Source organism: Mesorhizobium escarrei, from assembly GCF_935825525.1.
GTDB lineage: Bacteria > Pseudomonadota > Alphaproteobacteria > Rhizobiales > Rhizobiaceae > Mesorhizobium > Mesorhizobium escarrei.
Window position 1 is genome coordinate 56,224 of the sequence record NZ_CAKXZT010000173.1, and the last position, 57,671, is coordinate 113,894.

The 57,671-nt window shown below is 62.8% G+C and carries 48 protein-coding genes and 1 tRNA gene (2 of these 49 only partly in view); 20 read left to right on the forward strand and 29 right to left on the reverse strand.

What is annotated here, in order from left to right; all coding sequences use genetic code 11:
- The 5 genes from NMG80_RS33465 to NMG80_RS33485 form a co-directional block, all read left to right on the forward strand.
- Window positions 1–147 carry the 3' end of an iron-containing alcohol dehydrogenase gene (locus tag NMG80_RS33465; RefSeq protein ID WP_254022096.1) on the forward strand. The gene continues 1,026 nt to the left of window position 1, outside the view, so 147 of the gene's 1,173 nt are visible here — the last part of the coding sequence; its start codon lies beyond the left edge, outside the window; it ends in the stop codon at window positions 145–147.
- A 242-nt stretch (window positions 148–389) separates the two neighbouring features.
- Window positions 390–1,496 (forward strand): ABC transporter substrate-binding protein, encoded by a 1,107-nt coding sequence (locus NMG80_RS33470; RefSeq protein WP_254022097.1) that lies wholly within the window; start codon window positions 390–392, stop codon window positions 1,494–1,496.
- A 57-nt stretch (window positions 1,497–1,553) separates the two neighbouring features.
- A complete protein-coding gene (locus tag NMG80_RS33475) occupies window positions 1,554–2,462 on the forward strand; it encodes an ABC transporter permease (protein ID WP_254022098.1) in 909 nt (302 codons plus the stop codon).
- Window positions 2,459–3,253: an ABC transporter permease gene (locus NMG80_RS33480; protein ID WP_254022146.1), complete on the forward strand. Its 795-nt coding sequence runs from the start codon at window positions 2,459–2,461 to the stop codon at window positions 3,251–3,253. The genes NMG80_RS33475 and NMG80_RS33480 overlap by 4 nt, the downstream gene beginning before the upstream one ends.
- 29 nt (window positions 3,254–3,282) lie before the next feature.
- Window positions 3,283–4,347 carry an ABC transporter ATP-binding protein gene (locus tag NMG80_RS33485; RefSeq protein WP_254022099.1) on the forward strand — a complete coding sequence of 355 codons (1,065 nt, stop codon included), beginning with the start codon at window positions 3,283–3,285 and terminating at the stop codon, window positions 4,345–4,347.
- A gap of 31 nt (window positions 4,348–4,378) precedes the next feature.
- Here the strand turns inward: NMG80_RS33485 and NMG80_RS33490 are convergent, their stop codons facing one another.
- Entirely contained in the window at window positions 4,379–4,927 is a 549-nt protein-coding gene (locus NMG80_RS33490) for a hypothetical protein (RefSeq protein WP_254022100.1), read from the reverse strand.
- A gap of 80 nt (window positions 4,928–5,007) precedes the next feature.
- Window positions 5,008–5,634: a glutathione S-transferase family protein gene (locus tag NMG80_RS33495; protein ID WP_254022101.1), complete on the reverse strand. Its 627-nt coding sequence runs from the start codon at window positions 5,632–5,634 to the stop codon at window positions 5,008–5,010.
- A gap of 124 nt (window positions 5,635–5,758) precedes the next feature.
- On the opposite strand from NMG80_RS33495, the gene NMG80_RS33500 reads away from it, so the two are divergent.
- The 3 genes from NMG80_RS33500 (at window position 5,759) to NMG80_RS33510 (ending at window position 9,173) form a co-directional block, all read left to right on the forward strand.
- Window positions 5,759–7,309 (forward strand): cation:proton antiporter, encoded by a 1,551-nt coding sequence (locus NMG80_RS33500; protein ID WP_254022102.1) that lies wholly within the window; start codon window positions 5,759–5,761, stop codon window positions 7,307–7,309.
- Between the two features lie 96 nt (window positions 7,310–7,405).
- Window positions 7,406–8,320: an endonuclease/exonuclease/phosphatase family protein gene (locus NMG80_RS33505; protein ID WP_254022103.1), complete on the forward strand. Its 915-nt coding sequence runs from the start codon at window positions 7,406–7,408 to the stop codon at window positions 8,318–8,320.
- A gap of 7 nt (window positions 8,321–8,327) precedes the next feature.
- Entirely contained in the window at window positions 8,328–9,173 is an 846-nt protein-coding gene (locus NMG80_RS33510; protein ID WP_254022104.1) for an EamA family transporter, read from the forward strand.
- A gap of 29 nt (window positions 9,174–9,202) precedes the next feature.
- Here the strand turns inward: NMG80_RS33510 and NMG80_RS33515 are convergent, their stop codons facing one another.
- The 12 genes from NMG80_RS33515 to NMG80_RS33570 all read right to left on the reverse strand — a co-directional run bounded on the left by NMG80_RS33515 (window position 9,203) and on the right by NMG80_RS33570 (window position 23,589).
- Window positions 9,203–10,861, reverse strand: coding sequence for a GMC family oxidoreductase (locus NMG80_RS33515; RefSeq protein ID WP_254022105.1), 1,659 nt, complete (start codon window positions 10,859–10,861; stop codon window positions 9,203–9,205).
- 12 nt (window positions 10,862–10,873) lie between these two features.
- Window positions 10,874–11,635, reverse strand: coding sequence for a 3-ketoacyl-ACP reductase (locus tag NMG80_RS33520; RefSeq protein ID WP_254022106.1), 762 nt, complete (start codon window positions 11,633–11,635; stop codon window positions 10,874–10,876).
- Window positions 11,632–13,134 carry a GMC oxidoreductase gene (locus NMG80_RS33525; RefSeq protein ID WP_254022107.1) on the reverse strand — a complete coding sequence of 501 codons (1,503 nt, stop codon included), beginning with the start codon at window positions 13,132–13,134 and terminating at the stop codon, window positions 11,632–11,634. The genes NMG80_RS33520 and NMG80_RS33525 overlap by 4 nt, the downstream gene beginning before the upstream one ends.
- Window positions 13,134–14,249 carry an ABC transporter ATP-binding protein gene (locus tag NMG80_RS33530; protein ID WP_254022108.1) on the reverse strand — a complete coding sequence of 372 codons (1,116 nt, stop codon included), beginning with the start codon at window positions 14,247–14,249 and terminating at the stop codon, window positions 13,134–13,136. Before NMG80_RS33530 ends, NMG80_RS33525 begins: the two co-directional genes overlap by 1 nt.
- 4 nt (window positions 14,250–14,253) lie before the next feature.
- Complete coding sequence (locus NMG80_RS33535) at window positions 14,254–15,198, reverse strand: carbohydrate ABC transporter permease (RefSeq protein WP_254022109.1); 945 nt, start codon at window positions 15,196–15,198, stop codon at window positions 14,254–14,256.
- Entirely contained in the window at window positions 15,195–16,151 is a 957-nt protein-coding gene (locus tag NMG80_RS33540; RefSeq protein WP_254022110.1) for a carbohydrate ABC transporter permease, read from the reverse strand. The genes NMG80_RS33535 and NMG80_RS33540 overlap by 4 nt, the downstream gene beginning before the upstream one ends.
- 163 nt (window positions 16,152–16,314) lie before the next feature.
- Entirely contained in the window at window positions 16,315–17,568 is a 1,254-nt protein-coding gene (locus NMG80_RS33545) for an ABC transporter substrate-binding protein (RefSeq protein WP_254022111.1), read from the reverse strand.
- A gap of 59 nt (window positions 17,569–17,627) precedes the next feature.
- Entirely contained in the window at window positions 17,628–19,139 is a 1,512-nt protein-coding gene (locus NMG80_RS33550; RefSeq protein WP_254022112.1) for an aldehyde dehydrogenase family protein, read from the reverse strand.
- Between the two features lie 26 nt (window positions 19,140–19,165).
- Complete coding sequence (locus NMG80_RS33555) at window positions 19,166–19,942, reverse strand: enoyl-CoA hydratase/isomerase family protein (protein ID WP_254022113.1); 777 nt, start codon at window positions 19,940–19,942, stop codon at window positions 19,166–19,168.
- Window positions 19,935–21,536: an acyl CoA:acetate/3-ketoacid CoA transferase gene (locus tag NMG80_RS33560; RefSeq protein ID WP_254022114.1), complete on the reverse strand. Its 1,602-nt coding sequence runs from the start codon at window positions 21,534–21,536 to the stop codon at window positions 19,935–19,937. The genes NMG80_RS33555 and NMG80_RS33560 overlap by 8 nt, the downstream gene beginning before the upstream one ends.
- On the reverse strand, window positions 21,533–22,549 hold the full coding sequence (locus NMG80_RS33565; protein ID WP_254022115.1) for a Gfo/Idh/MocA family protein: 1,017 nt from the start codon (window positions 22,547–22,549) through the stop codon (window positions 21,533–21,535). Before NMG80_RS33565 ends, NMG80_RS33560 begins: the two co-directional genes overlap by 4 nt.
- Complete coding sequence (locus NMG80_RS33570; protein WP_254022116.1) at window positions 22,546–23,589, reverse strand: LacI family DNA-binding transcriptional regulator; 1,044 nt, start codon at window positions 23,587–23,589, stop codon at window positions 22,546–22,548. Before NMG80_RS33570 ends, NMG80_RS33565 begins: the two co-directional genes overlap by 4 nt.
- Window positions 23,590–23,829: 240 nt before the next feature.
- Here NMG80_RS33570 and NMG80_RS33575 point away from each other — a divergent pair, with 240 nt between their 5' ends.
- Both NMG80_RS33575 and fcl read left to right on the forward strand, forming a co-directional pair.
- The gene (locus NMG80_RS33575; protein WP_254022117.1) at window positions 23,830–24,984 is read left to right on the forward strand and encodes a dihydrodipicolinate synthase family protein; all 1,155 of its coding nucleotides are present in this window, start codon (window positions 23,830–23,832) and stop codon (window positions 24,982–24,984) included.
- 136 nt (window positions 24,985–25,120) lie between these two features.
- Complete coding sequence (gene fcl, locus NMG80_RS33580; protein WP_254022118.1) at window positions 25,121–26,083, forward strand: GDP-L-fucose synthase; 963 nt, start codon at window positions 25,121–25,123, stop codon at window positions 26,081–26,083.
- Window positions 26,084–26,365: 282 nt separating this feature from the next.
- Here fcl and NMG80_RS33585 read toward each other — a convergent pair.
- Both NMG80_RS33585 and cpdR read right to left on the reverse strand, forming a co-directional pair.
- Window positions 26,366–26,440: transfer RNA gene (locus tag NMG80_RS33585), tRNA-Val, on the reverse strand.
- A gap of 116 nt (window positions 26,441–26,556) precedes the next feature.
- Complete coding sequence (gene cpdR, locus NMG80_RS33590; protein ID WP_006199474.1) at window positions 26,557–26,919, reverse strand: cell cycle two-component system response regulator CpdR; 363 nt, start codon at window positions 26,917–26,919, stop codon at window positions 26,557–26,559.
- Window positions 26,920–27,080: 161 nt separating this feature from the next.
- Here cpdR and NMG80_RS33595 point away from each other — a divergent pair, with 161 nt between their 5' ends.
- The 3 genes from NMG80_RS33595 (at window position 27,081) to NMG80_RS33605 (ending at window position 29,832) form a co-directional block, all read left to right on the forward strand.
- A complete protein-coding gene (locus NMG80_RS33595) occupies window positions 27,081–28,022 on the forward strand; it encodes an N-formylglutamate amidohydrolase (protein ID WP_254022119.1) in 942 nt (313 codons plus the stop codon).
- 373 nt (window positions 28,023–28,395) lie between these two features.
- Entirely contained in the window at window positions 28,396–29,169 is a 774-nt protein-coding gene (hisN, locus tag NMG80_RS33600) for a histidinol-phosphatase (RefSeq protein WP_254022120.1), read from the forward strand.
- A gap of 120 nt (window positions 29,170–29,289) precedes the next feature.
- Window positions 29,290–29,832 carry a DUF1579 domain-containing protein gene (locus NMG80_RS33605; RefSeq protein ID WP_254022121.1) on the forward strand — a complete coding sequence of 181 codons (543 nt, stop codon included), beginning with the start codon at window positions 29,290–29,292 and terminating at the stop codon, window positions 29,830–29,832.
- A 132-nt stretch (window positions 29,833–29,964) separates the two neighbouring features.
- Here the strand turns inward: NMG80_RS33605 and NMG80_RS33610 are convergent, their stop codons facing one another.
- A complete protein-coding gene (locus NMG80_RS33610; RefSeq protein WP_254022122.1) occupies window positions 29,965–30,939 on the reverse strand; it encodes an alpha/beta fold hydrolase in 975 nt (324 codons plus the stop codon).
- 566 nt (window positions 30,940–31,505) lie between these two features.
- On the opposite strand from NMG80_RS33610, the gene NMG80_RS33615 reads away from it, so the two are divergent.
- Window positions 31,506–31,973, forward strand: coding sequence for an Hsp20 family protein (locus NMG80_RS33615; protein WP_123149664.1), 468 nt, complete (start codon window positions 31,506–31,508; stop codon window positions 31,971–31,973).
- A gap of 70 nt (window positions 31,974–32,043) precedes the next feature.
- Here NMG80_RS33615 and NMG80_RS33620 read toward each other — a convergent pair whose 3' ends face one another.
- Complete coding sequence (locus NMG80_RS33620; protein WP_254022123.1) at window positions 32,044–33,096, reverse strand: threonine aldolase family protein; 1,053 nt, start codon at window positions 33,094–33,096, stop codon at window positions 32,044–32,046.
- 573 nt (window positions 33,097–33,669) lie between these two features.
- Here NMG80_RS33620 and gltB point away from each other — a divergent pair.
- Both gltB and NMG80_RS33630 read left to right on the forward strand, forming a co-directional pair.
- Window positions 33,670–38,418 carry a glutamate synthase large subunit gene (gene gltB, locus NMG80_RS33625; protein WP_254022124.1) on the forward strand — a complete coding sequence of 1,583 codons (4,749 nt, stop codon included), beginning with the start codon at window positions 33,670–33,672 and terminating at the stop codon, window positions 38,416–38,418.
- 143 nt (window positions 38,419–38,561) lie between these two features.
- On the forward strand, window positions 38,562–40,016 hold the full coding sequence (locus NMG80_RS33630) for a glutamate synthase subunit beta (RefSeq protein ID WP_254022125.1): 1,455 nt from the start codon (window positions 38,562–38,564) through the stop codon (window positions 40,014–40,016).
- A 277-nt stretch (window positions 40,017–40,293) separates the two neighbouring features.
- Here the strand turns inward: NMG80_RS33630 and NMG80_RS33635 are convergent, their stop codons facing one another.
- On the reverse strand, window positions 40,294–41,529 hold the full coding sequence (locus NMG80_RS33635; RefSeq protein ID WP_254022126.1) for an SGNH/GDSL hydrolase family protein: 1,236 nt from the start codon (window positions 41,527–41,529) through the stop codon (window positions 40,294–40,296).
- Between the two features lie 123 nt (window positions 41,530–41,652).
- Window positions 41,653–42,879, reverse strand: coding sequence for a lytic murein transglycosylase (locus tag NMG80_RS33640; protein ID WP_254022127.1), 1,227 nt, complete (start codon window positions 42,877–42,879; stop codon window positions 41,653–41,655).
- A 212-nt stretch (window positions 42,880–43,091) separates the two neighbouring features.
- Here NMG80_RS33640 and galU point away from each other — a divergent pair, with 212 nt between their 5' ends.
- Complete coding sequence (gene galU / locus NMG80_RS33645) at window positions 43,092–43,997, forward strand: UTP--glucose-1-phosphate uridylyltransferase GalU (protein WP_254022128.1); 906 nt, start codon at window positions 43,092–43,094, stop codon at window positions 43,995–43,997.
- 83 nt (window positions 43,998–44,080) lie between these two features.
- Here the strand turns inward: galU and NMG80_RS33650 are convergent, their stop codons facing one another.
- A complete protein-coding gene (locus NMG80_RS33650) occupies window positions 44,081–45,808 on the reverse strand; it encodes an outer membrane beta-barrel protein (protein WP_254022129.1) in 1,728 nt (575 codons plus the stop codon).
- A gap of 162 nt (window positions 45,809–45,970) precedes the next feature.
- On the opposite strand from NMG80_RS33650, the gene NMG80_RS33655 reads away from it, so the two are divergent.
- Window positions 45,971–46,972, forward strand: a complete 1,002-nt coding sequence (locus tag NMG80_RS33655) for a KpsF/GutQ family sugar-phosphate isomerase (protein WP_254022130.1) — start codon at window positions 45,971–45,973, stop codon at window positions 46,970–46,972.
- 39 nt (window positions 46,973–47,011) lie between these two features.
- On the opposite strand, the gene NMG80_RS33660 is transcribed toward NMG80_RS33655, so the two are convergent.
- The 7 genes from NMG80_RS33660 to NMG80_RS33690 form a co-directional block, all read right to left on the reverse strand.
- A complete protein-coding gene (locus NMG80_RS33660) occupies window positions 47,012–47,482 on the reverse strand; it encodes an NfeD family protein (protein ID WP_254022131.1) in 471 nt (156 codons plus the stop codon).
- A 4-nt stretch (window positions 47,483–47,486) separates the two neighbouring features.
- Entirely contained in the window at window positions 47,487–48,437 is a 951-nt protein-coding gene (locus NMG80_RS33665; protein ID WP_254022132.1) for an SPFH domain-containing protein, read from the reverse strand.
- 148 nt (window positions 48,438–48,585) lie between these two features.
- Complete coding sequence (gene hemH, locus NMG80_RS33670) at window positions 48,586–49,650, reverse strand: ferrochelatase (RefSeq protein ID WP_254022133.1); 1,065 nt, start codon at window positions 49,648–49,650, stop codon at window positions 48,586–48,588.
- Window positions 49,651–49,786: 136 nt separating this feature from the next.
- Window positions 49,787–51,844: a 5'-nucleotidase C-terminal domain-containing protein gene (locus tag NMG80_RS33675; RefSeq protein WP_254022134.1), complete on the reverse strand. Its 2,058-nt coding sequence runs from the start codon at window positions 51,842–51,844 to the stop codon at window positions 49,787–49,789.
- A 178-nt stretch (window positions 51,845–52,022) separates the two neighbouring features.
- The gene (gene omp10, locus NMG80_RS33680; protein ID WP_254022147.1) at window positions 52,023–52,394 is read right to left on the reverse strand and encodes an outer membrane lipoprotein Omp10; all 372 of its coding nucleotides are present in this window, start codon (window positions 52,392–52,394) and stop codon (window positions 52,023–52,025) included.
- Between the two features lie 198 nt (window positions 52,395–52,592).
- The gene (locus tag NMG80_RS33685; protein WP_254022135.1) at window positions 52,593–54,038 is read right to left on the reverse strand and encodes a homospermidine synthase; all 1,446 of its coding nucleotides are present in this window, start codon (window positions 54,036–54,038) and stop codon (window positions 52,593–52,595) included.
- Window positions 54,039–54,439: 401 nt separating this feature from the next.
- Window positions 54,440–54,820, reverse strand: coding sequence for a Fur family transcriptional regulator (locus tag NMG80_RS33690; protein WP_254022136.1), 381 nt, complete (start codon window positions 54,818–54,820; stop codon window positions 54,440–54,442).
- 355 nt (window positions 54,821–55,175) lie between these two features.
- Between NMG80_RS33690 and aztC the strand changes: the two genes are divergently transcribed.
- The gene (gene aztC / locus NMG80_RS33695; RefSeq protein ID WP_254022137.1) at window positions 55,176–56,159 is read left to right on the forward strand and encodes a zinc ABC transporter substrate-binding protein AztC; all 984 of its coding nucleotides are present in this window, start codon (window positions 55,176–55,178) and stop codon (window positions 56,157–56,159) included.
- Window positions 56,160–56,238: 79 nt separating this feature from the next.
- Complete coding sequence (gene aztD, locus NMG80_RS33700; RefSeq protein ID WP_254022138.1) at window positions 56,239–57,450, forward strand: zinc metallochaperone AztD; 1,212 nt, start codon at window positions 56,239–56,241, stop codon at window positions 57,448–57,450.
- Window positions 57,451–57,578: 128 nt separating this feature from the next.
- Here aztD and NMG80_RS33705 read toward each other — a convergent pair whose 3' ends face one another.
- Window positions 57,579–57,671, reverse strand: partial view of an aminotransferase class IV family protein gene (locus tag NMG80_RS33705; RefSeq protein WP_254022139.1) — the end only. It continues 570 nt past the right edge of the window; the window shows 93 of its 663 coding nt (coding positions 571–663); its start codon lies off the right edge, out of view — the gene reads right to left on this strand; it ends in the stop codon at window positions 57,579–57,581.

The following is a 57,671-nucleotide window of genomic DNA, read 5'->3' on the forward strand; positions in this document are numbered from 1 at the left end:
ATCAAGGGGCTCGACATGGACAAGAAGCGCAAGGGCCTGATCGCCGACATGGCGGTGGTCGATCCGACCGCCGGCGGCAACCCGGTCAAGCTGACCAGGAAGGCGGCGCTGACGCTGCTCGAAAACGCCATTAACGGCACCACCTGAGACGGAATTCGGGCCGGAAACTGATCCGGGAAATTGAGGGCAAAGAAAGGGGGGAAGATGAAAGGTAAGACCGAAACTCGTTAGCCGGGAAAATAGTCGCGAGGCGATTGCTACAACCGGTAAAAAGAGTTTACTTTTTCGTACTGCAGGGCATCGCTTTCACAAAGCATTCATCGGGCTGTCACACGAAAACGATACCGCATCGCAGGCGTCCAACGGCGTCAGTTCAACGGAGAGAACACATGTTCAAATTCACGGGAAAAGTGCTTTCCCTTACGGCCGTCGCCCTGATGGCGACCTCTGCCATCTCGTCGGCGCAGTCCATGGATGAACTGATCGCCGCCGCCAAGGCGGAGGGCCAGCTCACCACCATCGCGCTGCCGCACAGCTGGTGCGGCTATGGCGACGTCATCGCCGGATTCAAGGCGAAGTATCCGGAAATCACCGTCAACGAGCTCAACCCCGATGCCGGCTCCGGCGACGAGATCGAGGCGATCAAGGCCAATAAGGACAATAAGGGCCCGCAGGCTCCTGATGTCATCGACGTCGGCCTTTCTTTCGGCCCGTCCGCTAAGGCAGACGGCTTGGTCCAGCCCTACAAGGTGTCGACCTGGGATACGATCCCTGACAGCGCCAAGGATGCCGACGGCTATTGGTATGGCGACTATTACGGCGTGCTCGCCTTCGGCGTGAACAAGGCCGTCGTGCAGAACGCGCCACAGGACTGGGCTGACCTGCTGAAGCCGGAATATGCCAACTCGGTGGCGCTCGCCGGTGACCCGCGCACGTCGAACAACGCGGTCATGTCGGTTTACGCGTCGGGCCTCGCGGCTGGCGGTAGCGGCGGCCAGGATGCCGCCGCCAAGGGGCTGCAGTTCTTCAAGCAGCTCAACGATGCCGGCAACTTCGTGCCGGTCGACGGTGAAGCGGCAGCTGTCGCCCAGGGCACGACACCGATCGTGATGAACTGGGACTACAACCTGCTCGCCATGCGCGACAAGATGGCCGGCAATCCGGAAATCGAAATCGTCGTGCCAAAGGGAGCGGTTGTCGCAGGCGTCTACGTACAGGCGATCAGCGCCTATGCGCCGCATCCGAACGCCGCCAAGCTGTGGATGGAGTATCTCTACTCGGACGAAGGCCAGCTCGGCTGGCTGAAGGGCTACTGCCACCCGATCCGCTTCAACGATCTCGCCAAGAAGGGCGTGATCCCGAAGGAAATGCTGGACAAGCTGCCGGCCGCCGAGAACTACGAAAAAGCGATCTTCCCAACCTTGGAGGAGCAGAACGCTGCCAAGAAGGAAATCAGCACGAACTGGGATGCCATCGTCGGCGCCGTCGTGAAGTAATTCATAGGGCGCCGGCCGGTTCGCCGGCCGGCGCCCCATGCCAACTTCGGGAAGTCCATGGCAGACTCCACAGTGTCCCAGACAGCCAGCGTCAGCCCTGACGTGCCGGAGATCGGCCGCCTTCGGCTGCCGCTGCATTGGTTAGGCGTAGCTCCGTTCTTCGTTTTCGCGCTGCTCTTTCTGATCTTGCCCACGGTAGGGCTGATCGCGGGCGCGTTCAAAAATGCAGCCGGCGACTATACGCTCGACAATATCATAGCGTTGTCGCAACCCAAGCTCGCAGCGGCCTATTGGGTGTCCATTCAGATCAGCTTTGTTTCTGCGATCCTTGGCGCCTTGATCGGCCTGGCAATGGCCGTGGCAGTGGTTCGCGGGGGCTTGCCGTCGTGGTTACGCTCGGCGACTTTGACCTTCTCGGGCGTCGCCTCGAATTTCGCCGGCGTGCCGCTGGCATTCTCGTTCATTGCGACGCTCGGTCGGCTCGGAGTGGCGACGATCCTGTTGCGAGACATTTTCGGCATTAACATCTATTCGCTCGGCTTCAGTATCTTTTCGTTCTGGGGCCTTATCCTCACCTACCTCTATTTCCAGATTCCATTGATGATCGTCATCATCACGCCGGCGGTCGATGGGCTGAAGAAGGAATGGGGCGAAGCTGCCGCCACGCTCGGCGCAACCAATTGGCAATATTGGCGCATGGTGGTGATCCCGGTGTTATGGCCGAGTTTTCTCGGCACGACGGTCCTGCTCTTTGCCAACGCGTTCGGCGCGGTCGCAACGGCCTATGCACTGACGGGGCCGTCACTCAACATCGTGCCCATCCAGTTGTTCGCGCAGATTCGCGGCGACGTGCTTTACAATCCGAATCTAGGCTATGCGCTTGCATTCGGCATGATCGTCATCACCGGCCTGGCCAATCTCTTCTACATTTTGTTCCAACGGCGAGCCGAACGGTGGCTGAGATGAAGCAAGGCAGCCGTTTTTGGGCCTGGCTGGTTTTTGGCGTGGGAACCACCTATTTTATCCTGCCGCTTTTGGCGACCTTTGAATTCTCCTTGCGTAAGCGGCGAGGGGAATACTCCTTTGACGCCTACCGCACGGTCTTCGGAGATCCGAATTTCCAGGCGACATTTACCTATTCCGTCATTGTGGCGGTCTTCACCATCCTCTTGGGCGTGCTCCTCGTTGTCCCGACGGCTTACTGGATACGGCTGCGGCTACCGCATCTGCGGCCGGTCGTAGAGTTCATCACCCTGCTGCCGCTGGTTATCCCCGCTATCGTCATCGTCTTCGGCTACATCAGAATGTTCGGTTCGAATTCGGCGTTGCCTTTTCTGGCGACAGCGCGCGGCGCCGATGCTCTGCTGGTCATCGGCTATGCAGTGCTGGCGCTGCCTTATATGTACCGGGCGGTCGATACCGGCCTCAGGACCATCGACGTCAGAACGCTCACCGAAGCCGCACAAATCCTCGGCGCAGGCTGGACCACCATCATCGCCCGCATCATCCTGCCGAACGTGCTGATCGCCGTCTTGTCCGGTGCGTTCCTGAGTTTTGCCATCGTCATCGGCGAGTTCACGATGGCCTCGCTGCTGAATCGCCCGGCCTTCGGCCCCTATCTGCAGAACATCGGCGCCAACAGTGCCTATGAGCCATCGGCACTGGCGCTCATTTCGTTCGCCATCACCTGGGGCTGCATGTCGCTGATCCAGATCCTGTCGCGTTTTGCGCCGCGATCGGCGAATCGGCCAAACTGATCGAAAAAGTACCGACCGAAAGAAAAGCCATGGCCGAGCCATTCCTCTCCATCCAGCAGGTTCGAAAATCCTTCGGCGCAACCACCGTCGTCCAAGACTTCAACCTCGACGTCGAGCCGGGCGAATTCGTCTCCTTCCTCGGGCCATCGGGCTGCGGCAAGACGACGGTGCTGCGCATGGTCGCCGGCTTCGAGGAGCCGAGCGCCGGCAAGATCGTGGTGGCCGGCAAGGACATCACCCGGCTCAAGCCCAACCAGCGCAATGTCGGCATGGTGTTCCAGGCCTATGCGCTGTTTCCCAACCTGACGGTGGCGCAAAACATCGGCTTCGGGCTGAAGGTCGCCGGCATGCCCAAGGCCGATGCCGACAGGCGCGTTGCCGAGATGCTCGACCTCATCAAGCTTCCGCAGATGGGCGACCGCTATCCTTATCAGCTCTCCGGTGGCCAGCAGCAGCGTATCGCGCTGGCGCGGGCGATTGCGCCGAAGCCGAAGCTCCTGCTGCTCGATGAGCCGCTGTCGGCGCTCGACGCCAAGGTGCGCGTGTCGCTGCGCGAGGAAATCCGCTCGATCCAGAAGAAGCTCGGCATCACCACCGTCTTCGTCACCCACGACCAGGAAGAGGCGCTGTCGATCTCCGACCGCATCGCTGTCATGTATGGCGGCAAGGCCGAGCAGGTCGGCACGCCGTTCGAGATCTACAACCGGCCGGCGACCAAGTTCGTCGCCAATTTCGTCGGCACGCTGAACGTGCTCGAAGGCACCGTCACCGATGCAGCGTCGGGCAAGGTGCGCGTCAATTCGCAAGAGGTCTCGCTGCAGGGAAAGCTAAACGGCTCCAAGTCCGGCGACACGCTGTCGCTGGCGCTGCGGCCCGAGGCGATTTCGCTCGGCCGCCAACCCGGCCGCGACTCCAGTCTTTCGGGCGAGATCACCGAAGTGCACTTCCTCGGCTCGGTCATCCGGGTTCGCGTCGGCATCGGCGGCAGCACGGTATCGCTCGACACGTTCAACAGCCCGGCCTCGCCGCCTCCCGCCGTCGGCGAGAAGGCCGAGATTTCCTTTTCGTCGGGCGACATGCTGGTGCTGCATTAAAAGCGGCAGACACCGGGATTGGATCGCCGATCTATTCGGCGGGGCAACGGCCCCAAATGAACGGCATTTCGAGGTCGAAATCGACCTCAAGCAGGGTATTGGGTGTCATCATCAGCAATGCACTCGTCCCATTGGCATTTCTCAGAATTTGTTTGCCGTTTCCCCCTAACGTCCCGAGGACTTCCATTTGCTGTTGGATGTTCCATCGGTAGTTGTAGGACATTCCCGTTTTGAAAATATACTCTTTGTGGATCGCCTGCTTCGCCCGGGGAACGATAGGCGCGATGATTTCGAAGGAATAGTCGGTCAATTTCTTGAAAGACTCTCCATACTTAAAACAGTATTTCTTCATACTGTCTTCGCTGGTCAGATCGGAATATCCAAGATCAACCCATTTCCCTTCTATGATGGAGAGCAATCTCTCATTCGTCTGCTGCGCCCAGAGTCCCATCCCTGGGTCCGGTCTCGAAGTTCCCAATAGTTTGATCTTTGCCGCCAGCAATTCGTCGTATAGCGCGGAAGCCTTGGCGACAGGTGAAAAGAGTATCAACGTGCACAATGCTATGAATAGTCTTGGCACTGGGAACTCCTCGCGCGGCTAAACCGGTACAAAGATTTGAATTCGGCGTCTGGTAGTAAACGACTGGTGTCGTCGACAGGTCAAGCCGGCGGGATGAACGGCTGGCTCACCGTCCTGAAGACCGGCAGTGCTTCCAGCCGCGCGGTATGGGCGGCGAGCGCTGGAAACGCGGCGAGCGAAGCCAGGCCGGGATGCGCCTCGCCAAGGAAGCGGAGCACGGCGGCAACCGCGATGTCGGCGTGACCGATGCGATCGCCGAACCAGTAGGTTTCAGGCTTTGTGCTGCGATCGGCTTCCAGTACGGCCATCACGCCTTCTATCTGCTTGCGGCAGCGCTCGACCCAGAGGCCCGAGACCGGCTCGTGCATTAGCCTCTCGTAGAACAGGCTGACCGCCTTATCGCCCAGCCCGGTTGCCAAAGCGGCTATCTTCAGCGCTTGGCGGCGCGCCGGCTCGTCGGTCGGAAACATCCTGTGCTCGGCCGCTACAAGGCTGTCCAGATGGTCCAGCATGGCGTGGCTCTCGATGAGCACCTCGCCATCGTCCAGCACCAGGGTTGGCACGCGCGTCAGCGGATTGTAGGGCCTGATCTTGTCCGCATCGCCGAAGGTCGACCAGGGACGATGTTCAAACGGCAGGTTGTACATGGTCAGCGCTATGCCGACGCGACGGACGAAGGGCGAGTCATATTGGCCGATGAGGATCATGACCCAAGCTTATACGCAGACAACCGCCTCAACGCATACTGCCAAGTCAGAGCTCAACGGCCAATCAACAGCAGCTGATGGTTTTACCACTGCCAATCGTTTTGTTCCGCCGCTACGATAAGGCATGGCGCTTTTCGAGCTGACCCTTGTTCTCCTGCTGATCGCCGTCGCGCTGACGGCGTTGTCGCGACGGCTGGAGGTTCCCTATCCTTCGCTGCTGGCTTTGGCCGGGGTTGGAATTGCCTTTGTGCCCGGCGCACCGACTATCGAGATCGATCCGGAACTGGCGCTTGCTCTGTTCATCGCGCCGGTGCTTCTCGATGCCGCCTATGACACTTCGCTGCGCGACCTGAAGCGCTACCGGCTGTCGTTGGCGCTGCTGGCGCTTGGCGCCGTGGTCTTCACTACCGTGGTGGTTGCTTTCGTCGGCTGGAAGATGGCCGGCCTGCCGATCGCTGCAGCGATCGCGCTCGGCGCCATCGTTGCACCGCCGGATGCGGTGGCGGCATCTGCTGTGCTCAGCCAGTTCAAGGTGCCGCACCGCATCACCGCCATCCTGCAGGGCGAGAGCCTGCTCAACGATGCCACAGCGCTGTTGATCTACCGGATCACTGTGACGGCGGCGCTCGGCCCCATTCTGCTGAGTAGCGCCGTTCCAACGATCCTGCTGTCGACGATCGGCAGCCTTGCGGCCGGTTATCTGCTTGGCCGTTTCTCGCTGCTGACGCTCACCCGCATCGAGGATGCGGCAAGCAGCACAGTAGTGCAATTCGCCGGAACATTCGGGGTCTGGATCCTGGCTGACAGGCTGGGCCTTTCCGCCATCATCACCATTGTCGTCTACGCCATGACGATCGCGCGCACCGCACCTCGCCTGATGTCGGCCAGAAGGCGTGTCAGCACCTATTCGGTCTGGGAGTCGGCGGTGTTCGTGCTCAACGTGCTGGCCTTCGTGCTGATGGGCCTGCAGGCACGCTCGATCGTCGGCCGGCTCTCCGGCGAAGGGCAGGGCGAAGCCTTTCTCTTCGCCGCAACGGTGCTGGCCGTCGTCATCGTGGCACGCCTCGTTTGGGTGGCAAGCTACGTTGCGATCATACGATGGCTTGCCCGCTTCGACGGCGAAGACAAAAGGCGGGATATGCCGACGTTTGGCGGCGCCGTGCTTGTCGGTTGGTGCGGCATGCGGGGGCTGGTGACGCTGGTGGTGGCCATTGCGCTGCCGGCCGGCTTCCCTGGCCGCGATCCGATCGTGCTTGCCGCCTTCGCGGTGGTTCTCGGCACGCTGGTGCTGCAAGGGATGACGCTGAAGCCGCTGCTGCGCCTGCTGAACTTCGACCCCGACAGGACGGTCGACCACGAAGTGGCGCAGGCGCGCGTTGTCATCATGGAGGCGGCCCTCAAGGTGTTGAGCGGCAAGACGTCGAGTGCCGCTTCCGCCGTGCGCGAGCAATATACGGCCCAGCGCACGATTGCCGAAAACCCTGAGAACGCGCAGGCGGCAACGGAGTACGACCGGCTGCGCCTCTATGCCATCAACGGCCAGCGCGACGCCCTGGAGGAACTGCGCCGCAACGGGACGATCGGCGACGAAGCCTATCACCGGTTGGAGGAAGAGATCGACTGGTCGGAACTGGCGGCGTCGCCGGCGGGCCGGTTCCAGCCGCTGACGACGTAGCTACGCTGCCTGGGCCCAAGCTCTCTCCATCCGGCTGCACATTGCAACCAATTCGCCAAACCGCTACTGCCATCACGAAATTGAGCCGGATAAGCAATGAAGCTGGTCAGCTACAACATCCAGTACGGGTTCGGCGGCGACGACCGCTATGATCTCGCGCGGGCGGCGCGTGTCGTGGCGGGCGCCGACATCATCGCCTTGCAGGAAGTGGAGCGGCACTGGCAGCGCAGCAACGAGGACGACCAGCCGGAAATCCTTTCGCGGCTGCTGCCCGAATACTATTGGGTTTATGGGCCGGCCTTCGACATGGACGCCAGCGAGCGACGTGACGGTCGCATCGTCAACCGGCGGCGGCAATTCGGCACCATGCTCCTGTCGAAGCTGCCGATCGCCTGGTCGCGCCTGCACACGCTGCCGCTGCGCCGCACCGTGCGTCCGCTCAACACCCGCAACGCAGCACTCGAATGCATGATCCGCACCCCTGCCGGTCCGGTGCGGGTGCTTTCGCTGCATCTGGCGCATATGGCCGCCGAAGAGCGGCTGGAGCAGATCGATTATTTGCTCGCCGAGCATCGCCGGGCGCCGTCCGACGGCGGCCCGTGGAGCGGCGCCGATGACGAACCCGAGCGCAACTGGAGCAATGGCGAGCCGGAGCCGGAAAACCCGCTGGCGGCGATCTGGATGGGCGATTTCAACATGGAGCCGGGCAGCGCCGAATACCGGCGCGTCGTCGGCAGCACGCCATATCATCGCGGTGCTGCCTATCTCGGCGGTTTTGTCGATGCCGCGGCCGTCGGCAGCGAACCGACGGCGGATTTCCATACCCATGTGAAGACCATCGACGGCAGGCTGACAAAACGACGGCTCGACCACTGCTTCGTCGGCGGAATGTTGGCGGGACGGGTGCGCTCGGTCAGTGCCGATATCGACGAAATCGCCTCCGACCATTTTCCGCTGCGGGTCGACATCGACCTGGAAACGCCGTTCGCGACGGGGACCGAAGGCGCATGAGCCGCCGATGACCTTGTTCGTCTTCTTCGCGGTGCTTGCCGCCGCCGCCATGCATGCGATCTGGAACGCGCTGGTCAAGGTCCATCTCGACCGTTTTTTGTCGATCACGCTGATGACGCTCGGCATGGGCGCCGTGGCGCTTCTGGCGCTGCCATTTGTCGAGGTGCCGAAAGCGGAAGTGTGGCCCTACATCATCGCTTCGGTGATCTTCCACACGGGCTACAGGACGTTCCTGATCGGCGCCTACAAGGCCGGCGATTTCGCCCAGACCTATCCGCTGGCGCGCGGCACGGCGCCGCTGCTTGCAGCACTTGGCGGCATCGTGGCCGTCGCCGAAGTTCCGGCGCCGCTCGCCATCCTCGGCATTGTTCTATTGTCGGCCGGGACGACGGTGCTGTCGTTTCGCGGCGGCGCGCATCTGGAAAGGCTGAACCTGCGCGCCGTCGGCTTTGCGCTGGGCACCTCGATCTTCATCGCCAGCTATACGCTGTCCGACGGCAGCGGCGCGCGGCTGGCCGCGACGGCGTCCAGCTATGCCGCATGGCTGTTCGTCTGCGATGCGCTGTGGGCGCTGGTGCTGTGCCTGATCTTTCGCGGACCAAAGGCGCTGCCGGTGCTGGCGCGCGACTGGAAGGCCGGTGTGTACACCGGCGTGCTCAGCGGCACCGCCTACTGGATCGTGATGTGGGCGATGACCAAGGCGCCGATCGCCTCGGTCGCGGCGCTGCGCGAAACCTCGATCTTGTTCGCCATGATGATCTCGGTGTTTGCGCTCGGCGAGAAGATGACGGGATGGCGCGGTGCTGCCGTGCTCAGCATTGTTGCCGGCGTCGTCGCGCTGAGGCTCGGATAGACGCTGCGGACCATGCGCAAATCAAAGTTCTACAGCGTCCTTTGCACGTCCATAGGACGCGTGGCGCTGTAGTTGCCTGAGAATACGGCCGGCGGCAGCGGCTCGCGGCCAAGGATCAGATCGGCGCCTTTTTCGCCGACCATGATGGTTGGCGCATTGGTGTTGGAGGATGGGATGCGCGGCATTACCGAAGCATCGCAGACGCGCAGACCCTCGATGCCGCGCAGCCTGAGATCCGGCGTCACCACGCTCATCGCGTCATGGCCCATGCGGCAGGTCCCGACGGGGTGGTGGTCGGTCTTGGAACTGCGGCAGGCATAGTCGAACAGCTCGTCGTCGTCGGTGAGTGTCGGTCCCGGCAGCACCTCGCGCAACACGTAGGGGGCAAGTGCCTTCTGCCGCATGATCTCGCGCGCCAGCCTGAGCCCCTTGATCGACATGTCGCGATCGTAGGGGTCGGACCAGTAATTCGGATCGATCAACGGGCCGTCGGCCGGGTCGGCGCTGTTCAGTCGCACCGTGCCGCGCGAATGCGGGCGCAGGAACGCCGAGTTCAGCGTCACGCCCGGATTTTTCAGCTTCTCGACGCCGGCCTCGATGCCGGAGCCGAGGCCGAGATGGAGCTGGATATCGGGCGAGGCGGCGGTCGGGTCGGCGTACCAGAAGCCGCCGGTTTCAAACAGGCTGGAGGCAACCGGACCTTTTTTCAGCAGCAGGTACTGCAAGCCGGCCCACACCGTCCGGTGCAGCTTGGCGTAGTTGTCGTAGGTGTGGTCGCCGGTGCATTCGGCAATGACGAACAGGTCGAGATGATCCTGCAGGTTGCAGCCGACGCCGGGCAGATCGAGCACCGGCGTCACGCCGACCGACTTCAGATGGTCGGCCGGGCCAATGCCCGACTGCATCAAGAGCTTCGGCGAGCCGATGGCGCCGGACGAGACGATCACTTCGCGCTCGGCGCGCAGGATCGTCGGTTGGCCACCCGGCCTGTCGACGATCTCGACGCCAGTGGCGCGGCCCTTGTCGATGACGATGCGCGTGACCAGCACATCTGTCCTGACGGTCAGGTTTTTTCGCGCGCGGATCGGCCTGAGATAGGCGACCGAGGCGGACGAGCGTCTCGCGTCCTTCTGCGTCAATTGATAATAGCCGACGCCTTCTTGGGCTGCCCCGTTGAAGTCCGGATTGAAAGGAATGCCCATTTCCTGCCCGGCGCGAAAATAGGCCTCGCAGATCGGCAGCGGCGCAATCGGGTTCGACACGCCGAGCGGACCCTGGTCGCCGTGAAAATCGTTGGCGTAGCGCTGGTTGTTCTCGGCCCGCTTGAAATAGGGCAGCACGTCGCGATAGCCCCAGCCGGCAAGGCCCTCTTCCTTCTCCCAGGCGTCGTAGTCGCGGGCATTGCCGCGCGTGTAGATCTGGGCGTTGATGGAGGAGCCGCCGCCGATCACCTTGGCCTGGGTATATCGGAAGACGCGATCCTTCATGTGCTTTTGCGGCACGGTCGACCAGCCCCAGGCGGCGATGCCCTTGGTCATCTTGGCGAAACCTGCCGGCATGTGGATCAGCGGGTGCCAGTCCTTGCCGCCGGCCTCGAGCAGCAGCACCTGATGCGATGGATCTTCGCTCAGCCGGTTGGCGAGGACGCAGCCGGCCGGGCCGGCGCCGACGATGATGTAGTCGGTCATGGCGTCACCTGTTCACAGCCTCGGCACCGACAGCGCACCGTCGACATTGATGATCGAGCCGGTCGAAAAACCGAGCTTTCCGCCGGCGAGTGCCACTACGGCGGCGCCGACATCGGCGGCTTCGCCCCAGCGCTTTGCCGGCACCAGCCCGCCGTCGATCAGCGCGTCATATTTGGCGGTGACGCCTGACGTCATGTCGGTGTGGATGATGCCCGGCCGCACCTCGAATACGCCGATGTTGTCGGCGGCGAGGCGTAGCGCCAGGGTTTTCACCCACATCGAAAGTCCGGCCTTGGAGATGCAGTAGTCGGCACGTTCCGGCGAGGCCATTTCGGCGCTGACCGAGGTGATGCTGATGATCGTTTTTGGAAAATCACCCGGCGCCGCAAGCATCGCCCTGGCGACGGCCTGGCTGAGGAACACGGTGCCGCGCAGATTGATGGCGAGAATCCGGTCGAAATTTTCCGGTTTCAATTCCAGCAGGTCGCCGCGTACCACGGCGCCGATGCCGGCATTGTTGATCAGGCAGTCGATGCGGCCGAAGGCGCTTGTCGCGGCATCGACCAATGCGGCATGATCGTCGAGGTCGGCAATGTCGCCGCAATGGTAGGCGAATTTCGCGCCGCGGGCGGTGATGTCAGCGGCAAGCCCGTCGCCGGCTATTTCGGCAAGGTCCACGACAAGGATATCAAAACCCGCATCGGCCAGCGCTTCGGCGCAGGCAAGGCCGATGCCACGCGCGCCGCCGGTGACGATGGCTGCCGGGCGGCTCATGCGACAAGCTCCGTCTTGCAGATGTGGTCGGCGACGCGCAGCGCTTGTGCGGCGATCGACAGCGCCGGATTGACCGCGGCCGAGTTCGGCAGGAAGCCAGCGTCGACGACAAACAGGTTCTTGTGGTCGAACGAGCGGCAGAACGGGTCGAGCGGCGAGGTCGCCGGATCGTCGCCCATCCTGACAGTGCCGCATTGGTGCGAGGGCGTGCGCTTGTCGAAAGGCCGCGACAGGACGATCGGATAGCCGCAGGCGCGGAAATTCTCGCGCATCACCTTGGTCAGCCCGTCGAGCGATTGCATGTTGGAGCGCCGCCACTGCATGACGATGTCCTTGCCGTCGACCATGATGCGGCTTTCGGGATCGGGCAGGTCCTCGCACATCAGGTACCAGTCGACGGCGTGGCCGGCCATGAAGTCCAGCGCGAATTTGGGTGCAAGCTTGACGTTGGCCCGCAGCATATAACCGTCGATCTTGCCGAGAAGCTGGACGTTGCCGAGCGGCTTGCCGCCCTTGCCGTCGGATAGATAGTAGTCGTTGAGCATCAGCGTCTTCTGGTAGACGGAGGTGTTCCTGCGGCGCGGATCGATCGCCAGCATGGCGCTCGAATTGTGGTTCATGAAGTTGCGGCCGACCTGGTCGGAGCGGTTGGCAAGGCCCTTTCCGTTGGGCGACGGCGAACGCAGCAGGATGGCGGCGGAATTGACCGCGCCGGCCGAGAGGATGACCAGTTTCGGCGTCACTTTCATCAGCGTGCCATTCTGGCGATAGTGTACGGCTGCGATCGTCGTGGCATCCGACGAGGCTTCGAGATATTCGACATGGGCGCCGGTCTCGAGCCTGATGTTCCGATCGGCAAGTGCCGCCGCCAGCGGCCCCGATTGGGCGTCGACCTTGCCGGTCCCGGTGTTGGGAAACGCGTCCCAGCCTGTCTTGCCGTCTCTTAGCCAGGCATCGATGTCGACGCCGAGCGGCAGCGATGCCGGGTGCAGGCCGAGGCCCTTGAGTTCGGCACGGGCGCGGGCGATCGGCGGCTCGTCCGGCACCGGCCCGAACGGATAGGGGATCGAGTGGAACGGCTCGGTCGGGTCTTGGCCGAGTGCGCCGCGCACGCGAAAAAGCTGCTCGGCCCTGGAGTACCATGGCTCGAACTCCTCATAGGAGAACGGCCAGGCCGGCGAGACGCCGCCATAGTGCTCCATCTCCGAAAAGTCTTGCCTGCGGTAGCGGATCAGCACTGCGCCATAGAATTTCGAATTGCCGCCGACATAGTAGTAGTTGCCGGGGTTGAAGGGCGCGCCGCCGGCCTCGCGCCACATCTCCTTCGGCCGGTAGTGGCCGTCGACGAAGATGGCGCGCGTGTCGCGCGTGTGCGGCGTCGCCGGCAGCGGTTCGCCACGCTCCAGCATCAGGATCGAGGCGCCGCTGCCGGCAAGGCCGGAAGCGATCGTGGCGCCGCCGATGCCGGAGCCGATGATGACGATGTCCGGGTTTGTCATCAGAGGATGCGGTTCTCGGTCGCCGGATCGAAGAACACCGCCTTGGTCAGGTTGAAGGCGAGCGGCGTGCTGGTGCCCGGCTGGATGTTGGCGTCGGCGCGCAGACGCGCCACCACCGCCTTGCCGCCCAGGTTGGTGACGGCGAAGGTATCGGAGCCGGCCGGTTCGACGACCTCGATGTGACAGTCGGCGGTGGCGATGTTCGATGCGTTGCGTTCGGCTCCTTCGGGATCGGTCAGGGCCTCGGGGCGGACGCCGAAGATGATCGGCCTGTCGTGGAATGCTGACAGACCCGTCGGCGCATCGGCCAGCGGCAGCGAGATCGGCTCGCGCGCCTCGCGCTGCAGCACAACGGACAATGCATTGCCATTGCCGCCGATCGTCGCCGGGATCAGGTTCATCGCCGGCGAGCCCATGAAGTCGGCAACAAACAGATTGGTCGGATTGTTGTAGATTTCGGCCGGCGTGCCGAACTGCTGCACCTCGCCGTCGCGCATCACCGCGATCTTGGTGGCCAGCGTCATCGCCTCGATCTGGTCGTGGGTGACGTAGACGATCGTCGTGCCTGTGGTTGCGTGCAGCCGCTTGATCTCGATGCGCATGTCGACGCGCAGCTTGGCGTCGAGATTGGACAGCGGCTCGTCGAAGAGAAACAGCTTGGGGTCACGCACCAGCGCCCGGCCCATGGCGACGCGCTGGCGCTGGCCGCCGGAAAGTTGGCTCGGCTTGCGCTGCAGGAGGTGGCCGATCTGCAGCACCTTCGCCACCTTGTCGATCGCCTTCTGGCGCTCGGCTGCCGGCACGCCGCGCATCTCCATGCCGAAGGCAATGTTCCCCGCAACTGTCATGTTCGGATAGAGCGCGTAGCTCTGGAACACCATGGCGATGTCGCGCTTCGAGGGGTGGAGATCGTTGATCGTGCGTCCGTCGACACGGATTTCGCCTTCGGTGATGGTTTCCAGCCCGGCGATGGTGTTGAGCAAGGTCGACTTGCCGCAGCCGGACGGGCCGACCAGCACGAGGAAGCCGCCCTTTTCGAGATCGAGGTCGATGCCCTTCAGGATCTCGACCGATCCGAACTGCTTCCTCAGCCCATCAATTTCGAGAAAAGCCATTCGATTATCCTTTGACGGCGCCGGCCATCAGGCCGCGCACGAAATAGCGGCCAGCGACCACATAGACGAGAAGGGTCGGCAGTGCGGCGATCATCGCCGCCGCCATGTTGACATTGTATTCGACGACGCCGGTCGAGGTGTTGACGACGTTGTTCAGCGCCACCGTCATCGGCATCGCGTCGCCGGTGCCGGCATAGGCCGAGGCGAACAGGAAGTCATTCCAGATGTTGGTGAACTGGTAGATGACGGTGACGACGAAGATCGGCATCGAATTCGGCAGCATGATGCGCCGGAAGATCTGGAAGAAGGAGGCGCCGTCGACCTGTGCCGCCCTGACCAGTTCGGTCGGGAAGGCCTCGTAATAATTGCGGAAGAACAAGGTGGTGAAGCCGAGCCCGTAGACGACGTGGACAAAGACCAGGTTGACCGTCGGATTGCCCAGGCCGAATGAAAATCCCGTGGCGTTGCGCAGCGTCACGCCGAAACGGCCGAGGCTGCCGAGGATCGTCGCCATCGGCAACAGCACCGACTGGAACGGGATGAAGCAGGCAAACAGCATCAGCCCGAAGACCAGCGTGTGGCCGCGGAAGCGCCATTTGGTCAGGACATAGCCGTTGAGGGCGCCGAGCAGCGTCGAGATCAGCACCGCCGGAACCACCATCTTGATGGAGTTCCAGAAATAACCCTTGATGCCGGCGCAGGTCAGGCCGACGCAGGTCTCGCCCCACGCCTTCAGCCACGGCTCGAAGGTTGGCGCCCGCGGCAGCGCCAGCATGTTGCCGTTCTGGATCTCGTCCATGGTCTTGAACGAGGTCACCAGCATGACGAACAGCGGCATCAGGTAGAACAGCGCGAACAGCGCCAGCAGGCTGTAAATGACGATACGGTTGACGGTCCTGGCGCTGATGCCGCCAGTGCTCTGGCGAGCGGGCGTGGCAATGACGCTCATCGCGGCTTCTCCCTGAGCTCGGAATAGAGATAGGGCACGATGATCGCGGTGATGGTCATCAGCATGATCACCGCGCTGGCCGAGCCGACGGCCATCTCGTTGCGCTTGAAAGTGTACTCATACATGAAGTTCGACGGCAGCCAGGCCGAGCCGCCCGGCCCGCCGCTGGTCAGTGCCACGACCAGGTCGTAGGACTTGATGGCGAGGTGGGCGAGCACGATGAAGGCCGAGAGGAACACCGGCCGCAGCAGCGGGATGACGATGCGGCGATAGAGCTGGAAAGTGGTGGCGCCGTCGATCTGCGCCGCCTTCATGATCTCGCCGTCGATGCCGCGCAGGCCGGCCAGGAACATCGCCATGATGAAGCCCGAGGCCTGCCAGACGCCGGCGATCACCACCGTGTAGATGACGAAATCCTTGTTCTTGATCCAGTCGAAATGGAAGCTCGTCCAGCCCCATTGATGCAGCGTCTGCTCGAGGCCGAGGCCGGGATCGAGGAACCATTTCCAGGCGACGCCGGTGACGATGAAGGACAGCGCCATCGGGTAGAGATAGATCGGCCGCAACACGCCTTCGCCGCGGATCTTCTGGTCGAGCAGGATCGCCAGGAACAGGCCGAGCGCCAGGCAGATGAAGATGTAGAGAAAGCCGAAAATGCCCATGTTGATAATCGAAGTGTACCAGCTCGACGGCGGGTCGCTCTCGAAGGTCCAGCGCCACAGCCGCTGATAGGCCCGCGGCCCGGTGAGCGCATAGGACGGAAAAGTCTTGGAATTGGTGAACGACAGATAGACCGTCCACAGGATGAAGCCGTAGACGAAGACGATGGTGATCGCAAAGCTTGGCGCCAGCACGATCTTCGGCAGCGCGTCCTGCAGGCGCGAACGCATTGAGACACCCGGGCGGGCGCCATGCTCCGGCGTCAGCTTGATCTGGGTCGTGACCGTAGTCATGGGCTCCTCCCTTACGGGTCCCTTCCCCGCCAGGCGGTGAAGGATAGCCCCGTCGAGACGGGGCGTGTTGTTGATCGCCGGCGCCATTCCGACCAGAGGCCGACCATCCTGGCTTGGTGGAACCTTCCCCACCGGAGCGGGGAAGGTCCTTGCATGCCGGTTTTTATTTGGCGTCTTCGATTGCGTTAACCAGCTGGGTCACGGCCTCGTCCGAGGTCTTGATCTGGCCGTGGACGAACTTCGAGACGACGTCCTTGTAGGCATTGGCGACGGCCGGCGGCGCGCCATAGCCTTGCGCCAGCGAGCCGAACAGCGTGCCGCCTTCGTTGGCCGCCTTCAGGTCGGCGATGCCCTTCTTGCCGCAAGCGTCGAAGTCGGTGTCGGGCACGTCGGTGCGGGCCGGGACCGAGCCCTTGACGACGTTGAAGGCCGACTGGAAGCTCTTCGACAAAGTGGCGGTGGCCAAGGCGACCTGGGCGGCCTTGCGGTCCTCCGGAACGCCGAACATGCCGAACATGTCGGAATTGTAGACCACGCTGCCGTCGGTGCCCGGGAAGCGGTAGCACAGGAAGTCGGTGCCCGGGGTCTTCTTGGCGGCGTTGAATTCGCCCTTGGCCCAGTCGCCCATCACCTGCACCAGCGCATCGCCCTTGATGACCATGGCGGTGGCAAGGTTCCAGTCGCGGCCGGAGAAGTTCGGGTCGACATAGGTGACGAGCTTGGCAAGGTTGTCGAACGACTTCTTCATCGTGTCCGACTTCAGCTGCTCTTCGTCGAGGTCGTTGAAGGCCTTCTTGTAGAATTCAGGTCCGCCGGTCGACAGCACGACCGAGTCGAACATCGTGGCTTCCTGCCAGTTCTGGCCGCCGAGCGCGAGCGGGATGACGCCCGCCGCCTTGGCCTTGTCGAGCAGCGCAACGAATTCGTCGAAGGTCTTGGGCTCGGTGCCGCCGATCTTGTCCATCACCGCCTTGTTGATCCACAGCCAGTTGACGGAGTGGACGTTGACCGGAGCCGCGACCCACTTGCCGTCATAGACCGAGAATTTCTGCAGGGCGGCCGGAACGGATTTGTCCCAGCCTTCCTTTACCGCCGCCTCGGTCAGGTCGCCCATCACGCCGGCCGCGGCATAATCGAGCACGGTATAGCCGAGCATCTGCGAGGCGGTCGGGTAGTTGCCGGCCGCGACCATCGCCTTCAGCGCGGTCATGGCGGCGTCGCCGCCGCCGCCGGCCACGGGCACGTCCTTCCAGGCAAAGCCTTGCTTGGCCAGATCCTCCTTGAGCACGTTCAAGGCAGCCGCTTCGCCGCCAGACGTCCACCAATGCAGCATCTCGACTTCCTTGACGTCCTGGGCATGGGCCGCGAACGCAAGACCCGAGCCGAGAGCCGTTCCGATAAGCAATTTGCGCAACATGTACTTCCTCCCTTGTTGCAGCTACACGACCGGCTGATGTTCGCCGGGTTCTTCCCAACTCAGCCGACCCACCATCCGGTGCGCTGGCCGCGATGAAACTGGATCGTCTTTTCCTCGGTATAGTCCTCGACGGCGCGCTTGCCGAGTTCGCGTCCGAGACCGGACTGCTTGTAGCCTCCGAAAGGCAGCTCGGGATAGCCTTCCATGAACGTGTTCACCCAAACGGTTCCCGAGCGCACATTCCGCGCCACCGACATGCAGGTATCGATGCTGGCGCTCCACACGCCCGCCGACAGACCATAGGGCGTGTTGTTGGCGATGCGCAACGCCTCTTCAATCGATCCAAAGGTCAGCACCGACAGCACCGGTCCGAACACTTCTTCACGCGCAATGGCCATGTCTTCGGTGACGCCGCGAAGGATGGTCGGGTCGAGATACTGACCAGCACTGGAGGCAATCTGCTTGCCGCCGCTATAGACGCTACTGCCGTCGTTTGCAGCCGCCGCCACGTAGCCGGTCACCTTGGCCAGGTGCTCGGAAGAGATCATCGCGCCGACCTTGGTGCTGTCGTCGAGCGGATCGCCGACGGTGACCCTTGCGGTGAGCGCCTTCACCGCGTCGAGGAAGTCGTCGGCGATTGTCTCATGGACGATCAGCCGGCTGCCGGCGTTGCAGCATTCGCCGGCGTTGAAAAAGCCGCCGAACACCGCCGCGTCGGCGGCGGCTTCGAGGTCGGCGTCTGGAAAGACGATCTGGCCGTTCTTGCCGCCGAGCTCCATAGAAACCTTTTTCAGCGAGTTCGCAGCCGACGCCATGGTCATCTTGCCGACCCGGGTGGAGCCGGTGAACGACACCATCTCGACCAGCGGGTGGCTGACCATCGGGGCGCCGACGTCGGCGCCCAGGCCGGCGAGGATGTTGACGACTCCGTCAGGCAAGCCGGCCTGCATCAGGATGTCGCCGAGCACGAAGGTCGAGGCCGACGTCATCTCGCTCGGCTTGACCACCGCGGTGCAGCCGGCGGCGAGCGCGAACGGCAGCTTCTGACTGAGGATGAGGAACGGAAAATTCCACGGCGTGATGATCGAGACGATGCCGATCGGTTCACGCAGCACGACGCCCAGCATGGCGTCGCCGAGATTGGCGTAGGTCTCGCCATGGAGCGTGCGGGCAAGCGCCGCGGCATAGCGCCAGATGTCGACGGCGCCGCCGATCTCGCCGCGCGCCTGGGCGATCGGCTTGCCGGATTCCAGTGCATCGAGCCGGGCAATCTCCTCGAGCCGCGCCTCGATCAGGTCTGCTGCCTTGAGCAGGATCGCGGCGCGCTCGCCGGCCTTCATGCGCGGCCAGGGGCCGGTCTCGAAGGCCTTGTGCGCGGCCTGTACCGCCGCCTCGACTTCCGCTTCGCCGGCTTGCGCATAGCGCGAAACGGCGAAGCCGTGGCCGGGGCTGTTGCGCTCCAGCGTGCGACCGTCGCGGGCAGCGACGAACTTGCCGTCGATCAGCAGCCGGTAGGACTTCGGTGCTGCGGCTGCCTCGGCGGGCATGGCGATGGTGAGGGGCAAGTTCATGTGATTTCCAGGTTCCGCTCGCATTCTCATGATCTTGAAAACGCTGGTTTCTGCTTGGTCTTGAAAGCGTCGACACCGGCCCTGAGGTCGCCGGTCAGCGCGATGAATCCGCTGGCCAGCGCCTCTGTCGCGGCGGCACTTTCCTCGCCCTCGGCGACCGCGATCATCAGCTTTGCGGCCTCGGTTGCCAGCGGGCCACGCTCGGCGATCTTGCCGGCCCAGGCCTTGGCCTCGGGGAACGCGTTGCCCGTGTCGACCACCCGGTCGACGATGCCCAGAGCGAGTGCTTCGGCCGCCACGAACGTCTCGCTGCCGATTGCCATGCGCCGCACCGTCTGGGCGCCGAAACGGCGCACCGCGCGCTGCGTGCCGGACCAGCCGGGCACCACGCCGATCGAGGTTTCCGGAAAACCTAATTTGACGTGCGCCTCGGCGACCCGGAAGTCTGTAGCCGCCGCCAGTTCCAGCCCGCCACCCAGCGCATGGCCGGACAGCACGGCGATCGTCGGTTGCCGCAACCGCGCCAGCCGGTCGAAGACGCGGTGGCCATAACGCACCCATTGCACCTGGAAATCGGCGGCGCTCATTTGCGACCAGGCTTCGACGTCGCCACCCGAGCAAAAGCCCTTGCCTTCGCCGCACAGCAGCACGACACGAACGCTGTCCGCAGCTTCCGCCGCGTCGAGCGCGGCTTCCAGCGCGCGCAGCATCGGGAGGTCGAGCGCGTTGAATTTCTCCGGCCGGCGCAGCGTGACGATGGCGATGGCACCGTCTGTTTCAAAGGTGACGAGACGCTCAGCCATGCGCGCCTCCAAGCGAGGCGCCGCCATTGAGCGACAGTCCGATCGGCCGGTCACGGTAGAGCGCGTCCGGTGTGACTTTCAAATCGTTGGCGACGGCGAGCGGGATCTCGGCCTGCGCCAGCACGTCGCGCTGAAGGTCGATGCCGGGTGCCAACTCAGTCACCATCAGCCCATCCGGCGTCAGCTCCATGACGCAGCGTTCGGTGACATAGGTGATGTCCTGTCCTTGCGCGACCGCGCGCTTGCCCGAGAAGGAGATATGCTCGACCTCGCCGACCACCTTCTTGACCTTGCCCTCCTGGTCGATGCGGATGCCGCCATTGGCCAGCGACAGCCTGGCGCCGGCATTGAAGAAGCCGGAAAACACGATCTTCTTCGCTCGCGCCGTGATGTCGACAAAACCGCCGGCGCCGGCGGTGACATGCGGCCGCGCCGAAAGCTTCGACACGTTGACCGAGCCATGGCGGTCGATCTGCAGGAAGGACAGCAGCGAGGCGTCGAAACCGCCGCCCTGGAAGTAGATGAACTGGTGTGGCGATGGCATGAAGGCATCGGCGTTCGATGAGCAGCCGAACTTGAAGTCGAGCAACGGCACGCCGCCGACCGCGCCCTGTTCGATCACCCAGGTGACCTTGCCGTGCTGGCCTTCCTCGATAAGGATGCGCGGCACGTTGGCCGAGATGCCGAAGCCGATATTGACGGCCATGCCGTCGGCAAGCTCCATGGCGACGCGCCGCGCGATGACCTTCTGGACGCTCATCTCGGCGTTGCGGAAGCTCGACAGCGGCCGGAAGATCTCGCCCGAGATGGCCGGATCGTAGGGCGTCAGCGTCGTCTGCAACTGGTCGGGCGCCACCACGATATGGTCGACCAGCACGCCGGGCACGCGCACGTCATGTGGCTTCAGCGTGCCGTTTTCGACGACGCGCTTGACCTGCGCGATGACGATGCCGCCATTGTTGCGGGCGGCGAGCGCCTGTTCCAGCCCGCCGAGATAGGCGCCCTCGTGCTCGTAGGTGAGGTTGCCGCGCTCGTCGGCAGTGGTGGCGCGGATGATGGAAACATCAGGCACGATCGAGCGGAAATAGAGCCATTCCTCGCCGTCGAACTGCTGCACCGAAACGATCGGCTCGCTGGCCGCCGCATTCATGGCGCAGCCCTGATGACGAGGATCGGCGAAGGTGTCGAGGCCGACCTTGGTCAGCACGCCGGGGCGCTTGGCGGCGGCTTCGCGGTGGATGTCGAACAGGATGCCTGAGGGCACGTTGTAGGCGGCGACCGAATTGTCGCCGATCATCTTCCAGATCTGCGGCGGCTCCGAGGATGACGGGCCGGACGGATAGGAGCCGCACAGCGTGCGCTTCAACAGGCCGGGCTTGGCCAGATGGTCGATACCCCTGATGCCGTACATATCGCCGGCGGCGATCGGGTGCAGCGTCGTGATGTTCTTCGGATGGCCTTCCGCGTCGAAGCGCTCGCCGATGGCGGCGAGCACCGCATCGGGGCAGCCAAGACCGCTCGACGACGATACCGAAACGACCATGCCGTCCCTGATCAGGCTGGCGGCTTGCGCTGCGGAGACGAGTTTGCTCACCCTGCGCCCCCGAGGTTCGGATCGATCGCGACGGATTTGCCGGATCTGGCTGACTGCAACGCCGCCTCGGCTGATGTCAGCGACCAGACGCCGTCCTCGCCGGTGGCCGACGGCTGGCCTTCGCCACCGATCGCCGCATGGAACTGGCGCAGGGAACGGACATAGAGATCCTCGCGGTCGAAGCTCAATTCCTCCTCGCCCTGTGCCGTGCGCAGCAGCACAGAGCCGATCGGCTTCTGCGTCATCACATCTTTCGCGATCAGCGAGCCTTCGCTGCCATGCACCTCGAAGCCGGTGCCGGCGAATTTGGTGGTGAAGCCCTCATGCGACTGGGCGATGACACCCGATTTGAAGCGCCAGATGCACATGGCGCCGTCTTCCAGGCCGCCGGCGGCCATGCCGGCCGATTGCGTGAACGCCGTAACCTCAAGCGGATCGTCGCCGAGTACGAAGCGCAGCGTGTCGGCATCGTGCACGGTGATGTCGAGCACCACGCCGCCGCCGGCTTCCGGCCTGGTGATGCGCCAGCCCTGCAGATTCTCAGGCAGATAGACCGAGTGAAAGACGCGCGCGGCGATCGGCTTGCCGATGCGGCCGGATGCGATGGCTTCGCGCATCGCCCGGTGCGCGCCGGCATTGCGCAGATGATGGTTGGTGCCGAGCACGAGACCGGCCGCCTTGGCGGCGGCGACCATCGTGCGCGCATCGGCGCTGGTCAGCGCCAGCGGCTTTTCGCACAGCACATGTTTTCCCGCCTTAATGGCGGCTAATGCCTGTTCGAGATGCAATTCGTTGGTGGTCGAGATGTAGACGGCGTCGATGTCGGAGCCGAGCAATGCATCGAGCGTCGAGACGGCAAGCGCAATGCCGTTCTCCTTGGCATAGGCCGTAGCGCGCTCCGGGCTGGAACTCATCACCGCCGCGATCTCGCTGTTCGGTTGCGCGCGGATAGCGTTGATCATGAATTGCCTGGCTATCGTGCTTGCGCCGTTCAGTCCCCATTTGACGGTCATGCCGCGTCTCCCATTCCGGCACGGCGATGAGGACCGCAACTGTCCCTGACGACGAGGTTGACGGCGCCGATATGATCCTCGGCGCGCGTGGTGCGCGACTGGATCATTCTCAGCATGACATGGGCGGCGCGCTCGCCGAGGCCTGCCGAATCCACCGCGACGCTGGTCAGTGCCGGCATGTAGTGCTGGGCTTCGATCACGTCGTCAAAGCCGACAACGGCGAAATCCGCGCCAGGTTCGAGGCCGCGCTTGCGTAGCGCCAGCATGACGCCGAAGGCGACCGCATCGTTGAAGCACAGCGCCGCGGTCGGCGGCTCGGCCATGGCGAAGGCCGTCTCCAGGCAGGCAATGCCGCCCTTGCGGCTGGTTTCGCCTTCAACGACCAGTGTATCGCGCTTAGCGATGCCGAGCGCCTCGCAGGCCTCGCGAAAACCGCCGAGCCGCTCGTGATAGACCACCAGGTCCGATGAGCCGCCGAAGAAGGCCAGCCGGTGATGCCCTTTGCCGATCAGGTGGGCGGTGGCGAGCCAGGCGCCGCGATGATTGTCGGGCGCGATCACCGGGATGCGGCTTTCAGGAAGGCGGCGCATGGTGAAGACGATCGGAAGGCCCGCCATCTCGATGCGGCGGAACGCACCGGGAGTCGTGCCGCGCGCCGGCGACACGATCAGCCCGGCGACACCTTGCTCCATCAGCGATTTCAGCACTTCTTCCTGGCGCACCGGGTTCTCCGCCGTGTTGGCGATGAACGGCACGATGCCCGCCGACTGGAAGACGCGCTCCATGCCGACCGCCATTTCGGCGAAAAACGGGTTGGTGAGGTCGTTGATGACCATGCCGATGACATTGGAATGGGCCTTGCGCAGATTGGCGGCCCCGCGGTTGTAGACATAGCCGACATCCTCGATCGCCTTGCGAACCTTCAGCGCAGTCTCAGGCCGGATCAGATCGCTGCCCTGCAGCACCAGCGACACCGTCGACTTGGACACGCCCGCCTCACGGGCAATGTCGAGTATCGTCGCCTTGGGCCTGCTGGCCATCCAGATCGTCCTCCGGTATTTTCTGGTCGAATTTATTGGAACGTTCTAATTCCGAGCCGGATATGAGTCAACCAGGATTTTTCCAAAATTCGAAAAATCCGGCATTCGGCGGCTGACAGCGGCGCTCTTAAACGGCTTTGCCTCTGCGATGCAGCATTTTTTGGGGCGTGGATCAGAATCACTAAGGTGCTTGATTTGTTGGAACGTTCCATTTAATAGACGCGACCAAGGGAGAAATCGATGGACATTGCCTTGCCCGTGGAGGGCGGTCGCAGCACTCGCTACCGTCTTGTCGGCCAGCCGGCACAGCCGGTAGTCGGCACGCGGTTTTCGCGCATTGCCTATGCCGCCGCACATGTCGTTGCCGATCCGCTCGCAATGACCGATCCGTGGTCTCATCCTGCGGTCGACTGGGAGCGCACGATGGCGTTTCGCCATCATCTGTGGCGGCTCGGCTTCCGCATCGCCGAGGCCATGGATACTGCACAGCGTGGCATGGGTTTCGACTGGACAAACGCCAGGGAACTGATCCGCCGCTCGATCGCCGAGGCGCGAACCGTCGAGGGCGCGGATCTCGCCTCAGGTGCCGGGACAGACCATCTGACGCCAGGCGCCGCCAGGTCGCTCGACGATGTCATCGCGGCCTATGAAGAGCAGTTCGGTTTCATCGAGGGCCTGGGCGGCAAGGCGATCATGATGGCCAGCCGCGCGCTGGCGGCTGTCGCCAAGAGTCCCGACGACTATGTCAGCGTCTATGACCGCGTCCTGTCCCAGGCATCCGGCAAGGTCATTCTGCATTGGCTGGGCGACATGTTCGATCCGGCGCTGAAGGACTATTGGGGCAGCCATGATTTCGACAGTGCGCTCGACACGGTGGTCGCCATCATCGAACGCCACGCCGGCAAGGTCGAGGGGATCAAGATATCGCTGCTCGATGCCGGCAAAGAGGTTGCCCTGCGCAACCGGCTGCCTGAAGGGGTCGTCATGTTCACCGGCGACGATTTCAACTACCCCGAGCTGATCGCCGGCGATGGCGAAAGACATTCGCATGCGCTGCTCGGGATTTTCGACGCCATCGCGCCGGTCGCCAATGCCGCGCTGGCAAGACTGACCGACGGCGACCGCGCCGGCTATGACGCGCTGATGGCGCCGACAGTGCCTTTGTCGCGAAAGATCTTCGAGGCGCCGACCGAGTACTACAAGGCCGGTATCGTCCTCTTGGCCTGGCTGAACGGCCACCAGGACCATTTCTCGATGGTCGGCGGCATGCAGTCGGCGCGCGGCATTTGCCACTACGCCGATGTGTTCCGTCTTGCCGACCAGGCCGGATTGCTGGCCGACCCGGAGCTTGCCAACGCAAGAATGAAGAACCTGTGCGCCATGGCGGGTGTTTGACCGCACAACGAGAGTTCGCCCAAATCTCCGATTTGCCTTGTCCCGGCAAATCTGTATGCGCTATGCGTCCGGCGCGGACCATCCGGCGCGTCGACGCCAGGTGGTCATAGCGGCCGTTCTGCATAGGGATACGCCAATGGATTTCGACCTAAGGGGCAAGCGCGTTTTCGTGGCCGGGCATCGCGGCATGGTCGGCTCGGCCATATTGCGCAGGCTGGCGGACGAGGACTGCGAGGTCCTGACCGCATCCCGCGATGAACTCGATCTCATGGATCAGGCCGGGGTGAGGCGCTGGATGGCTGGCCACAGGCCGGATGCGGTGGTGATGGCGGCGGCCAAGGTCGGCGGTATCCTGGCAAACAACAAATTGCCGGTCGATTTTCTGCAAGACAATCTCATCATGCAGACCAATGTCATCGAGAGCGCCTTTCGCAGCGAGGTGCAGAAATTGCTGTTCCTCGGTTCGTCCTGCATCTATCCGAAATTCGCGGCGCAGCCGATCGCCGAGGACGCCTTGCTCACCGGTCCGCTCGAACCGACCAACGAATGGTATGCGATCGCCAAGATCGCCGGGCTGAAACTGTGCCAGGCCTATCGGCGCCAATATGGTGTCGAGTACATCTCGGCGATGCCGACCAACCTCTATGGCCCCGGCGACAATTTCGATCTCTCCACCAGCCATGTCGTACCGGCCCTGATGCGCAAGGCGCACAAGGCCAATCGCGCCGGCGACAAAACCCTGGAGGTCTGGGGATCGGGCACGCCGATGCGCGAGTTCCTGCATGTCGACGACGCCGCCGACGCTCTGGTCTGGCTGCTGAAAAACTATGCCGGCGACGGCCACGTCAATGTCGGCTCGGGCGAAGACATCACCATTGCCGAACTGGCCCGCACCATGCTCGCCGTTGTCGGCGCCGAGGCGGCGCTCACATTCGATGCGACGAAGCCGGACGGCACGCCGCGCAAGCTGATGGACGTGTCGCGCCTGTTTGCCACGGGCTGGCGCCCGCGGTACTCGCTTCAGAGCGGATTGGAGCAGACCTATGCCTGGTTTCTCCAGCACATCGAGAAGGGCGATCTCCGCCTCGGCGCGGCCTGATCTCAATCGACGCTGATTGCTGCCAGCAGACAGCCGTCTCGTGGCCATGGCCAATGCAAAATCGCTCGCCGAGATGCTTGGTTTAGCGTTTTCGGATTCACCTGGAGGAGCGATGCCCCCCCAAATTTCATGATTTCATGTCGTCGATGTAGTCGGAGAGCATTGGCTGGGCGAGAAAATCAAGGCGTCCGATTTTGGCATTCTCGAAGATGCGGCATTCACGCGGTCCAGCTTGGACGCGCCCGTAAATCTGCGGGTACGAGAGACGGCGGATTGTCTGGATGGTGGGCGTGACAGGGATTGAACCTGTGACCCCTGCAATGTCAATGCAGTGCTCTCCCGCTGAGCTACACGCCCATCCGAAGCCGCGCATACACCATTTTTGCTCCGGCGCGTCAATAGCGGGAAAAAGGAAAGAACGGTTCGCCTTGCCACGCCGTCGAAGGCGCGCCGAAGCCCCTGCCGGAATCGGTTCAGGCTGCCTGCAGCATCTTTTCGACCTCGTTGACGAGGTCGCGTAGATGGAACGGCTTCGACAGCACCTTGGCGTCTTTCGGCGCTTTGGAATCCGGATTTAGCGCAACGGCGGCGAAGCCGGTGATGAACATGACCTTGAGGTCGGGATCGATCTCGGTGGCGCGGCGGGCGAGTTCTATGCCGTCCATCTCCGGCATCACGATATCGGTCAACAGCAGCGAGAACGGCTCTTCGCGCAGCCGCTCATAGGCGCTGGCGCCATTGTCGAAATCGCTGACCTGGTAGCCGGCACGCTCCAGCGCCTTGACGAGGAACCGGCGCATGTCATCGTCGTCTTCCGCCAGTAGAATGCGTGCCATGTTATCCTGTCCGAATCACCCGCCCGGGACTGCCGTGGGGCAGCCCGTTAACCATCCTGTATATGAGGAGGTGAGGGTAAACATCAAGTGAACGATAAAGCCCCGATCCGCCTTTGACAAAGCGGTCCGGACGCCGAAACGCTGGACATGCGGCCGGCGAGGTGGCACCTTCCAACCATGATGCAATGGTGTTTCTGGGTTCGTTCAAATTGAAAACGGCAGCCGAGGATTTTTCGGTCGTTCCCCCCTTCGAAATCCGGTCGGGCGCCGAACAGCGCGTCCCCTTCCTCTTCAACTCGCCGCATAGCGGCCATCACTATCCGGACCGGTTCCTGGCGATGGCAAGGCTGGACCGAAACGCCATCCGCCGCTCCGAGGATTGCTATGTCGACGAATTGTTCGGCGGCGCCGTCGCGCTTGGCGCGCCGATGCTGGCGGCAAACTTCCCGCGCGCCTATCTCGACGTCAACCGGGAGCCCTGGGAACTCGACCCGCGCATGTTCGTCGAACCGGTGCCGTCGTTCTGCAACATCCGTTCGGCGCGCGTCGCCGGTGGGCTTGGCACCGTGCCCAAGCTGGTGGGAGAAGGGCTCGACATCTATGCCGGGCGCTTGCCGCTGGCGGAAGCCGTCGCGCGTATCGAGGCCGTCTACAAGCCTTATCACGAGACGCTGAAACGGCTTTTGACCAGGACCCATGCGCGGTTCGGCTTTGCCGTGCTGATCGATTGCCATTCTATGCCGGCGAGCATCAGGGTCGGCGACAGCGGTGTCAGGCCCGACTTCATCGTCGGCGACCGTTTCGGCATGTCCGCTTCGGCAGCGTTGACCGAGACGGCGATTGGCCTGCTCATCGGCATGGGCTATACCGTCGCCCATAACAAGCCCTACGCCGGAGGCTTCATCACCGAGCACTATGGCCGCCCCGTGCGCCATCTCCATGCGCTGCAGATCGAGGTCAATCGCGGGCTTTACATGAACGAGCGGACGTTCCAGAAATCCGCCGGCTTCGATGCGCTCGCCGACGATCTGGCGCACTTCTCGGCCGACCTGATGGCGATGCCCGACCACAATTTTATCGATCTGCCGCTTGCCGCCGAATGATGCCGAAAATCGAAACGAGATCTTGCGCTGGGATAAAGGCGTTGGCGTGCGGTCGGGACGGGCAATCGGCTGGAGGCCGCGCCGAAAAAAAGACCGCATCGTTTGCACGACACGGTCGAAGTCTAGGGAGGAAACGCCCAAGGAGGGCATGGACAGGAAAACCTGTCCGAGAACAAATCTATTGTGCGATGCACAAATGTCAAGCCGCCGACTGGCGTTTTTAATTCACCGTGATGTGGAAAATGAATTTCGAGCGGGCCAGCGTTGCATTCGAGCAACAGTTGTCGATGCGCAAAAGTCCCGCACGCCCTTGTTTTGGGAGAAAACCACGGGCAAACGACGGTTCCAGCAGGCTGCAACGCGGGAGACTCAGTTGGATATCAGCATCGATTTCATGCGGCGCATTGCGGATGCCGCCGCAGCCGAAACCTTGCCGCGCTTCCGCAGCCAAGGCGCGGTCGCCAACAAGGAGCAAGGCAGCTTCGACCCGGTCACCGAGGCCGACCGCGAGGCCGAGCGGGTTATCCGCGCGCTTATATCAGCGGAATATCCCGATCACGGCATCCTTGGCGAGGAGCATGGCAGCGAGAACATTTCCAGCAGGCATGTCTGGGTGATCGATCCGATCGACGGCACCCGTGCCTTCATTTCCGGCCTGCCGGTGTGGGGAACATTGGTCGGGCTGACTGTCGACGGCGATGCCGTTGCCGGCATGATGTCGCAGCCGTTCACCGGCGAGCTTTTCTACGCCAACGCGTCCGGTGCCCATTATGAAGGTCCGGGCGGGCCGCGAAGGCTGACGACACGCAAGACGACAAGCCTCGCCGAGGCGACGCTGTTCACCACCACGCCGGCACTGTTCAAGGGGGACGCGCGCCTGCGCTACGACCTGTTCGAGCGGCAGGTCCAGCTCGCCCGCTACGGCACCGACTGCTATGCCTTCGCCATGGTCGCAGCGGGAAGCGTCGACATCGTCGCCGACCCCGGTTTGAAACCCTACGATATCGTCGCGCTGATCCCGATCATCGAGAAGGCCGGCGGCGTAGTCACCACCTTCGAAGGCGGACGGGCGGAAAGCGGCGGCGATATCCTGGCCGCGGCAACGCCGGAGCTTCATGCCGCCGCGATGGCGGCGCTGCGTGGCTGAACCGTCTGGGCAACTGGCGATTATGGACTGAGGGTACCCATGGCGACGATAGCCCATGCTCCTGACGGGAGGGTGTCAGTAGCTCTCGGCTATGGAGACAATGTCACGGGAGGGAATCACATGCCGACGCAGTCAACAGCCAGCCGTTTCGAAGATGCGCCGGCAGAAAATGCTCCAGCAGAAAAGGCCCTGGGAGATGGCCGGGCCGATTTCGATTTCTTCGTCGGACGCTGGAACGTCAACCATCGAAGGTTGCAGAAGCGCCTGCAGGCCGACACGAACTGGGACGTGTTTGGCGGGGCATGCGAGGTGCGCCCGATCCTTGGCGGGATCGGCAATGTCGACGACAATGTGATTGAATTGCCCGGCGAGGCCTACCGCGCCGCCACGCTGCGGACGTTCGATCCGGCGACGAGACAATGGTCGATCTGGTGGATCGACGGCCGCAACCCGGCGACCATCGATGTTCCGATGCGCGGCGCCTTCGAAGCAGGCGTCGGCACGTTCCTGTGCGACGACGTCTTCGACGGACGCCATATCCACGTTCGCTTCCTGTGGTCGCGGATCACTGAAAAATCGGCGCGCTGGGAGCAGGCTTTTTCACCGGATGGCGGCAAGACCTGGGAGACCAACTGGATCATGGATTTCGCCCGGCAAGTGTAGGCCGACGATCGGCTTGGCAGGTTTTTTTCACCCCAAGTCATGTTTTCAAGCCAAGTCATTTTTTAGACCCAAGTCATGGATTTTCAATGGTTGGAGCAGTCTTTGCGCATCCGGAGGGAGCACGGCACTCAATCAGGCGGTGTCGTCACTTCCCGGAATGAAGGCATCGAAGGCGGCAAAGAACTGCTCGCGAAAAAAGTCGGCTTCCTGCAATATTTCATGGCGTGCGCCGTCGATCACCAGCAGCGAGCCGAGGCGCAGGCGTCTGGTGTAGGTTTCCACCGCCTTGGTCGAGACGACCTGGTCGGCGCCGGCGGCGACCACCAGCAGGGGAACCTGGATCCTGGCCATGAAGTCAGGATCGCTGACGGCCTCGGATGCCTCAACCGCCGCTTTCAGCCAGCGTATCGTCGGGCCGCCGAGCGCCAGTTGCGGGTAGGTTTCGTAGATCAGCGTGTTGCGTCGATAGCGCTCCGGATCCGATGTCACCATATTGGCGGCAAACGGAATGGTTCTTCTGGGCCGCGGACCCCAGGCGGCATAAAGCCTGCCAAGGCCCAGCAGACAGAACAGCGAGCAGAGGCGGCGAACGGTGGTTGTCGAGACCGGCAGGTCGGGCACGGCCAGGAAGGGCGCGATCAGCACCATGCGCCGTACGCGGTTCACCATCGACGGCCCGGCAAGCAGCGTGATCACAGCCCCGGCCGAATGGGCCAATATGTAGTATGGCCCCCGGCAGTCGGGCAGCACGATCTCCTCGAAGAACTGTTCCAGGTCGCCGGTGTAGTCGAAGAAGCTGCGGACATAGCCGCGCTCGCGGTCGCTGATCAGCCGGTCGGAACCGCCCTGGCCGCGCCAGTCGAAGGTGGCGACGCCAAAGCCGCGGTCCGTGAGGTTGCGGGTGGTCTCGAAATATTTTTCGATGCACTCGTTGCGGCCGGTCAAGACGACCACGGTGCCTTTCATCGGGCGCGCAACCGCAGGAAAGAGGCCATAACGAATCTTCTTGCCGTCGCGCGTGGTGAAGAAACCACCGGCGGCATTTTCCGGCAGCGGATTGCCCGGAATTTCGCGAAAAAGGGAAGTTTTGTCGAGGAGGTCCGTCATTCGGCGCTGCGTTTTAAGTGTCGCTGCCTGCATGGCGCAAGCTTTGGTAGGCATAGACGCCCCATGCAGCAAAAGCAAAGGGCAGCAAAAGCAAAGGAATTCCGGACGCGTTGGAAAGGCTGAACGAGGCAGCCGGCGAGTGAGGCCGAAAGCAGCTTGCGGCATGCTTCCGGCCCCCCGTCGATCCGGGAGGAAGGGACGTTACACCCGGTCGGCCCTGTTGCGGCATCTCGCGCATAACCCCGAAAATCGAAGCCGATTTCGCTGTCAATCATGCGCAATCAAAGTGTTACAGCGTCCATTTGCGCGTCCGAGAGGACGCGCGACGCCGTAACCGCCGCCTGTTTCTTGATCCTGGAAGCAGTTTAGCGCGACTTAGCTGAACGCCCGCCGAAGCCGCGGTTCATCTGCCGTTCATCGAGGCGGCAGAATCTTGAAATGCCTTCGCGTGCTCCCCAAATGTCTGCTGCGGCCGCCAATGTCGGGGCCGCTGGCCTATCCGGAACGCCGTCACGGGTTTCGCACCGGCCATACGCAAACCTTGTTGCTCAACAGGAGAACACACTATGCGTCACGTTGATTTTTCCCCGCTCTATCGTTCAACTGTCGGTTTCGACCGGCTGTTCACCATGCTCGATTCGCTTGCGCAGCCGGAAGGTGCGCAGACCTATCCGCCCTACAACATCGAGCGCACCGGTGAGGATTCCTATCGCATCTCGATGGCGGTCGCCGGCTTCTCGGACGATGAGCTCTCGATCGAGGCTCACCGCAACGTTCTGACTGTCAAGGGTGAGCGCAAGGAGGAGGGCAATGGCGAAGGCTCCGAACTGCTTTATCGCGGTATCGCCAGCAGGGCCTTTGAGCGCCGCTTCCAGCTTGCCGACCATGTTGACGTCGTCGGCGCCTCGCTGAAGAACGGCCTGCTGTTCGTCGACCTCAAGCGCAACATTCCCGAGGAGCTGAAGCCGCGCAAGATCGCGATCACCGCGTCTTCGGCGAAGGCCAAGCAGATCGAGGCCAAGACCGCCGCGTAAGCTGCGTCACAAGACGATCTAGGGACGAAGGGCGGCGCTTCGCGCCGCCCTTTTTGACGATAAGGTGCCGCTATCCAGCAATCAGTTCGCCAAAGCGGTCGACCTCTTCGGCCGTCGTCGCAAAGCTGGTGACGAAACGATAGAGCGCCTCGTCCTCGCCGATATGGCCATCAAAGTCGTGCGGCTTGTGCCAGTCGTAGAAGGCGGCACCGGCCAAATGCACCCGTTCGGCCTTGGCCTTTTTCATCACCGCGAACACTTCGTTGGCTTGCGGCAGCCAGGCCAGACGCGCCGACGCGGAATCCTCGATCAGTGCTGCGAGGCGTGCTGCCATGGCGTTGGCATGCCGCGCCGTGTCGAGCCACAGGCCGTCCTTGAAATAGGCTTCGAACTGCGCTGCGATGAAGCGCGATTTCGAGAACAATTGCGCCGCGCGCTTGCGCAGGAAGGCCAGTTCCCTGGCGCGGTCGAGGTCGAACAGCACGATAGCCTCGGCGCACCAGCAGCCGTTCTTGGTGCCGCCGAAAGAGAGGATGTCGACGCCGCCCTTCCAGGTCATCTCCGCCGGTGTTGTTTCGAGCGCGACCAGCGCATTGGCGAAGCGGGCGCCATCCATGTGCAGCGGCAGTTTGTGATGCTTGGCGATCGCCGAAATCCTGGCGATTTCGTTCAGCGTGTATATGGTGCCGACCTCGGTCGACTGGGTGATCGACACCGCCATCGGGCGCCCGGAATGGACGATTTCAGGCGCGAAGCGGCCGACCGTCCTGTCCAGGTTGTTCGGATCGATCTTGCCCAGCGCACCGTCGACGGCATAAAGCCGTGAGCCGCCGGTAAAGTATTCCGGGGCACCGCATTCATCCTCGATGACATGCGACTCTCGATGGCAGAAGGAAATGCCGCCTGATTTGTTGTAGGCGGTCAGCGACAGGGAATTGGCGGCGGTGCCGGTGGCCACGAAAAACACCGCGACCTCGCGCTCGAAGATTTCGTTGAAGCGCTGGTATGCGGCCTGGTCGAGGGCGCCGTCGCCATAGGCGGTGGAAAAGCCGCCGGCATGGGCCGACAGACCCGCGGCGATGCTGGGATGGGCGCCTGCCCAATTGTCGGAAGCGAAATTCATGCGTTTGCCTGTGCTGGGAAAATCGAGGCGACCTTGGCCGTTTTTGCGTGCCGCTCGCAAGTGCCAAGCGCCGGAAAAGCGGTAAAGCCAGCGAGAGGCCGGACCTAAAGCGCGTCGTGTTCGGCCGGCCTCATGCGACGCGCTCTAGGTTGTTGTTTTCATGCATGTCGTTATCGCAAAACCGCTGCACACTTTTGCGCGACATGCATTAAAGGCCGCGACTGAAGGTTGCGTTTTGGCCGGGTGGCGCGTAATTTTCTGTCTCTAAATGCCCAAGATTGTTGTGAATCGGCCTTGTGCGCATCCGCAATTTCTGTCATAAAAATTTAGGACAGTAGTGCTGTCTTATTTTGTCGCACAAAACAGGCTGGATTGGCGTATCATTGGGCCTCTCCGGCCGTTGCCGCGAGCGACAGGTAGACAGCCCGGCTCTGGCCTGTACGATTGCCGGATGCGAACCAGGCCGCCTGGTTCGGCAAGGATTTCGCAAGACGTGCCGCAAGGATGAGAGGGAAGCTCATGCGCTTCCCAAGGGAAACCAGCGCCCGAAGGGCTGGCATGGAGGACAGGACGATGACGGAAGTGACGCCATCTGCGACGAACGGCCCGGCCGCGCAGACGAAAGCGCCAGCCGTCAAAAATCCGTCCGTCGCCACTGGCTTGTCCAAGTTCGAGCGGACCCATACCGGCTTCGCCGCCCACGGCCTTTACGATCCGCGCAACGAGCACGATGCCTGCGGCGTCGGCTTCATCGTCAATATGAAGGGCGTGAAGTCGCATCAGATCGTCACGGACGGCCTGGCGGTGCTCGAAAACCTGACGCATCGCGGTGCCGTCGGCGCCGACCCGCTGATGGGCGACGGCGCCGGCGTGCTGGTGCAGCTTCCCGACCGCTTTTTCCGCGAGGAGATGGCCAGCCAGGGCGTCGAACTGCCCAAGCCCGGCCATTACGCCGTCGGCCATGTGTTCATGCCGCGCGATCCTGAGCTTCAGGCGCATATCGAAGGCATCATCGCCGAGGTCGCGCAGCTCGAAGGCCAGCCGCTGCTCGGCTTTCGCGACGTGCCGGTCGACAATTCATCGTTGTCAAAGGCGCCTGATATCGCTGCTTCCGAACCGGTCCAGCGGCAGGTATTCCTCGGCCGTGGCGCCGAGATCGAAAGCGACGACGACTACGAGCGGCGGCTCTACATCCTGCGCAAGGTCATTTCCGGCCGTATCCATGAAGAGACCAAGGGCGTCGACAATGGCTTCTACGTCGTGTCGATGTCATCGCGGACCATCGTCTACAAGGGCATGTTCCTGGCCTACCAGGTCGGTGCCTATTACAAGGATCTGACCGATCCGCGTTTCGAGACGGCGCTGATCCTCGTCCACCAGCGTTTCTCGACCAACACCTTCCCGTCGTGGAAGCTGGCGCATCCCTATCGCATGGTCGCCCACAATGGCGAGATCAACACGCTGCGCGGCAACGTCAACTGGATGGCGGCGCGGCAGGCCTCGGTCGATTCCGAACTGTTCGGCAACGACATCTCCAAGCTGTGGCCGATCTCCTATGAGGGGCAGTCGGACACCGCCTGTTTCGACAATGCGCTCGAATTCCTGACGCAGGGCGGCTACTCGCTCGCTCACGCGATGATGATGCTGATCCCCGAGGCCTGGGCCGGCAACAAGCTGATGGATCAAGATCGCAAGGCCTTTTACGAATACCACGCCGCCCTGATGGAGCCGTGGGACGGGCCGGCGGCGGTGGCTTTCACCGACGGCCGCCAGATCGGCGCCACGCTCGACCGCAACGGGCTGCGCCCGGCGCGCTACATCGTCACCGACGACGATCGCGTCATCATGGCCTCGGAAGCCGGCGTGCTGCCGGTGCCGGAGGAAAGGATCGTCAAGAAGTGGCGGCTGCAGCCCGGCCGCATGCTGCTGATCGACCTGGAGAAGGGTCGCATCGTTTCCGACGAGGAGATCAAGTCGGAGATCGCGACCAGGCATCCCTACAAGAGCTGGCTCGCCAACACCCAGCTCATCCTCGAAGACCTGAAGCCGGTCGAGCCGCGGGCGCTGCGCAGGGACGTCAGCCTGCTCGATCGCCAGCAGGCGTTCGGCTTTACCCAGGAAGACACCAAGCTGTTGATGTCGCCGATGGCGACCACCGGCCAGGAAGCGGTCGGCTCGATGGGCACCGACACGCCGATTTCGGCGATGTCGGACAGATCGAAGCTGCTCTACACCTATTTCAAGCAGAACTTCGCCCAGGTCACCAACCCGCCGATCGACCCGATCCGCGAGGAACTGGTGATGAGCCTGGTCTCGTTCATCGGGCCGAGGCCCAACATCTTCGACCTCGTCGGCAATTCGCGTCGCAAGCGGCTCGAAGTGCGCCAGCCGATCCTGACCAATGGCGATCTTGAGAAGATCCGCTCCATCGGTCACACCGAGGACCGTTTCGACACCAAGACGATCGACATCACCTATGCTTCGAGCGAAGGCGCGGCCGGCATGCAGGGCGCCATCGACCGGCTGTGCGAGCGCGCCGAGGCGGCGGTCGCCGGCGGCTACAACATCATCATCCTGTCCGACCGTCAGCTCGGGCCGGACCGCATCGCCATCCCGGCATTGCTGGCGACGGCGGCGGTCCACCATCATCTGATCCGCAAGGGATTGCGCACGTCGGTGGGGCTGGTCGTCGAGTCCGGCGAACCGCGCGAGGTGCATCATTTCTGCTGCCTTGCGGGCTATGGCGCCGAAGCGATCAATCCCTATCTCGCCTTCGACACGCTGCTCGACATGCACAAGCGCCACGAGCTGCCAGCCGAAGTCGACGCCAATGAGGTCGTCTCCCGCTACATCAAGTCGATCGGCAAGGGAATTCTCAAGGTGATGTCGAAGATGGGCATCTCGACATACCAGTCCTATTGCGGCGCGCAGATCTTCGACGCCATCGGGCTGAAGACCGATTTTGTGCAGAAGTATTTCACCGGCACCGCGACGCTGATCGAAGGCGTCGGGCTGGAAGAGATCGCGGCCGAGACGGTCAGCCGCCACGCCGACGGCTTCGGCAACGACCCGGTGCTGGGCAACAGCCTCGAGGTCGGCGGCGAATACATGTTCCGCATGCGCGGCGAAGCGCATATCTGGTCGCCCGATGCGGTGGCCACCCTGCAGCACGCCGTGCGCCAGGGATCGTGGCAGACGTTCAAGGACTATTCCGCTCAGATCGACAGCGAGACGGCGGGGGCGCAGAGCATTCGCGGCCTGTTCAAGATCAGGCTCGCCGAAGAAACCGGGCGCAAGAAGGTCGCGCTCGACGCGGTCATGTCGGCGGCCGATATCGTCAAGCGGTTCTCGACCGGAGCAATGTCCTTCGGCTCGATTTCCAGGGAAGCGCACACCACGCTGGCGCGCGCCATGAACGCCATCGGCGGCAAGTCGAACACCGGCGAGGGCGGCGAAGAGGCCGACCGTTACCTGCCGCTGCCGGGCGGCGGCAAGAACCCCGAGCGTTCGGCGATCAAGCAGGTCGCTTCCGGGCGTTTCGGCGTGACGGCGGAATATCTGGTGAATTCCGATGTGATGCAGATCAAAGTCGCGCAAGGCGCGAAGCCCGGCGAGGGCGGTCAGCTGCCCGGTCACAAGGTCGATGCCACCATCGCCAAGGTCAGGCATTCGACGCCCGGCGTCGGCCTGATCTCGCCGCCGCCGCATCACGACATCTACTCGATCGAGGATCTGGCGCAGCTCATCTACGACCTCAAGAACGTCAATCCGGCGGCTGATGTCTCGGTCAAGTTGGTCTCCGAAGTCGGTGTCGGCACGGTTGCGGCCGGCGTCGCCAAGGCGCGCGCCGATCACATCACCATTTCCGGCTATGACGGCGGCACCGGCGCATCGCCGCTGACCTCGCTCAAGCACGCCGGCAGCCCGTGGGAAATGGGCCTTGCCGAGACGCACCAGACGCTGGTGCTCAACGGCCTCAGGTCGCGCGTCGCGCTGCAAGTCGACGGCGGCCTGCGCACCGGCCGCGACGTCGTCATCGGCGCGCTGCTTGGCGCCGACGAATTCGGCTTCTCGACCGCGCCGCTGATCGCGGCCGGTTGCATCATGATGCGCAAGTGCCATCTCAACACCTGCCCGGTCGGCGTCGCGACGCAGGATCCGGTGTTGCGCAAGCGCTTCAAGGGCACGCCGGAACATGTCATCAACTTCTTCTTCTATGTGGCGGAAGAGGTCCGGGCGCTGCTCGCCGAGATGGGCTACACTCATCTCGACCAGATCATCGGCGACACTGACCTGTTGGAGAAGCGGGCGCTGATCCAGCACTGGAAGGCGCGCGGGCTCGATTTCAGCAAGATGTTCTTCAAGCCGCATGCCCCGCATGAGGCGGTGCACTGGACCGAGCGGCAGAAGCATCCGATCGACGACGTGCTCGACCGCAAGCTGATCGAGTTGGCCAAGCCGGCGCTGGAAGCCAGGCAGCCGGTCAGCATCGAGCTGCCGATCCGCAATGTCGACCGTTCGACCGGCGCCATGCTGTCGGGCGAAGTGGCAAAGCGCTTCAAGCACAAGGGCCTGCGCGAGGACACGATCTCGGTGAAGCTCACCGGCACCGCCGGCCAGTCCTTCGGCGCCTTCCTGGCGCGTGGGGTTTCGTTCGAGCTGGTCGGTGCGGCCAATGACTACGTCGGCAAGGGCCTGTCGGGCGGCCGCATCGTCATCCGCCCGCCTGAGAACACGAAGATCGTCGCAGCGGAGTCGATCATCGTCGGCAATACAGTGCTTTACGGCGCGACCGAGGGCGAGGCCTATTTCTGCGGCGTTGCCGGCGAGCGATTTGCGGTTCGCAATTCGGGCGTTGCCGCCGTCGTCGAAGGCGTTGGCGACCATGGCTGCGAATACATGACCGGCGGCATTGTCGTGGTCATCGGCCAGACCGGCCGCAACTTCGCCGCCGGCATGTCGGGCGGCGTAGCCTATGTGCTCGACGAGGAGGGTGATTTCGCCGAGCGCTGCAACATGGCGATGGTCGAACTGGAACCCGTTCCCGAAGAAGACGACCTGATGGAGAAACTGCTCCATCATGGCGGCGACCTCGACCACAAAGGCCGCGTCGACGTGTCCGGCGACATGACCAGCCATGACGAGGAGCGGCTCTATCAGCTGATCTCGAACCACGTCCATTACACGGGTTCGGTGCGCGGCCGCGAGATCCTCGACAACTGGGCGACTTTCCGGCCGAAATTCCGGAAGATCATGCCGGTCGAATACCGCCGCGCGCTGATCGAAATGGAACGCATGCGCATCGGCGTTGCGGCGGAATAGGCTTTGGGAGTTGCCGGGAAGCTTGGCTTCCCGGGCGACGCCTTCATCAACAATCCTGGCCTCGACTGAAGGTTGCCATGGCTGCCTTATGAGGTTAACGGGTGCGTCGTCGAGCGCGCCATCTGGACAGCAGGGACTGGACTATGGGCAAGGTAACAGGGTTTCTCGAGATCGACCGGCAGGTGCACAAGTACCAGCCGGCTTCCGACCGCATCCGGCATTTTCGCGAGTTCACTTTGCCGATGTCGGACAAGGAGGTTGAGAAACAGGCCGCGCGCTGCATGGATTGCGGCATTCCGTACTGCCATGGGCCGACCGGCTGCCCGGTCCACAACCAGATCCCGGACTGGAACGACCTCGTCTACAATGGCGACTGGGACAATGCGATCCGCAACCTGCACTCGACCAATAATTTCCCGGAATTCACCGGCCGCATCTGTCCGGCACCTTGCGAGGAAGCCTGCACGCTGAACCTCGAGGACATTCCGGTCGCCATCAAGACGATCGAGCAGGCGATCGCCGACAAGGCCTATGAAACCGGTCATATCCGGCCCTATCCTCCGGAAAAGAAAACCGGCAAGCGCGTCGCCGTCATTGGCTCGGGGCCGGCCGGCATGGCGGCCGCCCAGCAGCTTGGCCGCGCCGGCCACGACGTTCACGTTTATGAGCGCGAGAGCCGGCCGGGCGGGCTGATGCGCTACGGCATCCCCGACTTCAAGATCGAGAAGCACTACATCGACCGCCGCATCGAGCAGATGCAGGGCGAGGGCGTGAGCTTCCATTGCGGGATCAATGTCGGCGTCGACAAGCCGGTGGCGGAGCTGCTCGCCGAATACGATGCGGTGCTCTATTGCGGCGGTTCGGAAACGCCGCGCCCGGCCAACATTCCCGGCGACGATCTCGACGGCGTGCATGACGCGATGCCTTACCTGGTGCAGCAGAACAAGCGCATCGGCGGCGAGCCGATCCAGTCGGTGGCGTGGCCCTCGCCGCCGATCGTCGCCGGCGGCCAGCATGTCGTCGTCGTCGGCGGCGGCGACACCGCATCGGACTGCGTCGGCACCGCCTTCCGCCAGGGCGCCGTGCGCGTCACCCAGCTCGACATCCGGCCGCAGCCGCCGGAAAAGGAAGACAAGCTTTCGGTCTGGCCCTACTGGGCGACGAAGATGCGCACCTCGTCCTCGCAGGCGGAAGGCGCCGAGCGCGAGTTCCAGGTGGCGACGCTCGAATTCATCGGCGAGGACGGCGCGTTGACCGGCGTCAAATGCTGCGAGGTCGATGAAAGGCGCAAGCCGATCGCCGGCACGGAATTCGTCATCCGCGCGGATCTCGCCTTCATCGCTATCGGCTTTGCCGGGCCGGCCTCCGTCGGGCCGGTGTCGGAGCTGGCTGGCCAGATGAAGATCGCCATCGACAGCCGACGCTCGAACAATGTCAAGGCCAATGATCGCGACTACAAGACCAGCGTCGAAAAGCTCTATGCGGCGGGCGATGTGCGCCGCGGTCAATCGCTGGTCGTCTGGGCGATCCGCGAGGGCCGTCAGGCAGCGCGTTCGATCGACGAGGCGCTGATGGGATCGAGCGTGCTGCCGCGCTGAGACCGTTTGGAAACTCTACTCCCGCGGCCATCTGAGGGCGTTTTCTGCGCTTCCGGTGCCCGGAGCAGGTTTAATGCATGTCGCGCAAAAGTGTGCAGCGGTTTTGCGATAACGACATGCTTAAAAACAACACCCTAGAGCAATTCCAGGAGAAGTGCGTAGCGGTTTTCCGTCCGGAATTGCGAAAAAACAAATACTTAGAGCGGTTCGGCGGTTCTATCAAAAGCTGAACCGCTCTAAAGCGCGTCGCATGAGGCCGGTCACACGCGACGCGCTTTTAGGGAGTGATCGCCGTGGTCGTTTCGGGCACAGTCGCCGCCACAGGCTGCTTCCTTGGCGGCCAGGAAAAATCGTCGGCGCGGCCTGGCGAAGCAGCTGATGCCTTGCCCCCGACGACGCGTTTTTCGCCGGGCCCGTCCACCTGTGCCGGCGCCGCGGCGCCGAGAAGTTCCGAACCGCCGTCGAGTGCCGGATCGCTAAGCAGCATCGGCACGGTGCGGTCGACGGGCATGGGCGTCGGTGCCGGCGCCCCGACGGGAGCGCCGGCCGGCGCATAAGCTGTCGGTGTGCCCGGAGGCGAGGTCATTCCAAGGATCTTCAGCAAGGGTTTTTCGGCATAGAAGGCGAGCTTGCGTTTGCCGGCTTTCGACACACGGATGCCGTCGTCGGTGCGCAGGCGCACCGGCTGGCCGTTGATATCAGGCCCGCTGGTGACAAAGGCGCCTTCCTCGTCAACGAAACCGTCCCAGATGTCGATGAATTCGCCGCCATGACTCTCGGCCGTCGAGCGGTAGATTTCGTTGAAAGCCAGCATGTCGGAGGTCATCTTCGGCGCCTTGAAGGCCGGCATGCCGACCCACAGATACGGGACCTTGGCCGATGCGATGGCCTTGCCGAACGCTTCGGTACGGCGTTCGTATTCCTTGGTCCACTCTTCGGACCGCGGCTGTTCGCGTTCACCGTTCACGCGCATCTGCTGCCGATCGTTGGAGCCCAGCATGACGATCACGGCGGCGGGCTTTTCGGTCTCGATCAGCGACTTGATCTGTTCGGGCCAGTTGTAGAAATCGTCACGCACGAAACCGGACGAACCATTGCTGCGAACGACGATCCTGATCTTGGTGTTTTCGGCAAAGGCGGTGTCGAGACCTTCGGCGAGGCCGCTCGCCATGAAATCGCCAACCACCAGAACGGTGCGGGCATCCGGCGCCTTCTCGACAATCGGCGCGGCCGGCTCAGCCGGCCGGCGCGGCGCGGCGCGGGGCTTTCTGGCTTTTGGCTTGCGTGGCCCGATCCTCTGCATCAGTCGCGGCTGAATCAGTCGCGGCGGCTCCACCCGCTCGCTTCGGCGCAGAAACAACAAGTCGCGCAGCGACCAGCCACGCCTTTGTTCTTCCTGCGCCACGGCCGGCGTGTGAAAGACGGCGGCAGTGCTGACGGCCAGAACGGCAATGGCCAGAATCAGGATCGGCACGCGACGAAGGATCACACGGATACGCGCAGCCGAAACCAATTACCGTCTCCATCCCTTAAGAGCGCCGGACTCTAATACAACCGTGCCGCCGCTCTATCTATTTTGAGCATCAGATTCCCAAAACCGGTTTGGGTCGATGCTCCAGGTCTGCCCTATGCGAGGCTAGTTCTGCCTGAGCGATTTGAGCACTTCCATGCTCGGATGTCCGTCCTGGGTCAAGCCAGCCTTTGCCTGGAATGCCATGATGGCGGCTCTCGATCCCTCGCCGATCTTGCCGTCGAACTTGCCGTCGTAGTAGCCGTACTGGGAAAGCCGTTGCTGAAGCTCCTGCCTCTCCTCGAAGGAGAGCTTCGTGAAAGGCCGCTGCCAGTCCTGCACAAGCCCACCATGGCCGGCGATTTCGTCGGCAAGAAGGCCAACGGCAACCGCGTATTTGTCGGCATTATTGTAGCGCTTGATGACCGAAAAATTCTTGACCATCAGGAAAGCCGGGCCGCCCCGGCCGCCCGGCACCTTCAGCGTGGCCTTCTCCGCGCTATTCCTGAACGGCTTGCCGTTGACACGCGTGACACCCAGCGCTTGCCATTGCGACAGCGACTTCGATCCGGCCGGGAACTTCCTTCCGTCGGGAAGGCTGACTTCATAGCCCCAGGTCTTGCCGGCCTGCCAGCCGTTCTTCCTGAGCAGATTGGCGGCCGTTGCCAATGCATCGGGAATCGAATTCCAGATGTCGCGCTTGCCGTCACCGTCCATGTCGACCGCATAGGCCTGATAGCTGGTGGGAATGAACTGGGTATGGCCCATGGCGCCGGCCCATGAGCCACTGAGGTGGCTTTTATCGATGTCGCCCCTTTGCAGGATCTTCAGCGCCGCGATCAGCTGCGTGCGGGCAAACTTCGATCGTCTCGAATCGGCATAGCCAAGCGTTGCCAGCGAACGCACGACATTGCGCATGACATCGTCGCGCTTGAGGATTTCGCCGTAGTTCGATTCCATCGACCAGATCGCCAGCAGGATGTGACGGTCGACGCCGTATCTTGCCTCGATCCTGTCCAGCCACGGCTTCCACTTCCTGGCCATCTGCTTGCCAACAGCGACCGACTGGTCATGGACGCGGTTGTCGAAATAGTCCCAGGCCGGCGCGGTGAATTCGGGTTGATAGCGAGCTTTTTCCAGCACGACCGGGTCGGCATCGCTGATGCCCTCGAATGCGCGGTCGTAAACGGCGCCGGAAACGCCGCTCCGCACCGCGGTGGCGCGGAAACTCGCCACCCATTGCCGGAAACCGGCGTCGGCAAAAGCCGATCCGGTTGAAATCAGCAAGGCAAGCGAAAGGCTGGCGGCCGCAACGATGCTTGTGAAGCGCTTTGCGGCGTTGCGAACGGACATCTACTCCTCCTTCTTCATCACAGGAAGATCATTCATCGCCGAACCCGGTTAGCATTTAGTTTACCATAGGTGCCGTTGGGAACGAAAAGGCGGGTTGGTGCTTTACGGACTACAGATTTTTTCTGACCGGCCGTTCCATAATCCCAGATTCCGGCACGAAAATGTCTTGAAGCGGGATTGCCGAACAACCTTAGAAGCGGATAGTTGACAGCATGAAGAGAGTTCGCAAGGCAGTTTTCCCGGTCGCTGGCCTCGGCACGCGTTTTCTCCCGGCCACCAAGGCAATACCCAAGGAAATGCTGACCGTCGTCGACAGGCCAGTCATCCAGTATGTGGTCGACGAGGCACGCGAAGCCGGCATCGAGCATTTCATCTTCGTGACCGGACGCAACAAGGCGGTCATCGAGGACCATTTCGACGTTCAGTTCGAACTCTATGACACGCTCGCCCAGCGCGGCAAGGACGATGAGCTCGCCCGCCTGCAGCGGCTGCAACCTTCGCCAGGGCAGACCAGCTTCACCCGCCAGCAGGTGCCGCTTGGCCTTGGCCATGCCGTCTGGTGTGCCCGCGAGCTGGTCGGCGACGAGCCTTTTGCGCTGCTTTTGCCCGATATGATCATGCAGTCCGAAAAAAGCTGCATGAAGGAGATGGTCGAGCTTTATGCCGAGACCGGCAACAACATCGTCGCGGTTCAGGAATGCGACCCCGCCGAGGCCCATAAATACGGCATCGTCGGCCGCGGCGAGGATACGCATCACGGTTTCCGCATCACCGGCATGGTGGAGAAGCCGAAGACCGGCACGGCACCCTCCAATCTTTACATCAACGGGCGCTACATCCTGCAGCCGGAGATATTTGGGATTCTCGAAGGCCAGGAGAAGGGCGCCGGCAACGAGATACAACTCACCGATGCGATGCTGAAGCTGGAGAAGCAGCAGCCCTTCTATGGCTGCCACTACCGGGGGCGCACCTTCGATTGCGGATCGCCGGAAGGCTTTGTCGAGGCCAACGTCGCCTTCGCGCTGTGGCGCAGCGACATAAACGGACGCATGGCGGGCATTATCAGCAAGCTTCTCGACGAGATGAAACCGTCACAGCAGCGGGGCGCAGCGTTCTAAGCCACGTTCAGTCTCGACCACCGTGCTCGCCACCGCCTGACCGCCGAATTTCGGCGGCATGCCCAGACCTCCAAACGGCTTGGTTACGGCTGCAGCGTCACCCCGACAAAGATGCTGTGCGCGGTGTAGTCGCGGCCCTCGAGGTTGCTGATCTGTTTTTCAGTTCTGGCGCGGGTGGTCAGTCCGGCATATCGGTTCAGCCACCACGTCAGTCCGGCCTCGGCGCTCAGCATCAGATCATGGCCATCCGACCCGATATAGTCGCGCCAGTCTGCGCCGAGAGCTGCGTTGCCGATCAGGTTGGCACGGATCTCCCGCTCGCCGGTGAGGCGGCCGGAGTAAAGGATAGTGCCACTTTCATTGGCGGATGTGGTGCCCTCGACGATCGTCTGTCCGGTGAGGCCGATCGTGGTGCCGCGTTCCGGCGACCATCTGAGGTCGGCGTTCACCGTGGCGCCCGAAATTGCCGACAGGCGGTCGTCGTCGATCGCCTCGCGCAGCCAGCCGGCCGAGAACTCGCCGGCAAGCTTCTCGCCGAGGTCGAGCTCGGCGCCGGCCCGAACGCCGAGCCGCGTCGAGGATCGTTCGAAACCATTGGTGTCGACGCGCAAATCATAGACCCGGCGGCCGATTTCGACCTCGGTGAAAGGGGTGATGGCGGGAGAAATCTCATAGCCGGTGCGCAAGGTGGCGGTATAGAGCGTCGAGTCGCGGTCTTTCTGCGACAGCGTTCCGCCCGTCGAAAGCCTGGCGTCGCCGTAAATGTCGTGTTCGACTGCGCCGGTCAGGGCGAAACGCATCTTGCCGGCATCCTTCTCGACCGCCAGGCTGCCGTCAATCGTCTGGCGTACCGGCTGCTCGACGGTGCCTTCGATGACGACCGGCGAGGAAGCCGATTCCGGCGCCGCCTCGTAACCGAGCTTGGCGATAGCGCGCAGATCGTTGTCGAGGTCGACGTTGAGCGTGCCATCGACACGGCCCCGCGCCTCCTCAACCTCGTCGCCCGATATGGTCTTGAGAAAGGTGCCGTAGCCGTCGACGACAGCTGAATTCTCCCGCCAGTCGGAAATGGCATTGAAGCGCAGCGTCGTTTCCGACAGCAGGGCCGGCTTGCCTTCGGCGCTTGAATCGGCATTTGACGACGCCCTCAGGCCCTGCTCGAGCGTCGGCCTGATCACGAAGGAGCCGAGTTTGATGCCGGTGGCGGCGAACGGGTCGTCCTCGGCCCTCCTGTCCCGGCCTTCGATGGCTTCGACGCGCTCGGCGCCCGGATCGAGCTGTTGCCTGTCGGCGGAATCGATGGTCAGGGCACGCGAATTGATTGGGTCCTGGTCGGTCTCGGCGGTGTCCTCGTCACCCGTCGTGGCCGTCGTCGCGGCGGCGCCTTGTGTCTCGGCGGCTTCGTCTTGATCGGCTGCGCCCTGGGTTGCGCTCGATGGCCGAGGCGGCGGGACGGGAACGGCCGCAAACGGATCGTCGGTTGCTTCCGGCGGATCAAAAATACTGCCGGTCGCGGGTGCCGTGTCGTCGTCCTGTACGGCGCCCGGGCTGGCCGGCTGATAGGCAGGCGTCGGCGCAGTGCTCTGGCTGTTTTCACCGGCCTGCGCCATCTGATCCTGGGCGGCCATGTTCAATTGCCTGGTTTTGCGCTGCTGGTCTTCCAGAATCGCCGATTCCGAAACCTCGCCGCGCAGCTCGGTTACCTGGGCATAGGGCTGGGCCGGCCGCAGCAAGGCGAAGACGCTGGTCGCCAGCAGCAAGGCGCAGGCCGCCTTGCCGTTTCGTCTTGTTTTCTTTTCAGCCCCGGACATCGCTACCACTGCTTGCGCGGCGCACGCGCGCCATACTTACCGAACCGTAAACGGGGATGGTTAACGGAGGATTGAGGCGGCGGTCGATCAAAGCCTAGCGGATGGCTACCGGATGGCAATTCCGTTGGACAGGCGCGCGGCAAAGCGCTAATCGCATCAGCCATGCATGCGGGATCCCCAGACAAGAAGCGGCTCGATGGGCAGGCTTCGATCGCCTCGGCGCTTAGAACGGTAGCGACCGAGCAGGCCGGTGTCGCGGCGCTGGCGGCCGCGCTCGAAAACGGATTGACCGAACCGTTCGCGCACGCCGTCGATATGGTGTCGCAGATCGCCGGCCGCGTCATCGTCACCGGCGTCGGCAAGAGTGGCCATATCGGCTCAAAGATCGCGGCGACGCTCGCCTCGACCGGCACGCCGGCTTTCTTCGTCCATTCTGCCGAAGCCAATCATGGCGACCTCGGCATGATCGCCAGGGACGATGCCATCATCGCCATCTCGTGGTCGGGCGAGAGCCGCGAGCTCAAGGGCATCATCGCCTATTCCAGGCGCTTCTCGATTCCGCTGATCGCGGTCACCGCCGGAGAGCGATCGGCGCTGGCACGGGCGGCCGATGTGGTGCTTTTATTGCCGCGTGCGCCGGAAGCCTGCCCGCACGGCCTGGCGCCGACGACATCGACGCTGTTGCAACTGGTGATCGGCGATGCACTGGCCATCGCGCTGCTCGAAGCGCGCGGCTTCACGCCGGATCACTTCCGCACCTTCCATCCCGGTGGGCAACTTGGCGCCAATCTGACGCAGATCCGCGACATCATGCATGTCGGCGACAGGCTGCCGCTGGTGCCTTCCGGCACTGGAATGCACGAAGCGATCCTCGAATTGTCGCGCAAGGGGTTTGGCTGCGTGGCGATAACCGCTGCGGATGGTGCGCTGATCGGCATTATCACCGACGGCGACATCAGGCGCCACATCGGCAGCAATCTCCTGGCGATGAGCGTCGATCAGGTCATGACCAAGGAGCCGAAGACGGCCGGACCGGATACGCTGGTGGCGACGGCGCTGCAGACGATCAACAGTTCGAACATCTCCAGCCTGATGGTTGTCGAAGGCAGACGGCCGGTCGGACTTGTCCATCTGCACGATCTGCTGCGCATCGGCGCGGCCTGAGAGACCTCAGGCCAAGGTCGCTCGCCGGAGATGGTGGGCTCAGTCCAGGACCGCCTCGACCGTCAGTTCCAGATCGGTGTCGGCCGCGCCCGTCACGCGCACCTGCGTGCCGGCCGGCAGATCGGGGCCGGAGACGCGCCATAGCGTGTCGCCCAGCTTTATGCGGCCGCGGCCGTCCCTGATCGGCTCGGCCAGGGTGGCCATCCTGCCGATCATCTGTGCGCCGCGGCGGTTGAGCAGTGGCTGGTCGGTGCCATCATCGCGCCCGCCCACCAGTTTCTTGCCGACATAGGCTGAAACCAGCGACATCGCCAGGAAAGCGAGAACCTGGATCTGCCAGGTCCAGAAGTCCGCGTCCCAGATGAGCAGCGACACCACGCCGATCAGCAGCGCGGCGATGCCGATCCACAGCATGAATATGCCCGGTGCGATGACCTCCATTACCAGGAGGACGAAGCCGAGAACCATCCAAACCCAAGGGCCGAGTTCGGAAATGATGCGGTCGAACATGGCCTCAGGTCTCGCTGGGACGAACGACGGGCGGGCGTGCAGCTTGCCGCGTGGCGCCGGCAGCGCCGTCGCTGCCGAAAACCTCCTTGGCGATCGCGCCAATGCCGCCGAGCGTGCCGATCAAGGATGAAGCTTCCATCGGCATCAGCACGACCTTGCTGTTAGTGGCGGAGCCGATCCTGGTCAGCGCCTCGGTGTATTTCAGCGCGACGAAGTAGTTGAGCGCCTGCACGTCGCCCTTGGCGATCGCTTCCGACACCACCTGCGTGGCGCGGGCCTCTGCCTCGGCCGAGCGTTCGCGCGCCTCGGCGTCGCGGAAGGCGGCTTCCTTGCGGCCCTCGGCTTCCAGAATCTGCGACTGCTTGAGGCCTTCGGCGTCGAGGATCTGCGCGCGCTTGTTGCGCTCGGCCATCATCTGGCGACCCATCGATTCGACGAGATTGGCCGGTGGATTGATGTCCTTGATCTCGACGCGGGTGATCTTGATGCCCCAGGGATGTGCCGCCTCGTCGACGACGCGCAGCAGGCGTTCGTTGATGGCGTCGCGGTTCGACAAAAGCTCGTCGAGGTCCATCGAGCCCATCACGGTACGGATGTTGGTCATCGTCAGGTTGAGGATGGCGTTCTCCAGCCCGGCGACCTGGTAGGCGGCCTGCGCGGCGTTGAGCACCTGGTAGAAGGCGACGCCGTCGACGGCGACGGTGGCGTTGTCGCGGGTGATGATCTCCTGGGTCGGGACGTCGAGCACCTGCTCCATCATGTTCAATCTGGAGCCGATGCGGTCGACGAACGGCACGATGAGGTTGAGGCCGGGGCTCAATGTCTTGGTATAACGGCCAAAGCGTTCGACGGTATAGTTGTAGCCTTGCGGGATTGTCCGGATGCCTTTGAAAAGCACGAGCACGACAAGAGCGACAAGAACAAGAAGCGCGATATCGAAACCACTGAATTCCATTTGGCTCTCCCTCAGATGCCGGCCACGGAATGTTTCTACGCAACCGACTTCACCAAACAGTTAAGTGTGTTTCAGGAACGTTACAATCAGGTGATAGTGGATTACCGGTGCATGGAAAGCCGGCTCGCGGCGCTCGATTTTGTCCGCTTCACACCCAACCCGACAACTCGCGCCGCACCATCGCCTCGATCACCGCCATGCCCTCGGCACTGTCGTTGAGGCACGGAATATGCGCGAACTTCTCGCCGCCGGCATGATGGAAGGTCTCGGCCGCCTCCCTGCCGATCTCGTCCAGCGTCTCTATGCAGTCGACAGAAAAGCCCGGATTGACGATGGCGATCGATCTCACGCCTTCTGCGGGCAATTTTTCCACCGTCTTGTCGGTGTAAGGCTGCAGCCACTCCTGCGCACCGAAGCGCGACTGAAACGTGGTGATCAGCTTCTTCTCGTCCCAGCCGAGCTTTTCACGCAGCAGTCGGGTCGTCTCCAGGCAATGCGCCTGATAGGGATCGCCCTTGTCGGAATAGGGTTTCGGAATGCCATGATAGGAGGCGATGACCATTTCCGGCTCGAAATCGAGGCTCGCCAGATGGCGCTCGATCGAACCGGCAAGCGCCTCGATATAGACCGGTTCGGCATAGTAGGGCGGCACGCTGCGGATCGCCGGGGCGCGGCGCATTTTCATCAGCGCGCGAAACAGCTGGTCGTTGGCGGTCGCGGTCGTGGTCGCGGAATATTGCGGATAGAGCGGAAAAGACAGAATGCGGTCGCAGCCTTGCGCGACCAGGCCTTTGGCGACGCTCTCGGTCGAAGGATTGCCGTACCGCATTGCCCAGTCGACGGTGACGCCGGGCAGGTCGCGCAGCGCCTCGGACAGCTTTTCGCTCTGAGCGCGGGTGTAGGTGCGCAGCGGCGACTCGTTACGCTGCCGGTTCCAGATCCTGGCATAGTTGGCGCCCGACTTCTTCGGCCGCGTGGTGAGAACCAGCCCGTAGAGGATCGGGTACCAGATCGCCTTGTTGAGCTCGATGACGCGCGGATCGGACAGGAATTCCCTGAGATAGCGCCACATCGGCTCGAATTCCGTGCCGTCGGGCGTGCCGAGATTGACCAGCATGACGCCGATCCTGCCCGCCCCGACCGGCGGCTGTCCTGCCGGCAGCGGGCCGAGGACCGTCGCAGCCTTGGGATCGGCAGGGTTGGGAAGCGTCATAAGCGATCTCCGGACACCGCGCGAAACTAGCGATGCCGCGCCGGTTTTCAATGCAGCGTCTGGCCGCACCTTATCAGCGAAAGCGGAAAGACCCGCCCGGTTTGCCGGACGGGTTTTCCAACAATGACGGAAGAATTCAGTTTGCCGCCGGGATGGTCAAGCTTGCGCCGACGGGAAGCCGGCGCGGCTCGTAGTCCTTGTTGGCGTCGGAGATCGTTTTCCACTTGGCGCCATCGCCATAGGCCTTTTCCGCGAGATCCCAATAGGTATCGCCGGCAACGACCACATGGCTGCTTTCGGCCGGTGTTGCCTCGGCTGGTTTGGCCGGTTCCGCCGCAGGAGCCGGTGCCGTCTCGGCTGGCTTGCCCGGTTCGGCAGGCGCTGGCGTTGCCGGGGGCTCCGCCGGCACGGCTGGCGGTGTCGTGGCAATGTCGTCCGAACCGGCCGGCGGCTCAGGCATCGCCGGCTCCGCCGTCGCGGCTGGAGCCGTTTCTGCTGGTTTTGCCGGCTCGGCCGGAGCGGGCGCAGCTTCGGCCGGCTTCGCCGGCTCCTGGGCCGGTACCTGGGCCGGTTCCGCCGCGGCCGCCGTGACCTCGGTGATGCGGCCATCGAGCTTCGGCGTATAGGGCCGATGCGCGCCGAGGTAATCGGCGACCACCTGTTCGAGGCCCGGACCGTAGTCATAGGCGTTCCTGGCCTTGTCGGCGAACACCTCGTAGCCGTCGCCGCCCTGGCGCACATAGTTGTTGGTGGCGACCAGGTAGTCCTTGTCCGGATTGATCGGCGTCCACGCGCCGCCTTGCATGACTTCGACCGATTTGACGCGCCCGGCATTCGGGGCAGCCGATTTGTCGAATGAATATTTTAGGCCGGCAACCTGCGGGAAGCGTCCGGCGCCGTCCTCGATCTGGCTGAGACCGTTCTCGAGCCCGGCAATCAGATCCTTGCCGGAAATCTGGAAAGTCGCCACCGTGTTCTGGAACGGCAGCACGTTCAGCACTTCGCCCATGGTGACCGTGCCCTGGTCGATCGAAGCGCGCAGACCGCCGCCATTCGTGACGACGATCTCCACACCCTGGTCCTTGACGCGGTCGAGGACGGCATCGGAGACGAGATTGCCCATCTCGCATTCGCGGGTGCGGCAGTTCTCACGGCTGCCGTCGATCGCCTTGGTGGTCTCGGCGACCTCCTGGTTCTTCAACGCCTCGATCGGCGCGCCGAGCTCCTTGATGCGGGCAAGCACGGCCGGGTCTGGCGTGATCGACTTGTCTAGGTGGATCGGGTCGCCGCTGGCCTGCTTCACGACCCCGTTGTCGTCGAACACGACCTTGAACTCGCCGAGATATTTGGAATAGGACGCCGCCTGGACGACCGGCACCTTGTAGCCGTCCGGATTGTCGACCATCGTCGGGTAGGGGCCTTCAGCCTTGGGGTCGGTGTTGGACAGCAGCGAATGGCTGTGGCCGCCAACCACCACGTCGACACCCGGGATCTTGGCAATGACGTCACGCTCGCGCTTGTAACCGATATGGGTGACTGCGATGACCTTGTTGACGCCTTCTCCCTTCAGCCTCTCGACCTCTGATGTGATCGACTTGACGTCGTCCTCGATGGTGACGTTAGGGCCTGGCGAAGCGAGCTCCGGCGTGTCGTTGGTGACCGCCCCGACGACACCGATCTTCTGGCCGCCGACCTCGATCACGATCGACGGTTTCACGCGGTCACCGAGCCTGGATTGCGCGTTGGCCTTCACATTGGCGCCGAGCACCGGAAACTTGATCATATCCAGGAACGGCGCCAGCGCCGCCTCGCCGTCGTCGAACTCGTGATTGCCGACCGCCATGGCGTCGAATTTCATCTGGTTGAGGAATTCGCCTTCGGTCTTGCCCTTGTAGGTCGTGTAGAAGAGCGAACCCTGGAAATTGTCGCCGGCGCTGAGCAGCAGCACGTTCTGGCCTTCCAGCTTCTTGCGCTCCTGGGCGATCGCCGTGATCAGCCGCGCCGCGCCGCCGGTGCACTCGCCCTTGGTCTCCTCTTCGGCCGAGCAGGTCGATTCATATTTGTTGTTGCTTTCGATGCGGCTGTGCCAGTCGTTGATGTGCAGGATGTTCAGCGTGTAGTCGGCAAAGGACACGCCGGTCGACAGGCCAAGCGCAGACACCGACAGGGCGGCAATGGCGGCGATCTTCTTCATCTTCGTCTCCCGGATGACCTGTTTAACGCCGTTGCTCGGCTGGAACATAACAGCCAGCTTTTGGCGCATGTTCACATCGCGTTTTAGCTGATGCAAGCGGAATCGGGGCAGCTTAGCCGGCGCAAAAAGGACGGCGGCCTCAAGCCGCCGTCCTATGCAAAAGCAATTCGGCATGCGCTCAGGTGCGTCGCGTCAGCACAAAGTTCTGCCCGCTCACGCTGGTGCAATTAAGCTGCGAGGTGGAGATCAACAAGCAGTTGAAGCTGATCGGCGTCTGGCGGATCAGCGAAGTGCCCTGGATTTGGACCGAGGTGCCGCCGGTCATGCTGTAGCTGCCGTCGGCAAGCTTCTGGCCGGTGTCGGTGGCGACGGTCTTGAAGCTGCCGCCGGCGAAGGTCGACAGGCCCGTGCCCTGCGCGTCGATCCACGAGCCTTCGACCGGGCTCCGCGAGGCCAATGGCGGCCCGCCCGGGCCGGCGGTGGTGCACGCCGCCAAGGCGGCAGCGGCCGCGACAATGCCGGCCGAAAGCAATTTGCGCGCAATCGTCATCATCAAGATCCTCTCCCTCTCGCATGGCCCGAAAATCGATCCGATCTTTCGGCAAGCACGATGCGTACACTCAAAGCGCCAGAGCGTGCTTTGTGCGTCCAGATGGATGCACGTCGCTCCAGGCCGCCTTCCTTCAATCGCCCGATTTCCAGCCGATTGCAAGGCAGTGAGACAGTGCTATCGAACGGGGATGCTGCACTATCGAACGAGGATGTTGCGGAATTGCCATGGGTCGTTTTTGTCGAGGTCTTCGGGGAACAGCCCAGGGCGGTTATCGAGCGGCGTCCAGTCGGTGTAGTAGCCCTTGATTGGCCCGAGATAGGGCGACTGCACTTCCAGGCAACGCCTGTAGTCCATCTCGTCGGCCTCGACGATGCCGGCCTCGGGATTTTCCAGCGCCCAGACCATGCCCGCCAGCACTGCCGACGTGACCTGCATGCCGGTGGCGTTCTGATAAGGCGCCAGCTTGCGCGCTTCCGCCAGCGACAGCTGCGAGCCGTACCAATAGGCGTTCTTGTCGTGGCCGTAGAGCAGCACGCCGAGCTCGTCGACACCATCGACCAGTTCGTTTTCGTCGAGCACGTGATGCACCGGCTGTGGGTTGCCGGCGGCGCCGAACATCTCGTGCAGCGACAGCACGGCGTCGTTGCAGGGATGGTAGGCGTAGTGACAGGTCGGGCGATATTGGACCTTGCCCTTCTTGCCGCGCAGGGTGAAGAAGTCGGCGATCGAAATCGACTCGTTGTGCGTCACCAAGAAGCCATATTGCGGGCCCGGCGTCGGGCACCAGCTGCGCACTCGCGTGTTGGCGCCCGGCTGCTCCAGATAGATCGCGGCCTTCGAGCCATGCTTGTGCTTCTTGCCGTTCTTCGGCATCCATTTCTCATGCGTGCCCCAGCCGAGCTCGGCCGGTTGCAGTCCTTCCGAGATGAAGCCTTCGACCGACCAGGTATTCCAGAACACGTTCATCGGCTTCGGCTTCTTGGTGCGCTGTGTGTCGCGCTCGGCGATGTGAATACCCTTGACGCCGGCCTTCTTCATCAGCCTAGCCCAGCCTTCGCGATCGTGCTGCGCGGGCTCCGAGAACTCGAGGCCAAGATCGGTGGCGAGGTTGACCAGCGCCTGCTTGACGAACCACGAGACCATGCCTGGGTTGGCGCCGCATGTGGAGATTGCGGTCGCCCCGCCGGGGTGCGCGCGCTTTTCTTCGATCATGGATTCGCGTAGCGCGTAGTTGCTGCGGCTGGCATTGTCGGCCTTGGTATCGAAATAGAAGCCGAGCCACGGCTCGACGACGGTGTCGATGTAAAGCACACCCAGCTTGCGACAGAGCCGCATCAAATCCACCGAGCCGGTGTCGACCGACAGGTTGACGCAAAAGCCCTGGCCACCACCTTTGGTCAGCAGCGGCGTCAGCAGCTTCTTGTAGTTCTTGCTGGTCACCGCATCCTGCATGAAGGTGATGTCGCGCTCGTCGAGCAGCTTGCGGTCGGTATCGCGTGGGTCGATGACCGTCATGCGCGACTTGTCGAACTTGAAATGGCGCTCGATCAGCGGCAGCGTTCCCCGTCCGATCGAGCCGAAGCCGATCATCACGACGGGGCCGGTGATCTCACCGTAAACGGGCCAGTTTTCATTCGCCATTTTATCGATTACTCCCCTCAGATAGGCTGAAAAGCCGGGCAAACAGACGCAAAGCGGAGCATTTTTTGCCCGACCGCCACGCGCTACAACCACAGATCATTGTCATAAACCAGCGAAAAGCCGCGAGCTACGCTGCTTTCGTCATGTGATTAAGGAGGACAACCAGTCGCTGACGGTCGGCAGTCATTTCCTTGTGGTCGAGGTCGAGCGCCAGCAATGGCGCGGAAAAGATGCGGCGAGCACTAGCTCTCGTCGATGGTCCCCGATCCGGGCCACAGCCCTATGCCTCCACGCCCAACAGCTTTGGCCGCAGGCCAAAAACAACCTGCGGATACGCCGATCTATTCACCCTGCGGCAGATCGTGTGTCGTCTCCGGATATTGGGAAGGCCGGCGTTCTCTTCAATGCGCGCAAGCCTCGCATAGACCCGAAAGCTCCACCGTGGCCGAGTCGGTTTGGAAGCCCTGCCGTCGGGCAATGCGGCGCAGCACGCGCTCCAATGCCGGGTCATGAACCTCACTTGCCCGCCCGCAATTCGCGCAGATTGCAAAGGCGGCGCGCCCATGGCTGCCGCGTTCGCTGTGGACGCAGAGCGCAAACGCGCTCAGGCTCTCGATCCGGTGAACCAGGCCCCGCTCGACGAGCCGATCCAGAGCGCGATAGATCTGTAGCGGTGAGCGGAGCCCTTCCTGGCGAAGAAGTCCAAGCAGTTCATAGGCCCCCATCGGCCTCTCGGAGCACGCCAGCGCGTCGAGCACCAGCTGCTGGTTGCGTCCAGGCATCCGCTGTTCCCCCGTATTCCAGGCAGTTGTTCCAGGCAGTTTTGATCATAATGGCGAGCGCCAGTTATAGTATAACATTTTCGATTGACGAGCGTGATAACATAACATAACGGATCGTCAAGAGCGGGGCTGACTTTGATGGCTCCCGCGAAGATGGATCGAATGGCTGCCTGTGTGATCTTTCAAGACCTGAAGCTGGGCCACAACAGCGCGCTTCGACGGGATCGTGCGGCCCGGCGATCATCTGTTGGCGGGCACGATCCACATTCCCTTTTATCTCTGCCGGGGCGCGCGGCTGCTTGCCCCGCCTCCGGCGCATCTCCCACAGAACCGCTTGAACAAAGGAGTCGATCGAATGTCCAGGACGCTGAAGCTCACCGCCGTGATAGGCGCTATAACATCGTTGCCAATCGCTCCGTCAGTGGCTGCTGCCGAGAACCTTAGGGTTGTCGCCAGCTTCTCGATCATCGCCGATTTCGCCAAGAATGTCGGCGGCGATCGTGTCGACATCGTCACGCTGGTCGGCCCGAATGGTGACGCCCATGTCTACGAACCGAAACCGGCCGACGCGGCAACCGTCGGTTCGGCCGACGTGGTGCTGGTCAACGGCCTGCAGTTCGAGGGTTTCCTCCAGCGTCTCGTCGAGGCGAGCGCCACGAAGGCGCCGATCGTGGAATTGACCAAAGGCGGCGAGGTGTTGCGCAACACCGAGGAAGAAGGTCACCACGATCAGGATAAAGCCGCCGAGGGCGAGGGAGGTCACGCCGCGGCGGAAGATGGCCATGAGGAAGGGCACCATCATCACGGCGAGTCCGATCCCCATGCATGGCAGTCCGTGCACAATGCCGAACTCTATGTGAAGAACATCGCCGACGCCTTCTGTGCCGCCGATGCAGCCGGCTGTGACACTTATCGGGCCAATGCCGAATCATACGGCCAGCAGCTCGAGGCACTGGAAGCGGAGATCAAAGCTGCCGTAGCTGAGATCCCCGAGGACAAGCGCACGATCATTACCTCCCACGACGCCTATCGGTATTTCGAGCACGAATACGGCATAAAATTCCTGGCACCGGAGGGCGTCTCCACCGAATCCGAGGCTTCAGCCTCCGATGTCGCGGCCCTGATCAAACAGATTAGGCAAGACAAGGCTTCGGCAATCTTCGTGGAGAACGTCACCAATCCGCGCCTGATCGAGCAGATCGCCAGCGAGACGGGCCTGAAAGTCGGCGGTGAACTCTACTCCGACGCCCTGTCGGATAAGAACGGTCCGGCTGCGACCTATCTCGAGATGATGCGGCACAACATCACGACGATCAAAGGCGCGATCCTCGGAAGCTGACCGCCACAACGGAAAGGCGGAGCAATCCGCCTCTTCGTCGATCATAATGCGTTATGTAATAACATCTAAGGAGAATACCATGAGGACAAATTGGGCGTCAGCCACGGCCATCGCGCTGCTTCTGTCCCTATCAACAAGTGCTGCCCATGCCGAGGAGGCGGCCGCACGGCGCCTCTTCATCTCGGATCACGCGGACCCGAAGGTGACCGTAATCGATGCGATCGATGGCGAAAAGCTCGACACGTTTGAGATCAAAGGGCCAGCCTCGCTCCATCGCAGCGAAAGCGGCAGGACCGTGTTTGCCGTGCAGGGCTCGGCCGGCGTCGTTGCCGGGATCGCGAGCGGCATTTCCTTCGAGGACCACGGCGAGCACGGCGACATCGACGTCGAAGCGCCAAAACTTGCCGGCGTCGAGATCACAGGCAAGGAGCCGTCGCATTTCGTCGAGCATGACGGAGACTTTGCCGCTTTCTTCGACGGCGAGGGTGTCGCCCGCATCATCTCCGAGAAGGCGGTCCTGGAAGGCAAGCCGGATTTCAGGGAAGTGAAGACCGACGCGCCGCAGCACGGCATCGCGGTCGCCTATGGCTCCCATGTCCTCCTGTCGGAGCCGAACCGGGAGAAGCCGGACGAGCTCCCGGTCGGCATCAGGGTCGCTGACAAAGCCGGCGCGCCGATCGGCGGTATCCACGCCTGCCCAGACCTCCACGGCGAGGCGTCTTCCGGCAATATCCTGGCTTTCGCCTGCGCGACCGGCCTGCTTGTCGTCAGCCAAGGCGACGGCAGCCCGGCGATCCGTCATCTGCCCTATGCCGACAGCCTGCCGGATGGCAAAACGACGACGCTGATCGGCGGCCGAGGCCTGCAATATTTCCTCGGCAACTACGGCGCCGACAAGGTGGTGCTGATCGATCCGACGATCGAGAGCGACGCATTCCGGCTGATCAACCTTCCGACGCGCCGCGTGCATTTCGCGGTCGACCCTGTTCGTGCCAAGTTCGCCTACGTCTTCACCGAGGACGGCCAGCTTCACCAGATCGACGTGGTGAAGGGGGAGATCGCAAACTCGCTCAAGCTGACCGACCCCTATTCGATGGACGGTCACTGGAGCGATCCGAGGCCGCGTGTCGCGGTCGCCGGCGACAAGATCGTGGTCACTGATCCCCTGCAAGGCGTGCTGCATCTCGTCGACGCGACGTCGTTTGAGAAAACCGGCGACATTGCCGTCGAAGGCAAACCCTTCAACATCGTTTCCGTCGGCGGCTCCGGTCAGACCCACGAAGGCGAATAGTCGCTCCTCCCAAGCGGCCGCCGCGCGTCCGGCCCATTTTTTCTCGGGCCGGACGCATCTTTTATAACTCAAGGGGAGACAAGCAAGGCGCAATCACAGATTGTATCGCCGGTGCCTTCGATTGCGTTTCAGCCAAGCCGTGCCGGGATCAGTCCGCGCAGTGAATTGCCGACGAACAGCGCTTTGGCCGACTTCAGATCATCCAAACTGTAGATTGCCTC

Excerpts from the sequence above, each read along its gene's own strand:
- NMG80_RS33470 (WP_254022097.1), top strand. The coding sequence starts at position 390 with ATGTTCAAATTCACGGGAAAAGTGCTTTCCCTTACGGCCGTCGCCCTG.
- NMG80_RS33475 (WP_254022098.1), top strand. The coding sequence starts at position 1,554 with ATGGCAGACTCCACAGTGTCCCAGACAGCCAGCGTCAGCCCTGACGTG.
- NMG80_RS33480 (WP_254022146.1), top strand. The coding sequence starts at position 2,459 with ATGAAGCAAGGCAGCCGTTTTTGGGCCTGGCTGGTTTTTGGCGTGGGA.
- NMG80_RS33485 (WP_254022099.1), top strand. The coding sequence starts at position 3,283 with ATGGCCGAGCCATTCCTCTCCATCCAGCAGGTTCGAAAATCCTTCGGC.
- NMG80_RS33495 (WP_254022101.1), bottom strand. The coding sequence starts at position 5,634 with ATGATCCTCATCGGCCAATATGACTCGCCCTTCGTCCGTCGCGTCGGC.
- NMG80_RS33500 (WP_254022102.1), top strand. The coding sequence starts at position 5,759 with ATGGCGCTTTTCGAGCTGACCCTTGTTCTCCTGCTGATCGCCGTCGCG.
- NMG80_RS33505 (WP_254022103.1), top strand. The coding sequence starts at position 7,406 with ATGAAGCTGGTCAGCTACAACATCCAGTACGGGTTCGGCGGCGACGAC.
- NMG80_RS33510 (WP_254022104.1), top strand. The coding sequence starts at position 8,328 with ATGACCTTGTTCGTCTTCTTCGCGGTGCTTGCCGCCGCCGCCATGCAT.
- NMG80_RS33515 (WP_254022105.1), bottom strand. The coding sequence starts at position 10,861 with ATGACCGACTACATCATCGTCGGCGCCGGCCCGGCCGGCTGCGTCCTC.
- NMG80_RS33520 (WP_254022106.1), bottom strand. The coding sequence starts at position 11,635 with ATGAGCCGCCCGGCAGCCATCGTCACCGGCGGCGCGCGTGGCATCGGC.
- NMG80_RS33525 (WP_254022107.1), bottom strand. The coding sequence starts at position 13,134 with ATGACAAACCCGGACATCGTCATCATCGGCTCCGGCATCGGCGGCGCC.
- NMG80_RS33530 (WP_254022108.1), bottom strand. The coding sequence starts at position 14,249 with ATGGCTTTTCTCGAAATTGATGGGCTGAGGAAGCAGTTCGGATCGGTC.
- NMG80_RS33535 (WP_254022109.1), bottom strand. The coding sequence starts at position 15,198 with ATGAGCGTCATTGCCACGCCCGCTCGCCAGAGCACTGGCGGCATCAGC.
- NMG80_RS33540 (WP_254022110.1), bottom strand. The coding sequence starts at position 16,151 with ATGACTACGGTCACGACCCAGATCAAGCTGACGCCGGAGCATGGCGCC.
- NMG80_RS33545 (WP_254022111.1), bottom strand. The coding sequence starts at position 17,568 with ATGTTGCGCAAATTGCTTATCGGAACGGCTCTCGGCTCGGGTCTTGCG.
- NMG80_RS33550 (WP_254022112.1), bottom strand. The coding sequence starts at position 19,139 with ATGAACTTGCCCCTCACCATCGCCATGCCCGCCGAGGCAGCCGCAGCA.
- NMG80_RS33555 (WP_254022113.1), bottom strand. The coding sequence starts at position 19,942 with ATGGCTGAGCGTCTCGTCACCTTTGAAACAGACGGTGCCATCGCCATC.
- NMG80_RS33565 (WP_254022115.1), bottom strand. The coding sequence starts at position 22,549 with ATGACCGTCAAATGGGGACTGAACGGCGCAAGCACGATAGCCAGGCAA.
- NMG80_RS33570 (WP_254022116.1), bottom strand. The coding sequence starts at position 23,589 with ATGGCCAGCAGGCCCAAGGCGACGATACTCGACATTGCCCGTGAGGCG.
- NMG80_RS33575 (WP_254022117.1), top strand. The coding sequence starts at position 23,830 with ATGGACATTGCCTTGCCCGTGGAGGGCGGTCGCAGCACTCGCTACCGT.
- fcl (WP_254022118.1), top strand. The coding sequence starts at position 25,121 with ATGGATTTCGACCTAAGGGGCAAGCGCGTTTTCGTGGCCGGGCATCGC.
- cpdR (WP_006199474.1), bottom strand. The coding sequence starts at position 26,919 with ATGGCACGCATTCTACTGGCGGAAGACGACGATGACATGCGCCGGTTC.
- NMG80_RS33605 (WP_254022121.1), top strand. The coding sequence starts at position 29,290 with ATGCCGACGCAGTCAACAGCCAGCCGTTTCGAAGATGCGCCGGCAGAA.
- NMG80_RS33610 (WP_254022122.1), bottom strand. The coding sequence starts at position 30,939 with ATGACGGACCTCCTCGACAAAACTTCCCTTTTTCGCGAAATTCCGGGC.
- NMG80_RS33615 (WP_123149664.1), top strand. The coding sequence starts at position 31,506 with ATGCGTCACGTTGATTTTTCCCCGCTCTATCGTTCAACTGTCGGTTTC.
- NMG80_RS33620 (WP_254022123.1), bottom strand. The coding sequence starts at position 33,096 with ATGAATTTCGCTTCCGACAATTGGGCAGGCGCCCATCCCAGCATCGCC.
- gltB (WP_254022124.1), top strand. The coding sequence starts at position 33,670 with ATGACGGAAGTGACGCCATCTGCGACGAACGGCCCGGCCGCGCAGACG.
- NMG80_RS33630 (WP_254022125.1), top strand. The coding sequence starts at position 38,562 with ATGGGCAAGGTAACAGGGTTTCTCGAGATCGACCGGCAGGTGCACAAG.
- NMG80_RS33640 (WP_254022127.1), bottom strand. The coding sequence starts at position 42,879 with ATGTCCGTTCGCAACGCCGCAAAGCGCTTCACAAGCATCGTTGCGGCC.
- galU (WP_254022128.1), top strand. The coding sequence starts at position 43,092 with ATGAAGAGAGTTCGCAAGGCAGTTTTCCCGGTCGCTGGCCTCGGCACG.
- NMG80_RS33650 (WP_254022129.1), bottom strand. The coding sequence starts at position 45,808 with ATGTCCGGGGCTGAAAAGAAAACAAGACGAAACGGCAAGGCGGCCTGC.
- NMG80_RS33655 (WP_254022130.1), top strand. The coding sequence starts at position 45,971 with ATGCATGCGGGATCCCCAGACAAGAAGCGGCTCGATGGGCAGGCTTCG.
- NMG80_RS33660 (WP_254022131.1), bottom strand. The coding sequence starts at position 47,482 with ATGTTCGACCGCATCATTTCCGAACTCGGCCCTTGGGTTTGGATGGTT.
- NMG80_RS33665 (WP_254022132.1), bottom strand. The coding sequence starts at position 48,437 with ATGGAATTCAGTGGTTTCGATATCGCGCTTCTTGTTCTTGTCGCTCTT.
- hemH (WP_254022133.1), bottom strand. The coding sequence starts at position 49,650 with ATGACGCTTCCCAACCCTGCCGATCCCAAGGCTGCGACGGTCCTCGGC.
- NMG80_RS33675 (WP_254022134.1), bottom strand. The coding sequence starts at position 51,844 with ATGAAGAAGATCGCCGCCATTGCCGCCCTGTCGGTGTCTGCGCTTGGC.
- omp10 (WP_254022147.1), bottom strand. The coding sequence starts at position 52,394 with ATGACGATTGCGCGCAAATTGCTTTCGGCCGGCATTGTCGCGGCCGCT.
- NMG80_RS33685 (WP_254022135.1), bottom strand. The coding sequence starts at position 54,038 with ATGGCGAATGAAAACTGGCCCGTTTACGGTGAGATCACCGGCCCCGTC.
- NMG80_RS33690 (WP_254022136.1), bottom strand. The coding sequence starts at position 54,820 with ATGCCTGGACGCAACCAGCAGCTGGTGCTCGACGCGCTGGCGTGCTCC.
- aztC (WP_254022137.1), top strand. The coding sequence starts at position 55,176 with ATGTCCAGGACGCTGAAGCTCACCGCCGTGATAGGCGCTATAACATCG.
- aztD (WP_254022138.1), top strand. The coding sequence starts at position 56,239 with ATGAGGACAAATTGGGCGTCAGCCACGGCCATCGCGCTGCTTCTGTCC.